Source organism: Pseudomonas sp. GW458-11-26-14-LB4, assembly GCF_059423925.1.
The window spans coordinates 447,433-503,409 of the sequence record NZ_JBWKYU010000002.1; the positions used below are offsets into that span (position 1 = coordinate 447,433).

At 59.9% G+C, this 55,977-nt stretch carries 52 protein-coding genes (2 of these 52 cut by a window edge); 22 read left to right on the forward strand and 30 right to left on the reverse strand.

Translation table 11 applies throughout. The features are described 5' to 3' along the window. Positions 1–565: the 5' portion of a DNA-binding protein gene (locus AC07XZ_RS04870; protein WP_102688033.1), read on the reverse strand. The gene continues 440 nt to the left of window position 1, outside the view; only the first 565 of its 1,005 coding nucleotides appear in the window; it begins with the start codon at positions 563–565; the stop codon falls past the left edge of the window. A gap of 178 nt (positions 566–743) precedes the next feature. Here AC07XZ_RS04870 and AC07XZ_RS04875 point away from each other — a divergent pair, with 178 nt between their 5' ends. From AC07XZ_RS04875 to ahpF, 3 genes are all read left to right on the forward strand, one after another. Further along, positions 744–1,682, forward strand: a complete 939-nt coding sequence (locus AC07XZ_RS04875) for a site-specific integrase (RefSeq protein WP_102688034.1) — start codon at positions 744–746, stop codon at positions 1,680–1,682. A 136-nt stretch (positions 1,683–1,818) separates the two neighbouring features. Continuing rightward, complete coding sequence (gene ahpC, locus AC07XZ_RS04880; RefSeq protein WP_007958941.1) at positions 1,819–2,382, forward strand: alkyl hydroperoxide reductase subunit C; 564 nt, start codon at positions 1,819–1,821, stop codon at positions 2,380–2,382. A 130-nt stretch (positions 2,383–2,512) separates the two neighbouring features. Then, positions 2,513–4,075: an alkyl hydroperoxide reductase subunit F gene (ahpF, locus tag AC07XZ_RS04885; RefSeq protein ID WP_102688035.1), complete on the forward strand. Its 1,563-nt coding sequence runs from the start codon at positions 2,513–2,515 to the stop codon at positions 4,073–4,075. An 82-nt stretch (positions 4,076–4,157) separates the two neighbouring features. Here ahpF and gloA read toward each other — a convergent pair whose 3' ends face one another. Continuing rightward, on the reverse strand, positions 4,158–4,679 hold the full coding sequence (gene gloA, locus AC07XZ_RS04890) for a lactoylglutathione lyase (protein ID WP_065260490.1): 522 nt from the start codon (positions 4,677–4,679) through the stop codon (positions 4,158–4,160). Positions 4,680–4,821: 142 nt separating this feature from the next. Here gloA and AC07XZ_RS04895 point away from each other — a divergent pair, with 142 nt between their 5' ends. After that, positions 4,822–5,340: a DUF4946 domain-containing protein gene (locus AC07XZ_RS04895; protein ID WP_102688036.1), complete on the forward strand. Its 519-nt coding sequence runs from the start codon at positions 4,822–4,824 to the stop codon at positions 5,338–5,340. A 206-nt stretch (positions 5,341–5,546) separates the two neighbouring features. Here the strand turns inward: AC07XZ_RS04895 and AC07XZ_RS04900 are convergent, their stop codons facing one another. The 3 genes from AC07XZ_RS04900 to AC07XZ_RS04910 form a co-directional block, all read right to left on the reverse strand. Beyond that, complete coding sequence (locus tag AC07XZ_RS04900) at positions 5,547–5,912, reverse strand: histone-like nucleoid-structuring protein, MvaT/MvaU family (RefSeq protein ID WP_011334329.1); 366 nt, start codon at positions 5,910–5,912, stop codon at positions 5,547–5,549. A gap of 234 nt (positions 5,913–6,146) precedes the next feature. Continuing rightward, positions 6,147–7,682, reverse strand: a complete 1,536-nt coding sequence (locus AC07XZ_RS04905) for an EAL domain-containing protein (protein WP_102688037.1) — start codon at positions 7,680–7,682, stop codon at positions 6,147–6,149. 106 nt (positions 7,683–7,788) lie between these two features. Next, complete coding sequence (locus AC07XZ_RS04910) at positions 7,789–8,661, reverse strand: LysR family transcriptional regulator (protein ID WP_102688038.1); 873 nt, start codon at positions 8,659–8,661, stop codon at positions 7,789–7,791. A 76-nt stretch (positions 8,662–8,737) separates the two neighbouring features. Between AC07XZ_RS04910 and AC07XZ_RS04915 the strand changes: the two genes are divergently transcribed. Then, a complete protein-coding gene (locus AC07XZ_RS04915; protein ID WP_102688039.1) occupies positions 8,738–9,685 on the forward strand; it encodes a DMT family transporter in 948 nt (315 codons plus the stop codon). Between the two features lie 246 nt (positions 9,686–9,931). Beyond that, the gene (gene hppD, locus AC07XZ_RS04920; protein ID WP_007958955.1) at positions 9,932–11,008 is read left to right on the forward strand and encodes a 4-hydroxyphenylpyruvate dioxygenase; all 1,077 of its coding nucleotides are present in this window, start codon (positions 9,932–9,934) and stop codon (positions 11,006–11,008) included. A gap of 63 nt (positions 11,009–11,071) precedes the next feature. Here hppD and rarD read toward each other — a convergent pair whose 3' ends face one another. The 3 genes from rarD to AC07XZ_RS04935 form a co-directional block, all read right to left on the reverse strand. After that, the gene (rarD, locus tag AC07XZ_RS04925; protein ID WP_085745546.1) at positions 11,072–11,953 is read right to left on the reverse strand and encodes an EamA family transporter RarD; all 882 of its coding nucleotides are present in this window, start codon (positions 11,951–11,953) and stop codon (positions 11,072–11,074) included. Positions 11,954–12,092: 139 nt separating this feature from the next. Next, complete coding sequence (locus tag AC07XZ_RS04930; RefSeq protein ID WP_102688040.1) at positions 12,093–13,106, reverse strand: aldo/keto reductase; 1,014 nt, start codon at positions 13,104–13,106, stop codon at positions 12,093–12,095. 69 nt (positions 13,107–13,175) lie between these two features. Continuing rightward, complete coding sequence (locus tag AC07XZ_RS04935) at positions 13,176–14,075, reverse strand: LysR family transcriptional regulator (RefSeq protein WP_102688041.1); 900 nt, start codon at positions 14,073–14,075, stop codon at positions 13,176–13,178. A gap of 97 nt (positions 14,076–14,172) precedes the next feature. On the opposite strand from AC07XZ_RS04935, the gene AC07XZ_RS04940 reads away from it, so the two are divergent. Beyond that, complete coding sequence (locus AC07XZ_RS04940) at positions 14,173–14,535, forward strand: VOC family protein (RefSeq protein WP_102688042.1); 363 nt, start codon at positions 14,173–14,175, stop codon at positions 14,533–14,535. 544 nt (positions 14,536–15,079) lie between these two features. After that, positions 15,080–15,451, forward strand: coding sequence for a DUF6124 family protein (locus AC07XZ_RS04945; protein WP_102688043.1), 372 nt, complete (start codon positions 15,080–15,082; stop codon positions 15,449–15,451). Positions 15,452–15,507: 56 nt separating this feature from the next. Here AC07XZ_RS04945 and AC07XZ_RS04950 read toward each other — a convergent pair whose 3' ends face one another. Continuing rightward, positions 15,508–16,818, reverse strand: coding sequence for an MFS transporter (locus AC07XZ_RS04950; RefSeq protein WP_102688044.1), 1,311 nt, complete (start codon positions 16,816–16,818; stop codon positions 15,508–15,510). 171 nt (positions 16,819–16,989) lie between these two features. On the opposite strand from AC07XZ_RS04950, the gene AC07XZ_RS04955 reads away from it, so the two are divergent. From AC07XZ_RS04955 to AC07XZ_RS04970, 4 genes are all read left to right on the forward strand, one after another. Then, a complete protein-coding gene (locus tag AC07XZ_RS04955; RefSeq protein WP_102688045.1) occupies positions 16,990–18,114 on the forward strand; it encodes a sugar diacid recognition domain-containing protein in 1,125 nt (374 codons plus the stop codon). 90 nt (positions 18,115–18,204) lie between these two features. Further along, the gene (locus tag AC07XZ_RS04960; protein ID WP_102688046.1) at positions 18,205–19,344 is read left to right on the forward strand and encodes a glycerate kinase; all 1,140 of its coding nucleotides are present in this window, start codon (positions 18,205–18,207) and stop codon (positions 19,342–19,344) included. 223 nt (positions 19,345–19,567) lie between these two features. Further along, positions 19,568–21,193: a methyl-accepting chemotaxis protein gene (locus tag AC07XZ_RS04965; protein ID WP_102688047.1), complete on the forward strand. Its 1,626-nt coding sequence runs from the start codon at positions 19,568–19,570 to the stop codon at positions 21,191–21,193. Positions 21,194–21,234: 41 nt separating this feature from the next. Next, a complete protein-coding gene (locus AC07XZ_RS04970) occupies positions 21,235–22,422 on the forward strand; it encodes a pyridoxal phosphate-dependent aminotransferase (RefSeq protein ID WP_102688048.1) in 1,188 nt (395 codons plus the stop codon). Between the two features lie 6 nt (positions 22,423–22,428). On the opposite strand, the gene AC07XZ_RS04975 is transcribed toward AC07XZ_RS04970, so the two are convergent. The 5 genes from AC07XZ_RS04975 to AC07XZ_RS04995 form a co-directional block, all read right to left on the reverse strand. Then, positions 22,429–23,397: a 2-hydroxyacid dehydrogenase gene (locus tag AC07XZ_RS04975; protein WP_102688076.1), complete on the reverse strand. Its 969-nt coding sequence runs from the start codon at positions 23,395–23,397 to the stop codon at positions 22,429–22,431. Between the two features lie 21 nt (positions 23,398–23,418). Continuing rightward, the gene (locus tag AC07XZ_RS04980; RefSeq protein WP_102688049.1) at positions 23,419–24,717 is read right to left on the reverse strand and encodes an MFS transporter; all 1,299 of its coding nucleotides are present in this window, start codon (positions 24,715–24,717) and stop codon (positions 23,419–23,421) included. A gap of 137 nt (positions 24,718–24,854) precedes the next feature. Next, a complete protein-coding gene (locus AC07XZ_RS04985) occupies positions 24,855–25,820 on the reverse strand; it encodes a sugar kinase (protein ID WP_102688050.1) in 966 nt (321 codons plus the stop codon). Further along, entirely contained in the window at positions 25,813–26,595 is a 783-nt protein-coding gene (locus AC07XZ_RS04990; RefSeq protein WP_102688051.1) for a sugar phosphate isomerase/epimerase family protein, read from the reverse strand. Before AC07XZ_RS04990 ends, AC07XZ_RS04985 begins: the two co-directional genes overlap by 8 nt. Before the next feature lie 64 nt (positions 26,596–26,659). Next, a complete protein-coding gene (locus AC07XZ_RS04995) occupies positions 26,660–27,685 on the reverse strand; it encodes a LacI family DNA-binding transcriptional regulator (RefSeq protein ID WP_102688052.1) in 1,026 nt (341 codons plus the stop codon). A 241-nt stretch (positions 27,686–27,926) separates the two neighbouring features. Here AC07XZ_RS04995 and AC07XZ_RS05000 point away from each other — a divergent pair, with 241 nt between their 5' ends. The 3 genes from AC07XZ_RS05000 (at position 27,927) to AC07XZ_RS05010 (ending at position 33,710) form a co-directional block, all read left to right on the forward strand. After that, complete coding sequence (locus AC07XZ_RS05000; protein ID WP_102688053.1) at positions 27,927–28,727, forward strand: hypothetical protein; 801 nt, start codon at positions 27,927–27,929, stop codon at positions 28,725–28,727. Between the two features lie 155 nt (positions 28,728–28,882). Next, entirely contained in the window at positions 28,883–31,009 is a 2,127-nt protein-coding gene (locus AC07XZ_RS05005) for a hypothetical protein (RefSeq protein ID WP_102688054.1), read from the forward strand. 373 nt (positions 31,010–31,382) lie between these two features. Next, positions 31,383–33,710, forward strand: coding sequence for an autotransporter family protein (locus tag AC07XZ_RS05010; RefSeq protein ID WP_256590581.1), 2,328 nt, complete (start codon positions 31,383–31,385; stop codon positions 33,708–33,710). Between the two features lie 57 nt (positions 33,711–33,767). Here the strand turns inward: AC07XZ_RS05010 and AC07XZ_RS05015 are convergent, their stop codons facing one another. The 6 genes from AC07XZ_RS05015 to AC07XZ_RS05040 all read right to left on the reverse strand — a co-directional run bounded on the left by AC07XZ_RS05015 (position 33,768) and on the right by AC07XZ_RS05040 (position 40,485). Further along, positions 33,768–34,217 carry a hypothetical protein gene (locus AC07XZ_RS05015; protein WP_102688056.1) on the reverse strand — a complete coding sequence of 150 codons (450 nt, stop codon included), beginning with the start codon at positions 34,215–34,217 and terminating at the stop codon, positions 33,768–33,770. A 158-nt stretch (positions 34,218–34,375) separates the two neighbouring features. After that, on the reverse strand, positions 34,376–35,017 hold the full coding sequence (locus tag AC07XZ_RS05020) for a DUF1345 domain-containing protein (protein WP_102688057.1): 642 nt from the start codon (positions 35,015–35,017) through the stop codon (positions 34,376–34,378). A gap of 153 nt (positions 35,018–35,170) precedes the next feature. Then, positions 35,171–35,644: a hypothetical protein gene (locus AC07XZ_RS05025; RefSeq protein ID WP_102688058.1), complete on the reverse strand. Its 474-nt coding sequence runs from the start codon at positions 35,642–35,644 to the stop codon at positions 35,171–35,173. Beyond that, positions 35,641–36,087 (reverse strand): hypothetical protein, encoded by a 447-nt coding sequence (locus AC07XZ_RS05030; RefSeq protein WP_102688059.1) that lies wholly within the window; start codon positions 36,085–36,087, stop codon positions 35,641–35,643. The genes AC07XZ_RS05025 and AC07XZ_RS05030 overlap by 4 nt, the downstream gene beginning before the upstream one ends. Before the next feature lie 126 nt (positions 36,088–36,213). Continuing rightward, positions 36,214–39,312: a multidrug efflux RND transporter permease subunit gene (locus AC07XZ_RS05035; protein ID WP_102688060.1), complete on the reverse strand. Its 3,099-nt coding sequence runs from the start codon at positions 39,310–39,312 to the stop codon at positions 36,214–36,216. Between the two features lie 15 nt (positions 39,313–39,327). Further along, positions 39,328–40,485, reverse strand: a complete 1,158-nt coding sequence (locus tag AC07XZ_RS05040) for an efflux RND transporter periplasmic adaptor subunit (RefSeq protein ID WP_102688061.1) — start codon at positions 40,483–40,485, stop codon at positions 39,328–39,330. A 263-nt stretch (positions 40,486–40,748) separates the two neighbouring features. Here AC07XZ_RS05040 and AC07XZ_RS05045 point away from each other — a divergent pair, with 263 nt between their 5' ends. Then, entirely contained in the window at positions 40,749–41,450 is a 702-nt protein-coding gene (locus AC07XZ_RS05045; protein WP_007960391.1) for a response regulator, read from the forward strand. Between the two features lie 4 nt (positions 41,451–41,454). Next, positions 41,455–42,756 carry an ATP-binding protein gene (locus tag AC07XZ_RS05050; protein ID WP_085745569.1) on the forward strand — a complete coding sequence of 434 codons (1,302 nt, stop codon included), beginning with the start codon at positions 41,455–41,457 and terminating at the stop codon, positions 42,754–42,756. Positions 42,757–42,898: 142 nt separating this feature from the next. Here the strand turns inward: AC07XZ_RS05050 and pncA are convergent, their stop codons facing one another. From pncA to AC07XZ_RS05070, 4 genes are all read right to left on the reverse strand, one after another. Beyond that, a complete protein-coding gene (gene pncA, locus AC07XZ_RS05055; protein ID WP_102688062.1) occupies positions 42,899–43,525 on the reverse strand; it encodes a bifunctional nicotinamidase/pyrazinamidase in 627 nt (208 codons plus the stop codon). A 50-nt stretch (positions 43,526–43,575) separates the two neighbouring features. Continuing rightward, on the reverse strand, positions 43,576–44,334 hold the full coding sequence (locus tag AC07XZ_RS05060; protein ID WP_102688063.1) for an anti-sigma factor family protein: 759 nt from the start codon (positions 44,332–44,334) through the stop codon (positions 43,576–43,578). Further along, entirely contained in the window at positions 44,331–44,816 is a 486-nt protein-coding gene (locus AC07XZ_RS05065) for an RNA polymerase sigma factor (protein WP_139832887.1), read from the reverse strand. The genes AC07XZ_RS05060 and AC07XZ_RS05065 overlap by 4 nt, the downstream gene beginning before the upstream one ends. A 62-nt stretch (positions 44,817–44,878) precedes the next feature. Further along, positions 44,879–45,412, reverse strand: a complete 534-nt coding sequence (locus tag AC07XZ_RS05070) for a tetratricopeptide repeat protein (protein WP_102688064.1) — start codon at positions 45,410–45,412, stop codon at positions 44,879–44,881. Positions 45,413–45,570: 158 nt separating this feature from the next. Between AC07XZ_RS05070 and AC07XZ_RS05075 the strand changes: the two genes are divergently transcribed. From AC07XZ_RS05075 to nudC, 3 genes are all read left to right on the forward strand, one after another. Next, positions 45,571–46,344 carry a class I SAM-dependent methyltransferase gene (locus AC07XZ_RS05075; RefSeq protein ID WP_102688065.1) on the forward strand — a complete coding sequence of 258 codons (774 nt, stop codon included), beginning with the start codon at positions 45,571–45,573 and terminating at the stop codon, positions 46,342–46,344. Between the two features lie 82 nt (positions 46,345–46,426). After that, the gene (locus tag AC07XZ_RS05080; protein ID WP_102688066.1) at positions 46,427–47,239 is read left to right on the forward strand and encodes a crotonase/enoyl-CoA hydratase family protein; all 813 of its coding nucleotides are present in this window, start codon (positions 46,427–46,429) and stop codon (positions 47,237–47,239) included. 6 nt (positions 47,240–47,245) lie between these two features. Next, positions 47,246–48,076: an NAD(+) diphosphatase gene (gene nudC / locus AC07XZ_RS05085; RefSeq protein WP_085745576.1), complete on the forward strand. Its 831-nt coding sequence runs from the start codon at positions 47,246–47,248 to the stop codon at positions 48,074–48,076. On the opposite strand, the gene AC07XZ_RS05090 is transcribed toward nudC, so the two are convergent. After that, entirely contained in the window at positions 48,044–48,823 is a 780-nt protein-coding gene (locus AC07XZ_RS05090; RefSeq protein WP_007951261.1) for a TSUP family transporter, read from the reverse strand. The two genes, nudC and AC07XZ_RS05090, sit on opposite strands and share 33 nt — an antisense overlap. 258 nt (positions 48,824–49,081) lie before the next feature. On the opposite strand from AC07XZ_RS05090, the gene sfnG reads away from it, so the two are divergent. Next, on the forward strand, positions 49,082–50,176 hold the full coding sequence (gene sfnG / locus AC07XZ_RS05095) for a dimethylsulfone monooxygenase SfnG (protein WP_102688067.1): 1,095 nt from the start codon (positions 49,082–49,084) through the stop codon (positions 50,174–50,176). Between the two features lie 42 nt (positions 50,177–50,218). On the opposite strand, the gene AC07XZ_RS05100 is transcribed toward sfnG, so the two are convergent. Next, positions 50,219–50,698, reverse strand: coding sequence for a nuclear transport factor 2 family protein (locus AC07XZ_RS05100; protein ID WP_085745578.1), 480 nt, complete (start codon positions 50,696–50,698; stop codon positions 50,219–50,221). Between the two features lie 53 nt (positions 50,699–50,751). Then, the gene (locus tag AC07XZ_RS05105; RefSeq protein ID WP_007951264.1) at positions 50,752–51,318 is read right to left on the reverse strand and encodes a TetR/AcrR family transcriptional regulator; all 567 of its coding nucleotides are present in this window, start codon (positions 51,316–51,318) and stop codon (positions 50,752–50,754) included. A 256-nt stretch (positions 51,319–51,574) separates the two neighbouring features. Here AC07XZ_RS05105 and pssA point away from each other — a divergent pair, with 256 nt between their 5' ends. Continuing rightward, positions 51,575–52,918: a CDP-diacylglycerol--serine O-phosphatidyltransferase gene (pssA, locus tag AC07XZ_RS05110; protein WP_085687126.1), complete on the forward strand. Its 1,344-nt coding sequence runs from the start codon at positions 51,575–51,577 to the stop codon at positions 52,916–52,918. Positions 52,919–52,980: 62 nt separating this feature from the next. On the opposite strand, the gene efeO (AC07XZ_RS05115) is transcribed toward pssA, so the two are convergent. The 3 genes in view from efeO (AC07XZ_RS05115) to efeO (AC07XZ_RS05125) are tightly spaced (at most 21 nt apart) and all read right to left on the reverse strand, a layout consistent with a single transcriptional unit that may run on beyond the window. Then, complete coding sequence (gene efeO, locus AC07XZ_RS05115) at positions 52,981–53,805, reverse strand: iron uptake system protein EfeO (protein WP_102688068.1); 825 nt, start codon at positions 53,803–53,805, stop codon at positions 52,981–52,983. A gap of 21 nt (positions 53,806–53,826) precedes the next feature. After that, on the reverse strand, positions 53,827–55,125 hold the full coding sequence (gene efeB, locus AC07XZ_RS05120; protein ID WP_102688069.1) for an iron uptake transporter deferrochelatase/peroxidase subunit: 1,299 nt from the start codon (positions 55,123–55,125) through the stop codon (positions 53,827–53,829). A gap of 16 nt (positions 55,126–55,141) precedes the next feature. Continuing rightward, positions 55,142–55,977: the 3' portion of an iron uptake system protein EfeO gene (gene efeO, locus AC07XZ_RS05125; protein WP_102688070.1), read on the reverse strand. The gene runs 364 nt beyond the window's last position; 836 of the gene's 1,200 nt are visible here — the last part of the coding sequence; its start codon lies off the right edge, out of view; it ends in the stop codon at positions 55,142–55,144.

Here is a 55,977-nt window from a genome sequence, read left to right on the forward strand (position 1 = left end):
TGGCGTTGCGGTAGTGTTCAAGCGCATCGCGGGCGTGCAGGTGTTTCTCTTCCAGCGAGCGGATCTGCTCATCCTTGTCCTGCAAGCGCAATTCAAAATCGGCCAGCGCCTGATTCAGTCCGGCATTGCGAGTCTGCTCGGTCTGCAGCATCGAGCGGGTATCGCTCAAGGCTTCGGATTCCTTGGCCAGCGCGGCGGCCTGAATGTCGTGCTTCTTCTCCAGTTGCGCGTGATCCTGACGAAGCTGATTCAGCTCGTCCTCCAGTGCCTGACGCTGTTGCTCGTACTGCTCGCGCGCCTGATCAATCGGCTCCTGCGCCTGTTCTTTCAGGCGTTGGGCAAGGCGCGTGACGAGTGCCAGCAGCTCGTCATCGATGGGTTCTGCTGAAGGATCGGCCGGTTCGCTGCCGTCATCCAGCTCCTTCAGGTAGCGATGAATCGTGGTTTTGGAACCCGTATTACCCAGCTCGATGCGTACTGCGTCGATGCTGGGGTGTTCGCCACGGGCGAGGATCGCTGTGCGCGCGATCTGAACTACTGCTTTGTTAACGCCGCCACGGGCCATATCTGCTCCTACCATTTCGTACTGTGGTACATGCCACCAAAGTACGCAGTTTACCATGTTGAAAATAAAGTGAAACAAGCGCCGATAAACAGGCGGGATATACTGGTATTACCCCATGTGAAACCCCTAAAATCGGTTTCCGCACAAAACCCTCAGTACGCCACGAGAAAATCAGCCCATGAGCGATATTGATCGCTATCTCCAAGCCGCCACCCGTGACAACACCCGCCGCAGCTATCGTTCGGCCGTCGAGCATTTCGAAACGGTATGGGGTGGGTTCCTGCCCGCGACAGCGGACAGCATCGCGCGGTATCTGGTGGCGCATGCGGGCGTGTTGTCGGTCAACACGCTGAAGTTGCGTCTGTCGGCGCTGGCGCAGTGGCACAACAGTCAGGGCTTCGCCGATCCCACCAAGTCGCCGGTGGTGCGCAAAGTGTTCAAGGGCATTCGCGCCCTGCATCCCGCCCAGGAGAAGCAGGCCGAGCCATTGCAACTGCGGGATCTTGAGCAGACCGTCGCCTGGCTTGAGCAGGAGATGAAAGACGCCCGGGAACAACAGGATCGACCGTTGCTGCTGCGAGCCTGCCGTGATCGAGCATTGATCCTGCTGGGCTTCTGGCGTGGCTTTCGCAGCGATGAATTGTGTCGTGTGCAGATCGAGCATGTGCAGGCGCACGCCGGCAGCGGCATCACCCTGTACCTGCCCCGCAGCAAGGGTGATCGGGAAAACCTCGGCCAGACCTATCAGGCTCCGGCGTTGCTCAAGCTATGTCCGGTGCAGGCCTATATCGAATGGATCACTGAAGCGGCGCTGGTACGGGGCCCGGTGTTCCGCGCCGTCGACCGCTGGGGCAATCTGAGCGAGGAGGGCTTGCACGCCAACAGCGTGATTCCGTTGCTGCGCCAGGCCCTGGAGCGCGCCGGGATCTCCGCCGAGCGCTACACCAGCCATTCCCTGCGACGCGGCTTCGCAACATGGGCCCACCAAAGCGGCTGGGATCTCAAATCGTTGATGAGTTACGTGGGCTGGAAGGATATGAAGTCCGCCATGCGCTATGTTGAAGCGAGCCCCTTTCACGGGATGGCCCGGATTACGGATAAGCCGCTGTCGCCGTAGATATCGTTTTCTTCTATTAATACAGTCCGCTAATAGCGAAAACAAATCAGCAGCATCAGGTTTGCCAATGAGCCATCCGTCGAGTGACTGGGTAGGATTCACCCATCGAATTCACAACCCTGACGGAGAGTCATCAATGCCTATCATCAACAGCCAAGTAAAACCGTTCAAAGCTACCGCGTTCAAAAACGGCGACTTCGTACAAGTCTCGGACGCTGACCTGAAAGGCAAATGGTCCGTAGTGTTCTTCTACCCGGCTGACTTCACCTTCGTTTGCCCGACCGAGCTCGAAGACCTGGCTGACAACTACGCTGCCTTCCAGAAACTGGGCGTAGAGATCTACAGCGTTTCGACCGACACCCACTTTGCCCACGCTGCCTGGCACAACACTTCGCCAGCCATCGGCAAAATCCAGTACACCATGATCGGCGACCCGACTCAGGTCATCTCCCGCAACTTCGACGTGCTGATCGAAGAAGCTGGTCTGGCTGATCGTGGCACCTTCGTGATCAACCCTGAAGGCCAGATCAAAATCGTTGAACTGAACGATGGCGGCGTTGGCCGTGACGCTTCCGAGCTGCTGCGCAAAATCAAGGCTGCTCAGTACGTCGCTGCTCACCCAGGCGAAGTTTGCCCGGCCAAGTGGAAAGAAGGCGAGGCCACTCTGGCTCCGTCCCTGGACCTGGTCGGCAAGATCTAAGTCTGTGACACACGCAATGCAGGGCGGGATTCCGCACCTACTTAAGTAAGCTGCACCGCCCAATAGAAAAGCCCGGGCGAGATTCGCTCGGGCTTTTTTTCGCCTCAAATAAAGTCAGGAGATCGCCCGTATGTTGGACGCCAATCTTAAAGCCCAGTTGAAATCGTACCTGGAACGGGTCACCCAGCCGATCGAGATCGTTGCTTCACTCGACGACGGTGCGAAATCCCGTGAAATGCTCGACCTGCTGAAAGACGTTGCCAGTCTTTCGCACCAAATTACCTTGATCGACAGCGGCGACGATGCACGCAAGCCGTCGTTCTCGATCAACCGCCCGGGTGCCGATATCAGCCTGCGTTTCGCCGGTATCCCGATGGGCCATGAATTCACTTCGTTGGTGCTGGCCCTGCTGCAAGTCGGCGGCCACCCTTCGAAGGCCAGTGTCGAAGTGATCGAACAGATCCGCTCGCTCAAGGGCGACTTCAACTTCGAGACTTACTTCTCGCTGTCCTGCCAGAACTGCCCGGACGTCGTTCAGGCGCTGAACCTGATGGCCGTGCTGAACCCGAACATCCGCCACGTCGCCATCGACGGCGCGCTGTTCCAGGACGAAGTCAATGATCGCAAGATCATGGCCGTGCCGAGCATCTACCTCAACGGCGAAAACTTCGGCCAGGGCCGCATGGGCCTGGAAGAAATCCTCGCCAAACTCGACACCGGCGCCATCGAGCGTCAGGCCGAGAAAATCAGCGCCAAAGAGTCTTTTGATGTGCTGGTAGTCGGCGGTGGCCCGGCGGGTGCTTCGGCGGCGATCTACGCCGCACGTAAAGGCATTCGCACCGGTGTTGCAGCCGAGCGCTTCGGCGGTCAGGTGCTGGACACCATGGCCATCGAGAACTTCATTTCCGTGCAGGAAACCGAAGGCCCGAAACTGGCGACCGCGCTGGAAGAACACGTCAAGCAGTACGACGTCGACATCATGAACCTGCAACGCGCCGACAAGCTGATCCCCGGCAAGAATGGCGAGCTGCATGAAGTCCGCTTTGCCAGCGGCGCGACCCTCAAGGCCAAGAGCGTGATTCTGGCGACCGGTGCACGGTGGCGTGAAATGAACGTGCCGGGCGAGCAGGAATACCGCAACAAAGGCGTGGCGTACTGCCCGCACTGTGACGGTCCGCTGTTCAAAGGCAAGCGTGTGGCGGTGATTGGCGGCGGTAACTCCGGCGTCGAAGCGGCCATCGACCTGGCGGGTATCGTCTCCCACGTGACCCTGCTGGAGTTCGACGTTCAGCTGCGCGCCGACGCCGTATTGCAACGCAAGCTGCACAGCCTGCCGAACGTCACCGTGATCACCAGTGCGTTGACCACTGAAGTCACCGGCGACGGCCAGAAGGTCAACGGCCTGCGCTACAAGGATCGCAATACTGACGAGCTGCGCACGGTCGAGTTGGAAGGGATCTTCGTGCAGATCGGTCTGCTGCCTAACACTGATTGGCTCAAAGGCACCATCGAGCTGTCGCCGCGCGGCGAGATCATCGTCGACAACCGCGGTGAAACCTCGATCCCCGGCATCTTCGCTGCCGGTGACGTGACCACCGTGCCGTACAAGCAGATCGTGATTGCAGTGGGCGAGGGCGCCAAGGCTTCTCTCAGCGCTTTCGATCACCTGATCCGCACTTCGGCTCCGGCGTAAATCCCGGGCCTGAAAAAGAAAACCCCCATCAGTGATGATGGGGGTTTTTCTTTGCGGGGGTGCTTTCTAGCCAGGTTCAGCTTTACAGCGGTGCCGGCTGGATGATCTCGACCCAGTAGCCATCCGGATCCTTGATGAACGCCAGACTCTTCATGCGGCCATCGGTCAGGCGCTTCTGGAAGTCGCAGCCCAGTTCTTCAAAGCGTGCGCAGGCAGCGACGATGTCCGGTACCGAGATGCAGATGTGGCCGAAGCCACGCGGGTCGGTGTTGCCGTTGTGGTAGGCAAAGTCCGCGTCGTTTTCGGTGCCGTGGTTGTGGGTCAGTTCCAGGATGCCGGGAATCGACTTCATCCACTCGGTGCGAGCAGCGGCGTCGGCCGGGATCTGCGATTTGTCGACCAAAGCGAGGAAGTACAGGCTGAATTCAGCTTCCGGAAAATCACGCTTCTCTACCAGCGAGAAACCCAATACACGGGTGTAGAAGTCCAGCGACTTGGTGATGTCTTTGACGCGCAGCATGGTGTGGTTGAACACGAAGTTGCGGGTTGCGCTGTCCGGGGTGGCGGTGACGCCAGGGAAGGTGTTCAGTTCTTGCAGGCTCATGGGCCCTCCGTAACAAATTGGGGCGAGTGAATGGGCGCAATGATACGCATGCCTGGCAGCATCGCCAAACCGAAAGCGCGGGCTTGCCCTGTGAGCGGGCGGGCCTCAGACTTTACGGCTCAATCTGCGAGTGCCTCTGGTAATGATCCGACCGTTCAAATCGCTGTTCGTTTTCCTGGGTTTTTCCCTGCTTGCTCTGCCGGCATTTGCCGAGGCGCCGAGCATCACCTGGCCGGCCGGCTGGGAAGTCGAGGCGCTGCCTGAAACCTCCCCGGAAGTCTCCCGTCAGCGGGCAGTGAAGACTGACGCCGATGGCAATCAGGTGATGGTGATGGAGTTGACGATGACCCACGTGGAAAGTGGTCATCAGGTCAACTTGCAGGGCGTGTTGCTGGAGATGCGCAAGTCGGTTCAGAAAGACTTTTTCCAGAGCGGTTATCAGAGTGTCTGCAACAAGGTTCACGCGAGTACGCTGGGCTCGCTGACCGCGCTTGAAACCACTTGTACGGTGACTGAAAACGGCCGCCACGTGTTGTCGCAAACATTGGTTGCAGCGGTCGAAGCGGATAAGGCTTACGTACTTTCGTATGCAGGGCAGGCAGAGGTTTATAAGGCGAGCGGCGACGACATAGTCGCTGCGCGAAACAGCTTGAAATTCTAGTCGTCTGTTCGTGGCCGGTCTGGTGTTAGATACCGGAACTGATTAAACATAAAGTTAACTCCGGCTAACGGGGCAACATTCGGAAGCATAGTTTCAGTGCGAGAGCGGTTTGAGACTCAACTTTCCCGCCAGAAAAATCGTTGTATTTGTTAAATATTGTCCAAAAAAAAGCCCTGCATATGCAGGGCTTTCATGTTTGCGAGGGATTAACCGCGCAACCAGGAATCAACGGTAGCTGCACCGTATTGTTCCTTCCAGGCCTTAAGGCCGCGATGGTTGCCACCCTTGGTCTCGATCAGCTCGCCGGTGTGCGGGTTCTGATAGACCTTGACCACACGAGCGCGGCGGGTTTTAGGTGCGGCGGTCGATTGCAGACCGGATTTCGCCGGGTTCGGATCGAGAATGGCGATGATGTCTTTCAGGCCTTTACCGTAGGTTTTCATCAGCCCCTGGAGCTTTTCTTCGAATTCGATTTCTTTCTTGAGCCCGGCATCGTTCTTCAGCGATTCCAGCTGCTTGAGCTGCTCCTGAAGGGCCTTTTCAGCTGCACGAAATTCAGCGAGTCTGGACAATATCTTTACTCCAATAGTGTGTTTGGCTGATACCAACCGCAAACAAAGCTATAAGCCAAGAGCCTTGAAGCGACTCGGTGATAATGGCTCACCTGCCCATCTTGCAACAGGTAAGAAAAATTGTAGTAGTTAATGCGACAAGAGTAAATCCTGACTTTTTCTTCATGTAACAATAACGCTGTTTTGTATCAATTTGGTGCGCGCTGTCGGCGAGTCTGGATTTATCCCGCCAAGTTAATGATGAGTTAATGCTTCGATGAAGTCTGCAGCCGGCATCGGTTTGCCGAAAAGGTAACCTTGCAGAAAGTTGACATGGTGAGCGGCCAGATAATCACACTGGGCTTGCGTCTCCACACCTTCGGCCACGATGCCCAGATCCAGTTTGGTAGAAAGCTCGATGATGGTGTCCAGAATGTGCCGCGACAGGGCATCTTTATCGATCATGGCCACGAATGTCTGATCGATCTTGAGGAAGTCGACATTGAAGGTCCTCAAATAGCCGAGGCTTGAATGACCGGTGCCAAAGTCGTCAATCGCGATCTTCACGCCCATTGCGCGCAGTTGCGCGAACAGTTGATGGGTGATGTCGGACGGCTCGATCAGCTCGCGTTCGGTCAGCTCCAGTACCAGGCTGATGCTGCCAGGCTGGAACGCTGACAAAAATTCACGGCAATCTTCAACCAGCTCCAGATCGTGGCAGTGGCTGGCGGTGATGTTGATGCCGATGTGGAAGGGCGCGGTAAAGGTCGATGACAGCGGCCCCAGCACAACAGCCGTTTGTTGCATCAAGGCGCGGGTCATCGGCACGATCAACCCGGAGTGTTCGGCAAAGCGAATGAACAGGTCCGGACGCACCAGCCCCTCCTTGGGATGTTTCCAGCGCATCAGCACTTCCGCGCCCGACCAGCGTTTGCTGTCGCCGTGCACCACCGGTTGAAAATAGGGAATGAATTCACCTGCTTCCAATGCCCGAAGCATTTCATGGCTGGGCGAGGTGGAGCGCTTCTGAACGATGTAGCCGATCGCTCCTGATACGGCGCCGAAGAACATCAGCAGACTGAACAGCGGCGGATACTCGTCTTTCATGTAGCGCCAGGTTTCGCCTTCCGGAAAAGCCGCTGTCACTGAGAATGCATAGTGTGATGAGTGCAAGGTACTTTGCGCCACGGGCAACGCGGGCAGGGCGCCCTGATGCACTTTGCCGTCGTCGGAGAGCCAGTTGTTGCCGACTTGCAGCAACAACAACGTGTGCCGGCCGATCAGGCGCAGGATGTTGCTCAGGTGATAGCCGTCCAGCGTGGTCAGTGCCCCACCGCGTCCCTCGCTCAGGCGATACACCAGCAGCGCGGTGTTTGGCGTCACCGGGTTGCCGTTCATGAGCCACAACTTGCCTTGGGCGTAGTCGCCGGGGTTCACGACTTCCTTGAAGTCGCCGAACAGCGAACTGCAATAGAGGTTGTCGTCCCACACCAGATTGGTCGAGCGCACAAACGGGCGGCGGGTGACTTGTTCGCGCAGGGCCAGTTTAACCGTCTCGCAGGTCTGGCCGGCCAGAGGCAACAGTTCGCGGGCGGCCTGGGCAGTGTTGTCGAGCATCAGTTCGAACTGCCGCAGGGCTTCATCGGCGGTGTGTTGCGAACTCTGCTGAAGGGCGCGTCCGGCCTGCATATAAAGAATCACGCTGCCGAGTACGATCGGCAGCAAGCCGCACAGCAATGTCACGATAATCCGTGTGCTGCGCTTGCGGCGGGGCCTGACGGTCAGTGGCATGGGCGCATCCTGTCGCGGTGGAGTGGGGCTCTTGATGGCAGGCGAAGCGTGCGCGCAAAGCCCGAGGTCTGAGCCCATGATAGATGGCCAATGACACCTGCGCCGCTCAACGATAATCCAGCCGGGTTGCCAGCTGAATGAATGCCAGCGTTGCAGGCGATGCCTGGCGCTGGTCCAGCACCGCCAGGCCGACCTGCCGGGTGACTACGGGGGACAGCGGTCGCTTGATGTATCGCGGTTCCGGATCGAAAGGCAACGAACCTTCGGCCACCACGGTCATCGCATCGCCCCGGCCCACGGTGTCGAGCGTGCTGAGCAGCTGCGAACAGCGATAGCGGATGTTGGGGCTCAACCGCGCGGCGTTGAACAGGCGCGAAACCAGTTCCGACGAACCCGCCTCGGTCAGCACAAACGGATCGTTGCACAGGTCTTTAAGACTCACTGAGTCGTGCGCCGCCAGCGGGTGACCGGGCGGAAGCAGGGCGACCATCTGATCTTCAATCAAGGTGAACGTGTCGAAGCGCTCCTCGGGCAGCACCACAAAACCGATATCGATCCGCCGCTCCTCCAGCCACTGAATGACCTGCCGATCCGGGCCTTCATCGATGTGCACTTCGATCCCCGGATGCGCCTCGCGATACTGCTGAAGAATCCGCGGCAACAATTTGATCGAAGACGTCGGCCCGAACGAGCCGATGCGCAGCGTGCCGCGTTTCATGCCGCGCGCATCCGCCGCCTCCTGACGCAAGGTGTTCGCCAGCCCAAGCATCGCCCGTGCCCGCAACAGCAGTTGTTCGCCGATGTCGCTCAGTTCCACTTGCGATTGATGCCGGCGCAGCAGCTCGACGCCCAGTTCCTGTTCCAGCGACTTCAATGCATGAGACACCGCTGACTGGGAAATTCCCAGACGATGGGCGGCGAGGGTGAAGCCGTGCAGTTCGGCCACCAGCGAGAAGATTTCGAGTTGGATCAGGGTCATGAGTAAAGACTCATTTTACGATGATGAGGAATCAATCGAATGATACGTCATCCGTCAGTCTCGTCGTTGGAGCGTTATGAGTTGTCATGAACCTGTTCGTCCGGTCGCCTCGGACATGCCCGTCTATTTGAACCTGGCCTTGGTCACCATGATCTGGGGCGGAACGTGGGTGGCCGGGCGTTTTTTGGCCGGCAGCCTGAGCCCGGTGTTTGCTGCCAGCCTGCGGTTTCTGCTGGCCAGCGTGGCGTTGCTCGTGTGTTTAAGGCTCGCTCGAATACGGTTGGCGCGGCCCACGTTCAGGCAATGGCTGCAACTGGCCCTGTTGGGGTTCTTCGGAATTTTCTTCTACAACCTGTGCTTCTTTTACGGGTTGCAATACATCAACGCTTCCCGGGCCTCGTTGATCGTGGCGCTGAACCCGGCAGTCATTGGTCTGGCGTCATGGCTGCTGTTCAAGGAGCGGCTGAACCGGCTCAAGGTTATGGGCATCGCAATCTGCATCGGCGGGGTGGGTGTGGTGATCGTCAGTCGCAACCCGCAGCTGTTGAGCGAAACGCCGGACGCGTGGATTGGCGATCTGCTGATCCTCGGCTGCGTTTTGAGCTGGGGCGTCTATTCGCTGTTCTCTCGCGGCCTGAACCAGAGCATCGGTCCGGTGCAGACCGTGACCTTTTCGATTCTGCTGGGCACCCTGATGTTGTGGGCGCTGGCCCTGAGCCGGGGCGAAGTGGACGTTGCAGCGCTGGCGGCACTTGGCACACGCCAATGGCTGAGCCTGGCTTATCTGGGCGTACTCGGTTCGGCGCTGGCCTACATCGGTTACTACGATGGCATCCGTAAAATCGGCGCCACACGCTCCGGCGTGTTCATTGCGCTCAACCCGCTGACCGCCGTGCTGGCCGGTGCAATCCTGCTGGGTGAACAGCTGACGCTGGCCATGTGCCTGGGCGGCGTGCTGATTCTGGCGGGCATCTGGCTGTGCAACAAACCCCTTGCACCGGCCGGAAAAAAGCGGATTTTATAGAGAGGGCAGACAACCCTATTTACGCTGTGTAGAATCGGGTTACGCATACAATAATAATCGTCTTCTGGCAGCAGAAGCCTCGCCCGCAAGAGCCTTGGGTCGACAATGAAGATATTCGGGTTTCAACTGATATACGGTGACTTCCTCGCCCGCAGTGTGCGTGGCATCTCCTGTGCGCCACCCACCGGTCTCAGCATTACTGACAAATAACTCTGGTTAATTGATAAGAATGATGAGGCGCCAACCATGGCAGATTTATACGAAAACCCAATGGGCCTGATGGGCTTCGAGTTCATCGAGTTCGCATCGCCGACACCTGGCACCCTGGAGCCGATCTTCGAGATCATGGGCTTCACCAAGGTCGCGACCCACCGTTCCAAGAACGTGCACCTGTATCGTCAGGGCGCGATCAACCTGATCCTCAACAACGAACCCCACAGCGTTGCTTCGTACTTCGCGGCCGAGCACGGCCCGTCCGTTTGCGGCATGGCGTTCCGGGTCAAGGATTCGCAGAAGGCCTACAACCGCGCACTGGAACTCGGCGCCCAGCCGATCCACATCGAAACCGGCCCGATGGAACTGAATCTGCCGGCGATCAAAGGCATTGGCGGTGCGCCACTGTACCTGATCGACCGTTTCGGCGAAGGCAGCTCGATCTATGACATCGACTTCGTGTTCCTCGAAGGCGTTGACCGCAACCCGGTCGGTGCCGGCCTGAAGATCATCGACCACCTGACCCACAACGTGTATCGCGGTCGCATGGCCTACTGGGCGAACTTCTACGAGAAGCTGTTCAACTTCCGCGAAATCCGCTACTTCGACATCAAGGGCGAATACACCGGCCTGACCTCGAAAGCGATGACAGCGCCGGACGGCATGATCCGCATCCCGCTCAATGAAGAATCGTCGAAGGGCGCCGGGCAGATCGAAGAGTTCCTGATGCAGTTCAACGGCGAAGGCATCCAGCACGTGGCGTTCCTCACCGATGACCTGGTCAAGACCTGGGATCAGTTGAAGAAGATCGGCATGCGTTTCATGACCGCGCCGCCGGACACCTACTACGAAATGCTCGAAGGCCGCCTGCCGAACCACGGCGAGCCGGTGGATCAACTGCAATCGCGCGGCATCCTGCTCGACGGTGCGTCGGATAAAGAAGACAAGCGTCTGCTGCTGCAGATCTTCTCGGAAACCCTGATGGGCCCGGTGTTCTTCGAATTCATCCAGCGCAAAGGCGACGATGGTTTCGGCGAAGGCAACTTCAAGGCTCTGTTCGAATCGATCGAGCGTGACCAGGTGCGTCGTGGCGTACTCGCTACCGAGTAATCCGCACCAGATGTAAAAAAGCCCGGCCTGCAGAAATGCAGGCCGGGCTTTTTATTGCGCGTCTTACGGGCGCCGTTGGCGCATCAGATGCTTGAAGCCTTCAAACACCAGCACCACCACGGCGAGCCAGATCGGGATGTAGGTCAGCCATTCTCCGGGCTTGATGCTCTCACCCAGCAGCAGCGCCACGCCGAGCAACAACACTGGCTCTACGTAACTCAACAAACCGAACAGACTGAACGGCAACAAACGGCTGGCGATGATGTACACCACCAGCGCCGATGCACTGATCAGACCGAGCAGCGGAATCAGCCATGTCAGCGCCGGGTACAGATCGAACACGCCGAAACCCTGTTCGCCGCCGCGCACAAACCAGTACGCCACCGGCAGCATCAAAGTCATATCGACCCACAAACCGCCGAGGTTGTCGGTCTTGAGGTATTTGCGCAGCACGAAATACAAAGGGTAACCGACGACCACCACCAGCGTCGCCCAGGAAAACCCGCCGACCTGATACAACTCGTTCAACACACCGAGGCTGGCAAAAAACACCGCGACTTTTTGCAGGTATGACAGGTTTTCGCCATAAGCGATGCGTCCGGTCAGGACCATGGACAACGGCAGCAGGAAGTAGCCCAGCGACACATCGAGGCTGTAGCCGTTGAGCGGCGCCCACATGAACAGCCACAACTGCACGCCCAGCAGCGCTGACGAAAGAATCAGGCCGCCGATCAACTTCGGCAGCGCAGGGATCCGGCGCAGCAGCTCCAGCACCCGCCGCCATTCGCCGGAAACCAGCATGAACACGGTCATGCAGGGCACGGTCAGCAACATCCGCCAACCGAAGATCTCCACGCCGCTCAACGGGGTGAGCAACGAGGTGTAGTAATACATGACGGCAAACAGCGTCGATGCTGTCACCGATAAAGCAATGCCTTTAGACAAACTGTCCTCGCGGGGGTGATGGTGAAACGGGGCGCGCAGGATACGTGGTTTTTGTGCTGAATATTGGCCGAGTGATCAATATTTCCAACATTCGACACAGGTCCCGTGAGAGCGGGAACCTGTGTCGAAGCATAGGTGCTTAAGCCTGATGCGATTTACGCCCCGACACAAAATGGCTCACATCATTAAACCCCGGCGTAGAAGCATGCCCCGGCGTCACCAGTGAGTCGATAAACGCTTCATCCTCAGCCGTAATCTTCACCGCCTGCGCCTTGGTGTACGCATCCCATTGTTCCTCGGTGCGCGGCCCGACAATCGCCGACGTCACCGCGCCGTTGTTCAGTACCCAGGCAATTGCGAATTCAACGATCCCGACCCCACGCTCCTGGGTGTATTGCTGAATCTGCTGGGCAATGCGCAACGACTCCACGCGCCATTCGGTTTCCAGAATCCGCTTGTCCTGGCGTCCGGCACGGCTGTTGGCGTCCGGGGTCACGTCCGGTGCGTACTTGCCGCTGAGCACGCCACGGGCCAGCGGGCTGTAAGGCACCACGCCAAGGCCGTAAGTCTGGGCGGCGGTGATCTGCTCGGTTTCGGCCTGACGGTTGACGATGTTGTACAGCGGCTGGCTGATCACCGGGCGATCGACGCCTAGTTTGTCCGCCACGCGAATCACCTCGGCAATCCGCCAGCCGCGATAATTCGACAGGCCCCAATAACGGATTTTGCCCTGGCGAATCAGATCGCCAATCGCCGAAATCGTCACTTCCAGCGGCGTGTTGTGGTCTTCGCGGTGCAGGTAATAGATGTCGAGATAATCGGTGCCGAGCCGGGTCAGGCTGGCTTCCAGACCATTGAAAATGTGCTTGCGGCTCAGGCCGCTGCGATTCGGCACGCCGTCCACCGGGCCGAAACCGACTTTGGTTGCAAGCACCCATTCATGCCGATGACGGGCGATGGCCTCGCCGACGATCTCTTCCGAGCGGCCGTTGGTGTAGACGTCCGCGGTGTCGATGAAGTTGATGCCCTGATCCCAGGCCTTGTCGATGATGCGCAGCGAGTCCTCTGCGCTGGTCTGTTCGCCGAACATCATCGTGCCGAGGGTGAGGGTGGACACCTGCAACCCCGAGTGACCCAGTGTGCGATAGCTCATGCCGAAATCCTTTTGTCGGTGGGAAAGCTTCCATCAAATACCAGAAGCGCCCAGCGCGGCAAAGTGAATTTATCGACGCAATGCCTCGCAACGTTCGCGCAAAAACGCCTGCAAGACTTTGACCCGTTCCGACACCTGCACCCGGTGCGGGCACAGCAGATTGAACGGCACGCTCTCGCCGTGCCAGTCATCGAACAGCGTCACCAGCCGCCCGGCGCGCACGTCTTCGGCCACATCGAGCCAGGCCTTGTAGGCGATGCCGTGCCCGGCGAGCGCCCAGCGGCGAGCGACTTCACCGTCGTCGCTGAGGTAGTCACCGCGTACTTCGACCTCGACGGTTTCGTCTTCGCGATGGAAGCGCCAGGTGTTATAGGGCCGGCCATTACGCAGATAGAGCAGGGCGCTGTGCTCGCTCAATTCGGCAGGGTTTTGCGGTGTGCCGTGGCGCTCCAGATACGCGGGGCTGGCGCAGACCACACGCCGATGCTCAGGCAGAATCGGCAACGCCACCAGCGTCGAATCACTCGGCACGCCGAAGCGCAGCGCCACGTCCACCGTTTCGCGAAACAGATCCGCATGCCGGTCATTGAGCAGCAATTGCAGTTGAATGTGCGGGTGCTCGCGCTTGAAATCGTCCAGCCAAGGCAGCAACACATTGCGCCCGAAGTCCGACGGCGCCGCCAGTTGCAGCACGCCGCTCAAGCCTTCGGTCTGCTGCTTCAGCGCCTGTTCGCCCTCGGCCAGGGTGGCCAGCGCCAGACGCACACTTTCCAGATAACGCCGGCCTTCTTCGGTCAGGCGCATGCTGCGGGTGGACCGGGCAAACAGGCGGATGCCGAGGCGGGTTTCCAGGCGTTTCAGCGCGATGCTGGCGGCGGCCGGCGTCAGCTCCAGCGCCCGGGCGGCGGCGGAGATGCTGCCGGAGTCGGCGGTGCGGACGAAGATTTCCAGATCGAGGATTGAGCTCATTAGTAAAAATCCGTTGAAGATCCTTGGCGTTTTGCGGGATTTTTCCGGGATTGGCAAGCGCAGATACTGAAATCCTGAATAACCGCAGGAGACAGACATGACGTGGACATTTGATCATCTTGCTTTCAACACCGCTGACGGTCAGGCGCTGCAGGACGCTTTTGGTGGGTTGTTGGGATTGACGCCGGGGCGCCGGCCGCCGTTTCCGTTTCCCGGGCGGTGGTTGTATCAGGATGAGGAGGCGTTGGTGCATGTGATTGAGCAGCCGGCGCTGGATGAGGCGGCGTTGAGTCATATTGCGTTTCGTACCGATGAAGACGCAGCCGCGGTTTTGAAGCGGGTGCAGGGCAGTGGGTTGCCGTATCAGGTGGCGCAGGTGCCGGAGGATGGGATCTGGCAGATTTTTGTGCAGATGCCGGGTGGGGTGGTTTTGGAGTTGGATGCGAAATCGGGGGCTTAGAATCAAGGGCTCCCTCACCCCAGCCCTCTCCCGGAGGGAGAGGGAGCCGACGGAGGTGTTCTCACAAGTTACGCCGACGTGAAATACCGAGTCGAACTCCGGTTTTGAAAAACATACACATCGGCTCCCTTTCCCCCTCGCCCCCTTGGGGGAGAGGGCTGGGGTGAGGGGGTAAATTCTCAAGTACACCGCAGTGTTTAAGCCATGCGTTTAAAGGACACGTCCAGACACGCACCCCAGGCTACACAACCTTGCGCCGTTGCCTACGACTAAGCCAGAATCCGCCGGCTTGTGCGCTCAAGGGCCGGGTTTTATCGTTGTCCCGTCGCTGAAAAGAACAGCGATCGGGTTTGGTAGCCCGGGTCTTTAAGTGCAGAGTGCTCCATTTTGTAGAGTCTTTTGTCTCTGTTTTATGGTGGTCATTCGCAGGGCACCTTCGGGTGCGCCGTTTCTCCTAAGGCCCGGTCTACCAACCTGCGTCTGGCCACCACCATCGTTTGGTAGCGAGTGTGGTGGCTCCAATAAGCGCCTTAGGAGTTTCACCATGATCAAACCAACACCCAACCCACCCGAAGCCGACACCACCTCGCCCTACGAATCCCTCGACTCCAAGACCTTCCACGAAGCCGCCGAACGCGCCCTCGACCACTACCTCAATCCGCTGCTCCCCAGAAAACCGCTGCTCAAACCCAACACCCGCTACCTCATCGCCCCCGGCATCGACAGTGAAGAACTGCTGGCCGACGCCTCTGAAACCCTGACCTGCGCCAAAACCATGGCCACCGATTTCGCCGGACTGGTGGACGGCTCGCAGCGGCACGTATTGCTGGGCATTGCCCAACTGATCATGCTGAGTGAACTGGCGGTGAACCGGGCGCTGGATAATCTGGAACTCAAGACTGAAGCACCGCTGTAGCTAGATCCAAAAGAAAAACGGCCCGAAAAGGGCCGTTTCTGTATTTCGACTAAGGCTTAAGCCCGCAACGTCCGCGTCATCCGCAACGCCAGCAGACTCCCGCCAACAATCACCCCCGCCAGCAGATACAACGCCGCATCCGTCGACCCGGTGCTGTCCTTCACCCAACCCACAAGGTAAGGGCTCAGGAACCCGGCCATCTGCCCCATCGAGTTGATCAACGCCAACCCACCCGCCGCAGCACCCGCGCTCAGCATGGCAGTCGGCACCGGCCAGAACATCGGCAGACCGGTCAGCGCGCCCATGGTCGCAATGGTCAGGCCGAGAATCGCAATTGCCGGATTCGCCGCGAAGTTCACCGCGATCAGCAGGCCGACAGCCCCCATCAACATCGGCACCACCAAGTGCCAGCGACGCTCTTTACGCAGGTCTGCCGAGCGACCTACTACCAGCATGAACACGGCGGCCAGCAGGTAAGGAATCGCACTCAACCAGCCAATCACCAGGTTGTCGCTGAAGCCGAGGTTCTTGATGATCGACGGCAGCCAGAAGTTGATCGCGTACACGCCGCTCTGGATGCAGAAATAGATCAGGCCGAATGCCCAGATCGCCGGGTTCTTGAACACGGCGATCAGCGAATCGGATGTGGTTTTCGGTTTGTTCGCCAGGTCTTCTGCCTGATCCGCTTCCAGCACCGAACGCTCATGTGCGGTCAGCCACTTGGCGTTGGCGAAGTTGTCGCTGAGCAGGAAGTAGGCGAGGGCGCCCAGGACCACGGTCGGAATGCCTTGCAGCAGGAACATCCACTGCCAGCCGGCGAGGCCACCTTGCCCTGCGGCGAAGTGATTGAGGATCCAGCCGGAAAACGGGCTGCCGAGCAAACCCGAAACAGGGATTGCCGACATGAACAGCGCCATGATCCGGCCACGGCGGAAAGTCGGGAACCACTGCGAGAGATACAGCACAACGCCCGGGAAGAACCCGGCTTCAGCCGCGCCGGTGAACAGGCGCAGGGTATAGAACCCGGTCGGTGTGGTGACGAACAGCAGGCAGGTCGACAGCGTGCCCCAGGTGATCATCATCAGCGCGATCCAGCGCCGTGGGCCGAATTTGGTCAGGGCCAGGTTGCTCGGTACGCCGCACAGCACGTAGCCGATGAAGAAGATACCGGCCCCGAGGCCGTACACGGTTTCGCTGAATTTCAGCGCGTCGAGCATCTGCAGTTTGGCGAATCCAACGTTGACCCGGTCGAGGTAGTTGAACAGGTAGCAGATGAAGATGAAGGGAATCAAACGCAGGGTGATGCGTTTGTAGACGGCGTTTTTATCGTCATCGATGGTCTGGGCGGCAGCGGCGCTCTGCGACATGGCGGCTCTCTCTTTATTATGATTTTTTGCGATGCAAAGGGTAACGTTGATCGCCCTGAGAGTCTCGGCCACCTTTGGCCGGATTGTCTTTGTGCCTGAGCACAGGGTTTGCTGCCAGACCCTGTGCGGGTGAACAACCGTCCGCGCCTGTTTTCAAGGATTCCAGCCCTTATGTTCGAACTCGATCACGACCTCGCCCAGGATATCGTCGACCGGGCCATGGCCATTTTGCCGTACAACGTCAACGTCATGGACAGCCAGGGGCTGATTCTCGGCAGCGGCGAGCCGGAGCGGATCAACACCCGCCACGAGGGCGCGCAACTGGTGCTGGCCAACGGGCGGGTGGTGGAGATTGACGCGCAGACGGCGGTGCATCTGAAAGGCGTGCAGCCGGGGATCAATCTGCCGCTGTTGCTCGATCAGCGTTTGATCGGCGTACTCGGCATCACCGGCGAGCCGGAGCAGCTGCGCACTTACGCCGAACTGGTGCGCATGACCGCTGAAATGCTGGTGGGCCAGCGCAACCAGCAATCCGAACAGCAATGGCGGCGGCAGCGTTGCGATGACTTGCTCGCGCTGCTGTTGAGTGAAGCGGGGGATTCGCCGCGTTTGGTGGATGAAGCCCAGCAACTCGGGCTCAAACCGCAACTGACGCGGGTGCCGTATCTGTTCGAGTTGGGCCTGGAACACGGGCCGGGGCAAACCGTCGAGGCGCTGAGTGCCTGGTTGTTGTCGCGCTACCCCGACAGTTGGTGCGTGAGTTCCGCCAAGTCGTCGCTGCTCTGGTGCCGGCCGGCCAGTCAGAACGTCGAGCATGATCGCCTGCTGGAAAAACTCGATGGTCTGGGCTGGAACATTCTGCGCATCGCAGTGGGCGGGCAGGCCGATGGGCTGGCCGGGTTGCGCCGTTGCTATCGAAGGGTGGGCGACTTGCTCGCCTATGGCCGCGAAGTGCTGCCGCGCTCACGCCTGCTGACCCTCAATCGCTATCGTTTGCCGGTCATGCTCTGGCGTCATCGCAACGATGATGCACTGGATGAACTGCTCAAACCGTTACGCAAGGTCATCGCCAAAGACAGCAACGGCCAGTTGCTCGCGACTTTGCGCAGCTGGTGCGATCACGACGGGCAGAGCCAGTCCTGCGCCGATGCCTTGGGCATTCACCGCAACAGCCTGCGTTACCGGATGGAGCGGATTGCCGAGTTGAGCGGGGTCGATCCGCTGAAACTCGATGGCATGCTGGCGTTGTATCTCGGGGTGCAATTGCTGCCGCAGACTGACGATTTGTCGAAATGAACAATAAACGCCAATCCAACTTGTGCAGCGGACAGGCGTCAACGCACAAGGCGACTGGCAGCATGAGGGCATTGGAACTGGAGAATTCGTATGAAAATCGTCATCGCCCCCGATTCGTTCAAGGACAGCCTGAGTGCCCAAGGCGTTGCAGAAGCCATCGCGCTGGGCCTGGCGCAGGTCTGGCCGCAGGCGACGCTGGTCAAATGCCCGATGGCCGACGGTGGCGAAGGGACGGTGGAGTCGATTCTCGCCGCGTGCGAAGGCGAACTGCGCCGCACCCGCGTGCGTGGCCCGTTGGGCGCAGCAGTTGAAGCTGCGTGGGGCTGGTTGCCGCATAACCACACCGCAATCATCGAAATGGCCGAGGCCAGCGGCTTGCAACTGGTGCCGCCGGGGCAGCGTGATGCGTGCATCAGCAGCACGTTCGGCACCGGTGAACTGATCCGCGCTGCGCTGGATGCCGGCGCACAACGCGTCATTCTGGCCATCGGCGGCAGCGCCACCAATGACGGCGGCGCCGGCGCGATGCAGGCGCTGGGCGTGAAACTGCTGAATGCTCAAGGGCAAGCTCTGGTGCCGGGCGGATTGGCGTTGGCGCAACTCGCACGTCTGGACCTGAGCGAACTCGACCCGCGTCTGGCTTACGTCCGTTTCGACATCGCCGCTGACGTCAACAATCCACTGTGCGGCCCCCACGGCGCTTCGGCGATTTTTGGCCCACAAAAGGGCGCATCACCGGCGCAAGTTCAACAACTGGATCAGGCCCTCGGCCACTTCGCCGGACTCTGCGCGCAGGCGTTGGGCAAGGACGTACGCGATGAACCGGGCAGTGGTGCCGCAGGTGGGTTGGGCTTTGCCGCCAAAGCGTTTCTCGGCGCACGCTTCCAGGCCGGTGTCGAAGTCGTCGCAGAACTGGTCGGACTGTCCGACGCAGTGAAGGGCGCAGATCTGGTGATTACCGGAGAAGGGCGCTTCGATGCCCAGACCCTGCGCGGCAAAACCCCGTTTGGCGTGGCGCGGATCGCCAAGCAACACGGCGTACCGGTAATCGTCATTGCCGGTACGTTGGGCGAGGGCTATCAAGCGCTCTACGATCACGGCATCGACGCTGCATTCGCGGTCACCAGCGGCCCGATGTCCCTGGAACAAGCCTGCGCCGAAGCCCCGCGCCTGTTGCGTGAACGTGCAACAGATATTGCTCGCGTATGGGGTATGGCAGCTCCAGCCTGACCTGTCAGTCATCATCTGAAGCGAAGGGTGTTTCACCGCTGAAACACCCGCAACACTTTGAAAAATATTTCATCTTTCCCCGCAATCTTCCTCAAGCCTGGCCGATACAGAAGTCAGGCGCACACAAGACTTCTTAAAACAGTGACGCCGGACTGAAGCCCGCCCCAAGGGCCAGTGATCACGGCATGGACGCTCGTAGTTTCATTCATCCGAGAGTCCTCCTATGTCCTTGCGTAATCTGAATATCGCGCCCCGTGCCTTCCTCGGTTTTGCCTTTATTGCCTTGCTGGTGATCGTGCTTGGCGTGTTCGCCGTCAACCGCATGTCGATCATCCGTCAGGCTTCCCTGGAGATGGACTCGACGCAGTTGCCAAGCGTCACCCAACTCGCCGTGGTCACGGAAAACGTCTTGCGTCTGCGCATTCTGTCGTTCCGCATTCTGGTCAACCGCGAACCGGCTGGTTTGCAGGAAGCCCAGACCCGCATCGGTGTGCTGGTGGACAAGGTGCGCGCTGCCCAGGCCAGTTACGCAGTCCTGCCGGCCGGCCCGGAGGAACGCGCGTTATATCAGGAGTTTTCGACGACTCTCGACAACTATGTGCTAGCGCAGAACCAGATGATGGAGCTGTCGCGCCAGGACAAGCTCGACGAGATGCGCGCCCTGATCAACACGAAGATCAAGGACGGCACCGACAAGATGGGCGAACAGCTCAACAAGCTGATTGCAATCAATGCCGCCGACGCGAAGACCGCTTCCACTCAGGCGGGTGAGTATTACAACAGTGCCATTACCGGCATCGTCGCCGTGGCCGTGATTGCCGCGTTGCTGACCGTGCTGTTGGCCTGGCTGTTGACCCGCAGCATCGTCACCCCGCTGAACCGCGCGGTCGCTGCCGCGCAAACCATCGCCGGCGGCAACCTGACCAAAGTCATCGAAATCGACGGCAAGGACGAACCGGCGCGCCTGCTTGAAGCGCTGGCCGCGATGCAGACCAACCTGCGCAAGACCATCGAACAGATCGCCGGCTCCGCTACGCAACTGGGCGCCGCCGCCGAAGAGCTCAGCGCCGTGACCGAAGAAGCGTCCCGTGGTCTGCAACAGCAGAACGACGAAATCGAACAGGCCGCCACCGCCGTCAACGAAATGAGCGCTGCGGTGGAAGAGGTCGCACGCAACGCGGTGTCGACTTCCGAAGCCTCGAACCAGTCGACCCACGCCGCCCGTGAAGGTCGCGACCAAGTGGTGAAAACCGTCGATGCGATCCAGACCATGACCCACGACGTCCAAAACACCGCGCAAATGATTGAAGGCCTGGCCGCTCAGGGCCGCGACATCGGCAAGGTGCTGGACGTGATCCGCGCCATCGCCGAACAGACCAACCTGCTGGCGCTCAACGCCGCCATTGAAGCCGCCCGTGCCGGTGAAGCCGGGCGTGGCTTCGCGGTGGTAGCGGATGAAGTTCGCGCCTTGGCCCATCGCACCGCGCAGTCGACCCAGGAAATCGAAAAAATGGTCGCCGGCATCCAGAACGGCACCGGCGAAGCGGTCGAGTCGATGCAACAGAGCAACCAGCGCACTCAGTCGACTCTGGAAATGGCCCGTGCCGCCGGCATCGCGCTGGAGCAGATCACCCAATCGATCCACCAGATCAACGAACGCAACCTGGTGATCGCCAGCGCTTCGGAAGAACAGGCGCAGGTGTCCCGCGAGGTCGATCGCAACCTGGTCAACATTCGCGACCTGGCCACCCAATCAGCTGCCGGCGCGAATCAAACCAGCGCCGCGACCCACGAACTGTCGCGTCTGGCGGTGGATTTGAATGCGATGGTGGCGCGCTTTGTGATTTGACCTAGGGTGAAGGCTGGAGACCGCGCAATCAGGAGACGTACATGCGCTATTCAGCCTTGACCCAACGAATCGCCGGGGAGGGAGCAGCAGCCTGGCGGATTCACGACCGAGCGCTGGAGCTGCGCGCCGAAGGGGTCGATGTGTTGCTGCTGTCGGTGGGTGATCCGGATTTCGATACGCCGCTGCCGATCATCCACGGCGCCATCGACAGCCTGTTGGCGGGCGATACCCATTATTCCGAAGTGCGCGGCCGGCTGGAGTTGCGCAGGCGCATCGCCGAGCACCATCGGCAACGCAGCGGCCAGGACGTCGATGCCGAGCATGTGATCGTGCTGCCCGGCGCGCAATGCGCGGTGTATTCGGTGGCGCAGTGTCTGCTCGATCCGGGCGATGAAGTGATCGTCGCCGAACCGATGTACGTGACTTATGAAGGTGTGTTCGGTGCCTGTGGCGCAACCGTGGTGCCGGTGCCGGTTCGCCCGGAAAACGGTTTCCGGGTCGATCCGGCGGATGTCGCGACGCGGATCACTCCGAAAACGCGAGCCATGTTGCTCAACAGTCCCAACAATCCCTCCGGTGCGAGTCTGTCGCTGCTGATCTGGCAAGAGCTGGCGGCGTTGTGCATCCGCCATGACCTGTGGCTGATCAGCGATGAGGTCTACAGCGAATTGTTATACGAAGGTGAGCACGTCAGCCCGGCGAGCCTGCCGGGCATGGCCGAGCGCACCGCGACCATCAACAGTCTGTCCAAATCCCATGCGATGACCGGGTGGCGGATCGGCTGGATGATCGGGCCGAAACCCTTGGCCGAGCATTTGGTAAATCTGTCGCTGAGCATGTTGTTCGGTCTGCCGGACTTTGTGCAGAAAGCGGCGCAGATCGCGCTGGAGAAAGATCTGCCGGAAGTGATGCAGATGCGCGAGGAATACCGGTTGCGTCGGGATCTGGTGTGCGAGCGGTTGCGTGGTTGTCCGGGGTTGTACCCGATCAAACCGGATGGCGGGATGTTCGTGATGGTCGACGTGCGCCAGACCGGGCTCGGCGCGCAGGATTTTGCCGAGCGATTGCTGGAGGGGTATGGGGTTTCGGTGCTGGCGGGTGAGGCGTTCGGGCCGAGTGCGGCGGGGCATATTCGCATCGGGCTGGTGGTGGATCGGGTGAAGCTGGCTGATGCGTGTTCAAGGATTGCCTTGTGCGCTGCGCAACTTTTGCAAGTGCGCAGCGCCTGACCTCGATCAGTGGAAGGGATTCACCAGGTTGGCGGGTCTTTCTCCCGCCAACCCCGCCAACAGATTCTCCACTGCACAACGCGCCATCGCTTCACGCGTTTCATGGGTCGCCGAACCCATATGCGGCGTCGCCACCACGTTGTTCAGCTGCAACAACGGCGAGTCATGATTCAGCGGCTCACGCTCGAACACATCCAGCCCCGCCGCGCGAATCCGGTTATGGCGCAAGGTGTCGATCAGCGCGGCCTCATCCACCACCTTGCCCCGGGAAATGTTGATGAAGATGCTGTCCGGCCGCATCAGCGCAAACTGTTCCGCGCCAATCAAACCTTCAGTCTGCGCCGTCAACGGCAAGGTCAGACAGATGAAATCCGCCTCCTGTAACAGATTTTCCAGGCTGCGGTACTTCGCATCAAAACGTTCTTCAACCGCCGGTTTGCGCGACTGGCTGTGATAGATCACCGGCATCCCGAACCCGAAATGCCCGCGCTGCGCCAACGCCTCGCCAATTCGCCCCATACCGATGATGCCCAGCGTCTTGCCATGCACATCGGTACCGAAATGCGCCGGGCCGATGCTGCGGTGCCAGTGACCGCCGCGCACCATGTTCGCCAGCTCCACCACCCGCCGGGCGGTGGCCAGGATCAACGCGAAACCGGTGTCGGCGGTGGTTTCGGTGAGCACGTCCGGGGTGTTGGTCAGCAGGATTTTGCGCCGGGTCAGGTAATCGATGTCGTAGTTGTCGACACCCACCGAGACGCTGGAAATCGCTTCAAGCTTCGGTGCCAGATCGAGCAGCGCCGCGTCCAGTTTCAGGCTGGCGCCGAGCAGGCCTTGGGCGGCGGGCAGGGCGTCGCGCAGCTTCATCAGACCGTCCGCGTCGAGGCTGTCGATCAGCGTCACGTCGACCTGTTCCTCAAGGCGCGCCATCAGCGCCGGCGACAGTTTCTTGTACAGCACAACCTGCTTTTTCATCGCAGTCATCTCTCTATCAATTCAGGAATGGGCCGGCAGCGGACGCGGTGCGACACGCTTGGCCGTCACCCGGTCGCTGGCGCCGGGCTTGAGAAAAATCGTCAGCACCACCGAGAGCATCAGCGCGCCGCTCATCAACAGATACGAAGCGCCGGGCGAACCGGTGGAGCTGTTCAGGTAACCGACCAGATACGAACCGCCGAAAGAACCGAGGGCGCCCATGCTGTTGATCAGCGCCATGGCGCCGCCGGCAACGTTGGCCGGCAGAATCTCCGGGACGATGGCGAAGAACGGCCCGTAAGGCGCGTACATGCAGGCGCCGGCAATCACCAGCAGCGTGTACGACCACCAGAAATGCTCCGCGCCCAGAGCGTAGGAGCCGTAGAACGCCACCGAAGCAATCAGCAGCGGCGGCCAGACGAAGCGTTTGCGCTTTTGCAGTTTGTCCGAGCCCCACGACACCAGCAGCATGCCGATCACTGCCGCCAGATACGGCAGCGCCGACAGCCAGCCGGCCTCGATCATGTCCATTTGCGCGCCGGCCTTGAGGATCGACGGCAGCCACAGCACGAAGCCGTAGACGCCGATGCTCCAGCAGAAAAATTGCAGCGCCAGAATGATCACCTTCGGCGAACGGAAGGCTTCAGCGTAGTTCTTCACCGCTTTGATGCCGACCTGTTCGGCAGCGAGCGCGCTTTCCAGATCGTGCTTTTCCTGCTCGCTGAGCCACTTGGCCTGGGCCGGACGATCATCGGCGAGCTTCCACCAGATGAATGCCCAGAGCACCGCCGGCAAGCCTTCGATGATGAACATCCAGCGCCAACTGAAATGCTGCACCAGATAGCCCGAAACCACCGACATCCACAGCATCGTTACCGGGTTGCCGAGGATCAGGAAGGTATTGGCCCGCGAACGTTCGGCGCGGGTAAACCAGTGGCACAGGTACACCAGCATCGCCGGCATCACCGCCGCTTCGACCACACCGAGCATGAAGCGGATGACGATCAGCCAATAGGCGTTGGAGACCACGCCGGTCAACGTGGCGAGCCCGCCCCAGAGGATCAGGCTGACGAAGATCAGCTTCTTGACGCTGTGCTTCTGCGCGTAGATCGCGCCGGGCACCTGGAAGAAAAAGTAGCCGAGGAAGAACAGCGCGCCGAGCAGCGAGGACAGGCCCGGGGTGATCATCAGGTCGGCGGCCATCCCGGACGCGGCAGCGAATCCGTAATTGGCGCGGTCGAGGTACGCCAGGCTGTAGGTGATGAACACGATCGGCATGATGTACCACCAGCGGCGGGTGGCGAGGGTTGCAGTTTTCATGGTCTTGCTCCTGAGCTTGTTGTTTTTGTCGCAGCAGGTTCAATGGTTTATTGCTTGATCGTTCCCACGTCGAGGCGTCGAACCGTCCGCGTGGGAATGCCTCCGGGGACGCTCGGCGTCCAATGTGACGCAGAGCGTCACGTGCTGCATTCCCACGCAGGAGCGTGGGAAAGATCAGCGGTGAGTTCGGATCGGGTCGGCAAACCCTCCATGTCGCCACGGCTCTGCACCGCACGACTGCCAATCCAGTTGGCGCGTCTGACGGCTTCGGGAAAGCTCTGATGCTCCAGCAGGGCACTGATCATCCCCACCGCAAATCCATCGCCGGCGCCGACCGTATCGACCACGGTTTCAACCGGCACCCCGGCGACAAACCCCTGATCCAGATGCGTGCGGTAATACGCACCCTGCGGCCCGAGCTTGATCGCCACCGCTTCGGCACCCTGATCGAGATAGAACGCGGCGATATCCGCCGGGTCTTCAAACCCGGTCAGCAGTCGCCCTTCGCTCAACCCCGGCAACACCCAGTGGGCGAGGGCGGCGAGGCGGTTGATCTCGCGGATCATCTCTCGCTCGCTGGCCCACAGGCTCGGACGCAGATTCGGGTCGAACGAGACGCTGCGCCCGGCGTTGCGCATGCGGGTCATCAGTTCACGGGACATTTCCCGCGCCGAAGCCGACAGCGCCGGCGGAATGCCGGTGGCGTGCAGGTGCCGGGCGCTTAACAACGTCGGGGTGATCGACTGCGGCGACAGATGACTGGCCGCCGAGCCGCGACGGAAGTATTCGACCGTCGGATCGCTGCCGTCATCGTTGCGCGATTTGAGCTGGAAACCGGTCGGGTGCGCGTTGTCGACTTCGACATGGCTGCAATCCAGGCCTTCGCGGGCCAGGGTTTCGACGACAAATCGTCCCAGCGAATCAGCACCGACCCGGCTCAGCCACGCCACCTTGAAGCCCAGTCGAGACAGTCCGATGGCCACGTTGCTGTCCGCCCCGGCAATCCGCTTGTGAAACTGCTCGACGGAGGCCAGATCGCCGCTCTGTTCAGCGACAAACATGGCCATGGTTTCGCCGAACGACAGAATATCGATCTCAGACATGAGCAGGCTCCAGGCGGGACTGGCCGAGGCGGGTGAGGGCGGCGACGTGTTCGGTGGTGAGTTGCACCAGGTCTTCGCCCTGCAACGGGTATTCGGCGGCGCGCATGACCCCTTGGGCCATGTGCCGCAGCAGTTGTTCCCACAGATGCAGGTCAGTGGCGGCGGGCGGCACGGCCACCAGTTTGCCGTCGGCACGGCGGGCCACGGCTTTGCAATGCACGTAACCGACGTGACGGCCCAGCAGGCGTGCGGCACTGGTGGCGGACTGGTCTTGCCACTGCCAGTTGCCGATGTCGAACGTCATCTTGATCGGCAGGTTGTGTTGCTCAACGGCGGCGAAGAAACGCTGGAACGGTTCGATGCGGCCGCCGTGCAAGGTCTGGTCGTTCTCCACCAGCAGTTGTACCGGGCTTTGCGCAAGGATTTGCGCCAGCGTCTGCAGATCGTTGTTGTCGGTGAAAAAACCAAGGGAGACCTTCAGCCACTTCGAGCCGAACGCTTCGGCGTTTTGCAGCGCGGTGATGAGTTCCGGATTGGGCCGCGACTGACCGGCGAGCCACAGTTCGGTCGGTGAGGAATAGATGCTTTGCAGGCCTTGGGCTTGCGTGGCGGTGGAGAGTTGTTCCGGGACTTCGTTGGTCAGCAACTCTTCGCGCCATTCGATGCGATGGGCGCCGGCAGCGGCCAGCACTTCGAGGAACGAAGCCTGACCACGACGGCGAACAAGGTCGGCGCCGTAGCTGGAAAGACTGATGGAAACGGCAGGTTTATTCATTGTTATCTACCTCTGAAACCGGTTTCATTTTTGTTCAAAAAAAATTTTGTGGCCCCGTAGGGCCTTATTCCGCCTTGCTGCGCGTCGAACCGCGCTCAATCAGCACCGGTGCAAAATCCAGCGTCCGCGCCGCTTCATCATCCCCACGCAACCGCTTGAGCAAGCACTCAAACGCCCGCGCACCAATCTCCTCCGTCGGCTGAGCGAGGGCAGTAATCCCGCTGCCCACCAACGGATACCAGTCCAGATCATCCAGCGCGATCAACCCGACATCCTCGAACAACCGGCAGCCAATCTCGCGCAAGGCCAGGGTGCAAGCCAACGCCGCCACGCCGTTGGCGCAGAACAGGGCTTTCGGGCCCGAATCAGGTGCGTTCAAAAAGGTTTGAAGATCGTTCGCAAGACTCGAACCGGTTTCCAGCACCGCGCCACGCATGTCTTTGCGCTGACCAATCTGCTGCTGAAAACTGCTGACCCGCTCGATCCGCGAACTGGTGCCGTCATAGGGTTCGGTCACCAGCAGCACATCGCGATAGCCACGCTGCTGAAGATGTTCGAGCGCCATCTCGATGGCCTGCGGGTTGTTCAATCCGACCATGTCACTGTCGAGCCCCTCGACCTTGCGATCCACCAGTACCAGCGGCATTTCCCGCTTCAGCCCATCCAGCTCATCCCGATGATGGCCCAGGGTGTTCACGATCAGCCCTTCGATGTTGTACGAGCGCAGCAGCGCCAGGTGCTGGCGTTCCTGCTCGTCATCGCGGTCGGTATTGCACACCACCAGGCTGTAACCGTGCCGGCGGCAGGCGGTTTCCACACCGTGCATCACGGCAATCGAATAAGGGTTGCGGATATCGGCCACCAGCATGCCGATCAGACGAGTGCGCCCGCGTTTCAGGCCTCGGGCCATCTGATTGGGGCGATAGCCCAGTTCGGCAATCGCCTGCTCGATGCGCCGGGCAATGGCATCGGAGAGCAGGGCGCGGTCATCGCCGATAAAGCGCGAGACGCTGGCCTTGGACACGCCAGCGTGTTCGGCGACATCGAGCATGGTCACGCGGCTGCGCTGGGCGGCGGAGAAATCGTTCACGGTTGAAAAAGCCTTTTTATTGGAATTGTTCGAGTCAGCACGGCAAGGCTGAAACCGGTTTCAGATAACCGCATTAACCATCGCTTCGTCAAGCCCGAGAGGATCTGAATCAGAAACAGCTGAAGGTCAATTCCGACCAGCGGTCATCAAACCTGTCAGATCTGACAGTAGGCGAAAGCGCGGTTACTGCGTTTAATTTCTTCCGAAGCAAAGTGTTTTTTACGCCTCTGGAGAACAGTGGATGAGCGCCAAAAAATCCATCGGGACATTCGCCTTGCCGTTGACCATCGACGGGGTCGGCGCCGACAAAGTGCTGCCCCTGGATGCGCATATCAACGGCGTCACACTGCAAATCCCGCCGTGGGTTGCACCTTCGATCATTCCGGGCAGAAGTGATTTGCTGGAGATCTGGGTACTTGAGCCCGGGGCAACATCCGAGACGCGTTTCTACAACAACCTGTTTCCGGTTCCGGTGGTCTTTCCGGGCACGATCCACCTGCCTGCGCAGTACTTGCAACAGACAGGCGACATCACGTTGAGGTACCGGGTGACCTCCGGCGACACCAGGAATGAAGATGACTCGCTACCGCAAGTGTTCACCCTCAAGCGCCCGGTGCCGGTCAAATTGAAAGAGGTGGTTTATCCCGACGCGAACCTTTGGGGCTGGCTCATGTGTTTAACATTCCCGGCGATCTGGGATGTGGTGGTCGTGCGGGTTCCGGCGCAACCGGGAACGTTTCTGGCGAATGATGAGTGCGTACTGAATTGGGAAGGCTGCACGAGCCTGAACGGTGTCAACCCAATTCCGGGCACGGCGCTACGAATTCGAAAAACGCTGTCGCAACAGGAAGCGACCTCTCCCCAAGGGTTCGATTTCAGACTCGACAGTAGCTACTACGTCCAATACATCAAACCGATCGAATTCGGATCTGCGATGTGCACCTACACCCACTACCGAAACGGTGTTGCGCTGGCCAGTTCATATCCGGAATTCGTGAAGATCGACAGGCGCCTTTCCGGGAAACCGCCTTGCGGTCCTTGAATCAAGCAGTCCAAAAAAGCAGTGAAAAGCGATAGATCCAACAAAACGTTGGCAGAACGTCAATCCCAGGAACACGCAGCCCGCAGTCGCGAAATTCTTCATTGGGAAACAACGTTGATGGTTCAACAACACACTCATCGATGGAGTTCACGAACATGAATATGCAGGCTAAAACGGGTGGTGGTGCTCTGGCGTTGCCGCCAACGATTGTGGATCAGTTGGCAGATGGTCGACTGACGTATCAACAACTGAAAGTTGATAAAAAAGTGACCTTTCAGTTGGCGGACGTTGATGACAAAACTCCGGATGGTGCGCACCAAATTCAACTGTATATCTTTCCGGAAGGGGCGCAGCTGATACCGGGAGATCCGACTTATTTAGTGGACACTAAGCTTAAAGCCAGCCAGCCAGGAGGTGACTGGACTTTTCCGGTCAGTTTTGACCGGACCGACACGCAGCTCAGTATCTTCGTCGACAAGTTCTCGGCTAGCGGGGATTACAACAAGTTTTTTGCAGCGTTCGTTATCATTGACGTATACGGGAACCTCGACAACTCTCAACCGCATCTCGAGATCCTCATCGACCTGACTGCACAATGGCAGCGCCAACCCGGCACTGGCAATGGCACCGGCAATCGGCCGCTGCAGATCAGCCTGACAGGTTTGCCAACCGTCATCGATGACGATTGGTTGAACAACCCTGCCAACGCTGGCGGCTTGAACATCACCATTCCAACGGGCTGGACAAAATTCGAACCAGGCCTTGATCTGGTCAACTTCTTCATCTCCCAACTCACGACATTCACCGGCATGCAAGGTGAGGGCGCTGTTGTTGCAGATTTCCCGGTGCCGTCTGACGGCGTTATCAATATTTCACTGGTCATTCTGCAAGCGTTGAAGGATGGCGCGTATTTTTCCTCCTACAACCTAAAGGATGCCGCGGGCAATATCAGCAACAACGCACCCATCACGCTGCTGTTCAATCGGGTCAGCGCACCGGCCCCGGTGCTGGGTATTCCAAGGATTCCGGCGACCGGTATCAACGGTCAGACGCCCATTACGCTCGCATCATTCAAATCTGATCCAGATGCAGTGGTAATGGAGATCGATTTCCCGACCAACTCGTTGCAAGATGACCGAATCCTGCCGCATATCATGGATTCGAAGGGTATTGTCCATGATCTTGCGGAACAGACAATCCCGGCGCCAGGCACTGCCGGGCCGCTGAAATTCGTGATTGATTACGCCTTTTGGGCGGTGGTCTTCGGCGACCCTAACCGGGACACCGAAGAGCAGGTCGAGTACTGGTACGAATTGATTCGCTCGACGATTACACCGAATCCGGTTTCCACGCCTCAGCAATTTGCTACTGTCGATTTTGCATACGCCGGGGATGAGCAGCCGAACCTTCCTGAACTGGAAAACCCCAATGCCATCCCGGTGATCGTTCAGGGTGGCGGCACGCCTGTGCCTGCACCCAACACGCTTGGCCCGGCTCAGGCCGGTCTTGATGCAACCATGATCTGGAACTTGTGGACAAATCCTCTGCGGCCGATTACCGGTCGAGAAATCGTCACGTTCTTCTATCAGGGCAAACAAGTGGGTCAGCCTGTGGGCGTGCAGGTTGGCGCGACGAGGGTCACCACGCGATTGCCTTGGGCCGAGATTCTGTTGGAAGGGAACGGCACCGGCGCTACCGCGCGCGAGGCCTACATTGTTGTCTCCTACCCCGGCAGTTCAAACGCGATGACGCAGACGCCTGTTACGCGTGTCAACGTGACAGCGATCGTGATCAATCTGCCGGCGCCGAAGATTGTCGTTTCGGCGTTCAGAACCCCCACCGGTGCGGTGGTTCCCGAGAGCTTCTTGATGTCCGTCAACTGCCCGTGTCTGGATCACCCGGCTGTCGCGAACGGACCGATGCCGCCGTATGAGGCTACACGCAGACTGCGGATCAGGGTCGAGCGGGATGCCAACATCCCGACAGGTGCAACGGTTGCGTTAAAATTTGAGGGGCGGACGACCAACGGAGTTGGCGGGACGGTGATACCCAACACGCCATTCACAGATTCCAAGCCCATGCCTGCAACGGGCCCTCTGGAATTTAACGTGCCATACACCAATGTCCGTCCGATCCAGCTGCCGAGCCCCGGTCCTGGCCAGCGTCCGGCGACTCAATATGCGTACATCGAGTATGGGGTCAACGGCATTACAGCGTCGGTCATCGTCCCTGTCGCGCTCTTGAACTCGAGCCTGGTGTATTGCGACCAGAACCGTCCTTGATCGTGCATCAACAGTACTTCGAGTGAAGTTTCCTGCGATGGAGACGGCAGTCAATACCGTCCCCATCGTGGGAATCGAAGTCAGATACGGGTGCTCTTACGGGACAAGGGGATAAGTCGTACGAAGATGGAGATTAGTCCTACATATCCCTCGGAAAGTTATCCGTAGTCTGGCGACCGCTTCAGTTCCGGCTCGCAACTCGTTTGAGTCGGACGCTCGTTCCTCACGGAATGTAATCGAGTAGGACTCAACCATGTCGCCCAAATTGAACACCCCGTTTCAGAAAACCTCGATCAGCTTGGGAATTTTGTCCCTGCTGCCCCTATTGATGAATTCGCCGCTCACCCAGGCGGGTACCGTTCCGGCGGGTACCATGCTTGCCATTGACGGCACGACGCCGGTGCAAATCTGGCAACTTCAAGACAACGCCATCCTGAATGCCACCAATGCCACGACACTGGAAATGAACAGCAATCCCGGTGGCCTGATCAATCTGACGGGCTCGAATGTCAACGCCGCAGCGGTCTCGGGGATTTCACTGGTCAACGCCAGCGCAACCCTGGACAACTCAACGGTTAACAATGCCACTGGCATCGGCATTTCGGCAGTACGCAATAACAACAGCGTAGGCGGTTCAAGCGTGACGCTGCGTAATGGCTCAGTTGTTCAGGGCTTGACGGGGGGCATTGCGGGCAACCGATTCAGCGTCATCAGTCTGCAAAACTCCACCGCCGAAGGCACTGGTGCGAACAGCTTCGGGATCAGGATGCTGGAAGGTTCACTGTCGGCCACCGGCAGTACGATTAGCGGCGGTCTTAATGGCGTGACGGTTGGCACTGACACTCAGGTGAACGCCGTTATCCCGACCAAAATAATTCTGGACGGCACTCGTGTCGAAGGCCAGACCGGCTCGGCACTGGTGGTCGGCATCAACGCGCCGAATTTCCCGACAGTGGCAGACATCGAAGTGCGTAACCGTTCGACGCTGGTGGCCGGCAACAACACGTTGCTTGAAGTCCGACAAGGTGCTTCGGCTGGATTCCTCGTCGAGAACAGTGACCTGACCGGTAACGTCACGGTGGTTTCGGGCAGTTCCGCGAATGTCACGTTGCAGAACAATGCGTCGCTGACCGGTGATCTGCAAAACGTCACGACCGCGGTGTTGAACAATCAGGCGCGCATGACCGGCAATGTGCTCGGTGCTTCGAGTGTGGCGCTCGACAACGGCTCGACCCTGACCGGCAATCTCGACAACGTCGCCACGGTGACGATCAACAATCAGAGCGTCATGAACGGTGACGTCAATGCTTCTGCCAATAGTGCTTCGAGTCTGACGCTGGACAATGCTGCCACGCTCACCGGCCAGGTGAACAATGTCGCCAATTTTGCGATCAACAATCAGGCGCTATGGCAGATGACCGGCAGTCAATCGGTGAACAATCTGTCGCTGGGCAATGGCGGCACGGTAGGTTTCGGCACTCCTCAGCAATACTTTCAATTGAACGTCGCCAACCTGTCGGGCAACGGCACGTTCCGGATGGGCACCGACTTCAATCAGGGTCTCAGCGACCTGCTGAATGTCACGCGCAGTGCTTCCGGCTACCATCAGTTGCTGGTCACCAGTTCCGGTCTTGATCCGGTCAATGACTCGTCCATCAAAGTGGTGCAGAGCGTGGCGTCAGGCGCGCAGTACGGCCTGGTGAACAACCGTGTCGACGTAGGCGCATTCACTTATCTTCTGGTGAAGAAGGGAGATGACTGGTTCCTGCAACCGGACAAGACTGTTGTCAGCACACCGACACGCGCCGCATTGGCCATTGCCGGTACAGCCCCGACAGTGACCTATGGCGAAACGGTTCTGCTGAACAACCGCATGGGTGATTTGCGGGTCAATGGCGGGCAAACGGGCGGATGGGTGCGCTCTTTCGGCAGCCAGTACAGCATCAGTAACAATGCTTACGGAAATGGTTACAAACAACGACAGTATGGTTTCTCGATGGGCGTCGATACGCCGGTGCAAATCGCCGGCGAGCGTGTACTGCTCGGTGTGTTTGCCGGTTACAGCAAATCCGATCTGGATTTGAGCCGAGGCAGCTCCGGGGAAATCGGCAGCACCTCACTCGGTCTCTACGGCACCTGGCTGGGCGCCCGCGGTTACTACCTGGACGCGGTGGGCAAGCTCAATCACTTTCGCAACAAGGCCGACGTGATGCTGAGTGACAACACCAAAACCAAAGGCAGTTACAACAGTCTGGGTGCAAGCGCGTCGGTGGAGTTCGGCAAGCATATTGAGTTCGCGGATGGCTATTACATCGAACCGTTCACCCAATGGCAGGCAGCCTCGGTGCAAGGCAAGGATTTTCGTCTGGACAATGGTCTGAGTGTCGACGCTGATACCACCCGTTCCATGCTGGGCAAGGCGGGCCTGAACTTAGGGCGAGGCATGAAACTGGCGGATGGCAGTGTCCTGCAACCCCACGTGCGGGTGGCTGCCGTACATGAGTTCGTCAAAACCAACGAAGTGCGGGTCAACGACAACAAGTTCAACAATGATCTTTCCGGCACGCGCTTCGAAGTGGCCGCCGGCGCATCCTGGACCCTGAATGACCGCTGGCAGCTGCACGCGGAGCTGGACACCAGCAAGGGCGACAACGTCACCAAAGACTTCGGTGTGAACATGGGGGCGCATTACAGGTTCTGAGGGAACGGAAACTAAAAAGGGAAGCGATGGCTTCCCTTTTTTGTGCCTGCGGCTGCATCACTTCAAGACTTGAAAACCTCCCTTCAACTGGAAGGTAGTACCATCGGCGTTCTCCAGCGTCACATTGAAATCGGCCGCGACATTCTTTTGATCGCTCGCAGGCTTGATCTCGATGTCACCTGAAATGCCTTCACTGATCGCAGTGCCGTCTTTATAGCTGACGGCTACGTCAGAGCGGCTGGTCAAGACATGTTTCCCGAACGGGAAACCATCGGGGACGATCAGGGTAAGTTCACGTGCCGGGTTTGTTTTGGCTTTCGTGCCCGAAGGTGGCCGATCAATGGCGGTTATCTCTACCGCGTCGATTTTGTCAGGGCCGACCTTTTTGGTTTCAATCAGTCGGGAAGAGGCAGTGAAGTTCGCGACAGGGGCTCCACCGTTGGCGAAAGCTTTTGCGGTCACAAAATTACCGGGGGCAAAACTGGTGCGTCTGATCACAGCGTTCATGAATTGGATCTCCGTTCACTTTGGGGAAGTATCCAAAGGCCATTGGGCCCTAACTCTGGATGCATCATAAAAGCGCGATTCAGGCGATCTGTACACTGTCAGACTTGACAGGTTACAGCCCTTGAAATCTGTGAGCGAATAGCCACTGACGCCAGCCCTCAGCCAAACAATCCGGCGGCGATGTTGATCGAGAAACCCAGAATCGCTGTGTTGAATACGAAACCGATCAGCGACTGCGCCAGCACGATCTTGCGGATCTCCCGCGTGGCCACGCCGACATCCGCCGTCTGCACCGCGACGCCGATGGTGAACGAGAAGTACAGAAAGTCCCAGTAATTGGGCGTCGTCAGGCCTTCGGCAAAGCGCAGCGCCGGCTCTTTGCCGTCCCAGGTGTAAAACAGCCGGGCGTAGTGGACGCAGAAAATCACCCCGATCAGCAGCCATGAGCCAATGACCGTCAGTGCGGTAAAACCGTAGTGCATCAATTTGTGGTGGGTATCCAGATCCTTGCTGCCGACAAGTTCCAGGGTGATGGCCGCCAGGCTGGCCAGCGCCGCAATACACACCACGAACAGCACCAGCCCGGCGTTTTCATCTTCGACGACGGCGATCTGCTTGACGTCCGGCGCCTTGGCCCTGGCGGTGAGCCAGAGCATCAGCGCCAGGTAGGTCCAGACCCCGGCATTCCAGCCGATGAGTATTTTACTGATGACGGAATCGGCGGGTACCAGAAGGCCGACGGCAAGGCCGACCAGAAACGCGACAGAGAGGCGAGGGTGGGTGCGGGCGAGGAAGCGCATGGGCGGCTCTTTGTTGACGGCGTCGAGCAAACCATAGCATGGGTGTGGGTTCTGGCTGGCGCGGAGGACTGCAAAAAGAAACCTTGTGACTCTGTCAGCATCGACAAGAAGCCCAAGGTTTTTATGTTTCAGAAGGATGGGCGGGAAGCTGGATCAGTTATGGATCTGAAGCTTGCCTTTGGAGACTGTCACGGTTTTTGGAACAGCGTCACCGTTCTGGCCGAGGAAGTCGAACTCGGCTTCAATTTGCCCCTTCTCCGAGCCGGCAACAGGGAAGCTGAGAAAGGTGACTGTCCCTTGAATCGCTTTGTAAAAAGGATTGATACCAACCGCGAGTCTTTCCACGAAAACCGCTCTGACCAGACTGACATCCGTATTCAAGTCGTAGGGGGTATTCAAACTGGCGGTTTGCACCACATTCAGAACAATGCTCAGACTCCGTTGAGGACGACTCGGGCCATCAATCCACCATTCTCCCCTGGCTGACCAGGCCTCTTGTTTGAAAAGTTGATCGTATTGAGCCGTGAGGAGAACCGTTTCTGCCGTGTAGCTATTCTTCACTGGCGGCTCCAGGCCATCGACGTCAGCGGTCAAGCTATCTTCGGACACTGGTTGAGCAGCACTCATGGTTTTGCGCTCCCTTGGTCGTTCGGCACCAGATGCAGTTTTCCCTTGACAGTCACTTTCTCTTTTCCATTCTGCGACACCGCAACGAAGTCGAACGTTGCCATGGCTTCATCTTTAGCGGCGTCCACGGTGACAGTGACTGTGCCGCTTTGCGCAAGGAAAGGCGCTTCGACAGAGCTTGATGTACTTTTCCACCAGCTGCCTGACGCTTGGCGATCAGGATCGGCGAAATCGAAGGTCTGGTTTTCCATATCGCCCTTGTTTATGAAATTCAGGGCAATGTTTCTGCGTTCATTCGGCCATTGCACCAACGAGGCCCACCCCTGAAGGGAGCGGCCGATACCCAATGAGTAGAACTTTTCTTCTGCGTTAAAATTCCGGAGTTCGGGATCGCTCGTGGTGGCTGTGAATTTGCCATCTGCATTGCCCTTTACATTCGTCATGAGAAGCTCCTGATTCAAGTCAAACCGCTAAGTCAAACGTGACAGGAGCTAGCCTAAGGTTTTGGAGCAATTGTCGAACCTGTCAACTTTGACAGGTGTAAAAACCGATCGACTTATAGCGAAACTTCATTTTTTGCCGGCCCATCGGGTTACGGCTTTCACCACCACCACAAAAAACACCGGCACAAAAATCACCGCCAACGTCGCGGTAATCATCCCGCCAATCACTCCGGTACCGATCGCCTGCTGGCTCGCCGAACTTGCGCCGGTAGCAATCGCCAGCGGCACCACGCCCAGAATGAACGCCAGCGAAGTCATGACAATCGGCCGCAACCGCAGGCGCGCTGCTTGCAGCGTGGCGTCAATCAGGTCGTGACCTTCGTCATAAAGACTCTTGGCAAACTCGATGATCAGGATCGCGTTCTTCGCCGACAGGCCGATGATGGTGATCAGGCCGACCTTGAAGAACACATCGTTGGGCATCCCGCGCAGCGTGACCGCCAGCACCGCGCCGAGCACACCGAGCGGAACCACCAGCAACACGGAAGTCGGAATCGACCAGCTCTCGTACAACGCCGCCAGGCACAGGAACACGATCAGCAGCGACAGCCCGAGCAGAATCGGCGCCTGACTGCCGGACAAACGTTCCTGCAACGACAGACCAGTCCATTCCTGACCCAGACCTTTCGGGCCCTGGGCCACCAGCCGTTCGATCTCCGCCATGGCTTCGCCAGTGCTGTGGCCGGGTTTCGGTTCGCCGGAAATCGAGATCGCCGGGTAGCCGTTGTAGCGGGTCAGCTGCGCCGGGCCCTGGGTCCATGTGGCTTTGACGAACGCCGACAGGGGCACCATTTTTCCGGCGTCGTTGCGCACATGCATTTTCAGCAGGTCATCGACCTGACTGCGACGGTCACCTTCAGCCTGCACGACAACGCGTTGCATCCGCCCCTGATTGGGGAAGTCGTTGACGTACGAAGAGCCAATGGCGGTGGACAGCACGTTGCCAACATCGGCGAACGAAACCCCCAGGGCGTTGGCCTGCTTGCGGTCCACTTCCAGTTGCACTTGCGGCGCTTCGGCCAGTGCGCTTTCACGCACGTTCATCAGGATCGGGCTTTTCTCGGCGGCTTCCAGCAACTGGGTGCGCGCCTCCATCAAGGTCGCATGGCCGAGGCCGCCGCGATCCTGCAAGCGGAACTCGAAACCGCTGGACGTACCGAGGCCGTCCACCGGCGGCGGCAGCACAGCGAAGGCCACGGCGTCCTTGATCTGGCTCAGGGCGATGTTGGCGCGGTCGGCAATCGAACTTGCGGAGTCGTCGCTGCCGCGATGTGACCAGTCCTTGAGCGTGGTGAACGCCAGCGCGGCGTTCTGCCCGCTGCCGGAGAAGCTGAAACCGAGAATCACCGTGCTGTCGCCAACACCCGGTTCGCCGGCGTTGTGCGCTTCGATCTGCTCGACGACCTGCACCGTACGGTTCTTGCTCGCGCCGGGTGGCAGTTGAATGTCGGTGATGGTGTAACCCTGATCCTCGACCGGCAGGAACGAGGAGGGCAGGCGCGCGAAGCACAGGCCCAGACCCACCAGCAGCACAACGTAAATCAGTAGATAGCGACCGGTGCGTTTCAGTGCGTAACCGACCCAGCCCTGATAACGATCCGTCAATTGTTCGAATCGGCGGTTGAACCAGCCGAAGAACCCGGTTTTCTCGTGATGTTCACCCTTGGCAATCGGCTTGAGCAAAGTGGCGCACAGTGCCGGGGTCAAGGTCAGGGCGAGGAATGCCGAAAACAGGATCGAAGTCGCCATCGACAACGAGAACTGGCGATAGATGACGCCCACCGAGCCCTGCATGAACGCCATCGGAATGAACACCGCCACCAGCACCAGGGTAATGCCGATGATCGCGCCGGTGATCTGGCTCATCGCCTTGCGCGTTGCCTCTTTCGGTGAAAGGCCTTCGGTGGCCATGATCCGTTCGACGTTCTCCACCACCACGATGGCGTCGTCCACCAGAATGCCGATGGCCAGCACCATGCCGAACATGGTCAGCACGTTGATCGAGAACCCCAGCGCAAGCATGGTCGCGAAGGTGCCCATCAGCGCCACCGGCACCACCAGCGTCGGGATCAGGGTGTAGCGGATGTTCTGCAGAAACAGGAACATCACCGCAAACACCAGCAACATGGCTTCGCCGAGGGTGTAGACCACTTTGGTGATCGAGACCTTCACGAATGGCGACGTGTCGTAGGGAATCTTGTATTCCACGCCCGCCGGGAAATAGCGCGACAGTTCATCCATCTTCGCCCGGATCAAAGTGGCGGTGCTGAGCGCGTTGGCGCCCGGCGCCAGTTGCACGCCGACGGCGGTGGACGGCTTGCCGTTCAGACGGGTGCCGAACTGGTATTCCTGGCTGCCGATCTCGACTCGCGCCACATCCTTGATGCGCACAGTGGAGCCGTCCGGGTTGGCCTTGAGCACGATGTCGGCGAACTCTTCCGGCGTCGAAAGCTGACCCTTGACCAGAATCGTCGCGGTGATTTCCTGAGTGCTCGGGTTCGGCAAATCGCCGATGCTACCCGCCGACACTTGGGCGTTCTGCGCGACGATGGCGGCGTTGACGTCGGCCGGCGTCAGGTTGAAACCGATCAGCTTCTGCGGGTCGACCCAGATCCGCATCGCCCGTTCGGCGCCATACAGCTGGGCCTTGCCGACGCCGTCGATGCGCTTGATCTCGTTCATCACGTTGCGCGCCAGGTAATCGCTGAGCGCCACGTCGTCGAGCTTGCCGTCGCTGGAGGTCAAAGTGATCAGCAGCAGGAAACCGGCGGAGACTTTTTCCACCTGCAAGCCTTGTTGATTGACCGCTTGCGGCAGGCGCGACTCGACCACTTTCAGACGGTTTTGCACATCGACCTGCGCCAGTTCCGGGTTGGTGCCCGGCTGGAAAGTGGCTTTGATCGTCGCGCTACCCAGGCTGCTCTGCGATTCGAAATACAGCAGGTGATCGGCGCCGTTGAGCTCTTCCTCGATCAGGCTGACCACGCTTTCGTCGACGGTCTGCGCCGAGGCGCCCGGGTACACGGCATAGATTTCGATCTGCGGCGGCGCGACGTCGGGGTACTGCGCCACCGGCAATTGCGGGATGGCCAGCGCACCGGCCAACAGGATGAACAACGCGACGACCCAGGCGAACACCGGGCGGTCGATAAAGAACTGCGGCATAGAAGAGCGTCCTGCTTACTGACCAGAGGTCTGGGCAAGTGGAAGAGGGGTGTCGTCGATCTGCACCACTTCGCCCGGACGGGCGTGTTGCAGGCCTTCGATGACAATGCGGTCGCCGGCCTTCAGGCCACCTGTGACGATCCAGCGGTCGTTCTGCACAGCGCCAAGCTGAACCGGCTGCTGGGCGACGCGCATCTGATCGTCGATGGTCAGCACTTGCGCCACACCGGCGCTGTCGCGCTGCACCGCGCGTTGCGGCACGGTAAGGCCGTGCTGGATCACGCCTTGTTCCAGACGCACGCGAACGTAGCTGCCGGGCAACAGATCGAGATCCGGGTTGGGGAACTCGCTGCGCAGGATGATCTGACCGGTGCCCGGATCGACGGTGATGTCGCTGAACAGCAGTTTGCCCGGCAACGGATAAAGGCTGCCGTCGTCCTGGATCAGCGTGGCCTTGACCTGATCCTGGCCGACCTGCTGCAACTGGCCGGACCGGAATGCCCGGCGCAGCTCATTGAGTTCGCGGGTCGACTGGGTGAGGTCGGCGTGGATCGGGTTCAGTTGCTGGATCAGCGCCATGGGCGTGGTTTCGTTCTGGCCCACCAGTGCGCCTTCGGTCACCAGCGCGCGACCAACGCGGCCGGAAATCGGCGCGGTGACGGTGGCGTAACCAAGGTTCAACTTCGCGCGCTCGACGGCAGCCTTGTTGGCGGCCACGTCGGCGGCAGTCTGCCGGGCATTGGCGCGGGCGTTGTCGTAATCCTGTGCGCTGATGGCCTTGTCGTCGATCAACTGGGCGTAGCGCTGTTCCTGCAGTTTTGCCTGGAACGCGTTGGCCTCGGCCTTGCGCAGGGCGGCTTCGGCGCTATCGAGGTCAGCCTTGAACGGTGCCGGATCGATGCGGAACAAAACATCGCCCTTTTTCACGTCGCTGCCTTCGCGGTAGGTGCGTTGCAGCACGACGCCGGCGACCCGGGCGCGGACTTCGGCAATGCGCGGCGCGGCAATCCGCCCGCTGAGTTCGCTGCTGATCGACAGGGGGCGCGCCTCAAGGGTTTCGATCCGCACGGTGGCCGGCGGCGCCTGTTCCTCGGCGTTCGAGGATTTATCACAGGCACTCAGCGTCAACGCCAATGCGATCAGGCCGAGCCCGGCCAGCAGATTCTTCGACATGTACAACCCCCAATATTGATCTGCGCATCCTACGGACAGTCGCCGAGGGTAGCGGTGAAGCTTTGTAGGCGCTGTGTGAAATTGTGTAAGGGTTTTGCTCAGGGACGAGTGAGGGCGTATATCCTTTACGCCTTGATATTTATTGCGACAGATAAAGCATCGCGAGCAGGCTCGCTCCCACAAGGGATTGCATTCCAAGTGTGAGAGCGAGCCTGCTCGCGATAGCGGACGATGGGTCGCCACTGTATTTCTGGATCACCTCAATGCCCAACATTCTTCTGGTCGAAGACGACACCGCCCTCGCCGAACTGATCTCCAGTTACCTCGAACGCAACGGTTACTCCGTCAGCGTGATCGGCCGCGGCGACCATGTGCGCGAGCGGGCGCGGCTCAATCCGCCGGATCTGGTGATTCTCGACCTGATGCTGCCGGGCCTGGATGGCTTGCAGGTTTGTCGCCTGTTACGCGCCGACTCTGCAACGCTGCCGATCCTGATGCTCACCGCCCGCGACGACAGCCACGATCAGGTGCTGGGCCTGGAAATGGGCGCCGACGATTACGTCACCAAGCCCTGTGAGCCGCGCGTCCTGCTGGCGCGAGTGCGCACTTTGCTGCGGCGCAGCAGCCTCGGCGAGCCGATGACCGCCAACGACCGGATCCTGATGGGCAATCTGTGCATCGATTTGTCGGAACGCACGGTGACCTGGCGCGAGCAACCGGTCGAGCTGTCCAGCGGCGAATACAACCTGCTGGTGGTGCTGGCCCGTCATGCCGGCGAAGTGCTGAGCCGCGACCAGATCCTGCAACGCCTGCGCGGCATCGAATTCAACGGCACCGACCGCTCGGTGGACGTGGCGATTTCCAAGCTGCGGCGCAAGTTCGACGACCACGCCGGCGAGGCGCGCAAGATCAAGACCGTGTGGGGCAAGGGTTATCTGTTCAGCCGTTCCGAGTGGGAATGCTGATTCGATGTTCAGAATCCTGTTTCGCCTCTATCTGGTGACGATCGTCTCCTACAGCGCGGCGATCTATCTGGTGCCGGATCTGGTGGTGATGGCGTTCAAGCAGCGATTCGTCACCTACAACCTCGACTATTCCCGAGGCCTGCAATCGCTGATCACCAAGCAGTTTCGCGCGGTGCCGCAGGATCAGTGGCCAGCGCTGGCAGCATCGATGGACAAGGATTTTCAACCGCTGCACATCGTGCTCGCCCGTATTGATGACCCTGGCTTCACCGCCATCGAGCAAGAGCGGCTGCGGCGTGGTGAGAACATGGTGCGGGTGGGCGACTGGGGCTGGCGCACGCTGGCGGTCACGCCGCTCAACGACGAAATGGCGGTGCAGATGGTGGTGCCGCCGGATCCGATGGACGTGAACCTGCTGTACTGGAGCATCAACGTGCTGATCGGCGCCAGTCTGCTGGCGTGCCTGTTGCTCTGGTTTCGCCCGCACTGGCGCGATCTGGAACGCCTCAAGGGCACGGCCGAACGTTTCGGCAAGGGCCATTTGAGCGAGCGCACGCAGATTGGCGCAAGCTCCAACATCGGCAGTCTGGCCAATGTGTTCGACACCATGGCCGGCGATATCGAAAACCTGCTCAACCAGCAGCGGGACCTGCTCAACGCCGTGTCCCACGAATTGCGCACGCCGCTGACCCGCCTGGACTTCGGCCTCGCGCTGGCGCTGTCCGATGACTTGCCGCAAGCCAGCCGCGAACGCCTGCAGGGGCTGGTCGCGCACATTCGCGAACTGGATGAATTGGTGCTGGAGTTGCTGTCCTACAGCCGCCTGCAGAATCCGGCGAAGTTGCCGGAGCAGGTCGAAGTGTCGCTGGACGAGTTCATCGACAGCATTCTGGGCAGCGTCGATGAAGAACTGGAATCCCCGGAAATCGTCATCGATGTGCTGCTGCACAATCAGCTGGAACGCTTCTCCCTCGACCCGCGCCTGACGGCCCGCGCGATTCAGAACCTGCTGCGCAACGCCATGCGCTACTGCGAGAAACGCATTCAGATTGGCGTGCAGGTCTGCCCGAAAGGCTGCGAGATCTGGGTCGATGATGACGGCATCGGCATTCCGGAAGACGAGCGGGAGCGGATTTTCGAGCCGTTCTATCGACTGGATCGCAGTCGCGATCGGGCGACCGGCGGGTTTGGCCTGGGGCTGGCGATCAGCCGGCGGGCGCTGGAAGCGCAGGGCGGGACGTTGACGGTGGAGGGTTCGCCATTGGGCGGGGCGCGTTTCAGGCTTTGGCTGCCAACCCCGACCTGATGATCGCTGAGGTCCCACCCAGAGCGCTGATCGTTCCCACGCTCTGCGTGGGAATGCCGCCCAGGACGCTCCGCGTCCTTTGTGACGCAGAGCGTCACCGTATGCATTCCCACGCGGAGCGTGGGAACGATCAGCAAGTCGGTCAAAGCAGTTCAGTGGACTGGATCAACCCAACCCCAGCTACCTGCATCCGCTCGATCGCCGACGCCAGCGAGCCGTTCAAATCAATCGCCCGGCAAGCATCCAGCACCACAAACGCATTGAACCCCGCCGCCCGTGCATCCAGCGCGGAGAACATCACGCAGAAATCCAGCGCCAGGCCAACCATGTACACCGTGTCGACCCCGCGTTCCTTCAGATAACCGGCCAGACCCGTGGTCGTGACGCGATCCGCTTCCAGAAACGCCGAATAGCTGTCGATGTCCGGGTTGCAGCCCTTGCGGATGACCAACTGCGCGTGGGGCAGATCGAGTCCCGAGTGAAACTCGGCACCGCGTGAACCCTGAATGCAATGATCCGGCCACAGCGTCTGCTCACCGTACGGCAGTTGAATCACGTCGTAAGGCTGGCGGCCTGGATGGCTGGAAGCAAACGAAGCATGCCCGGCCGGGTGCCAGTCCTGGGCAATGACCACTTGCTTGAACTGCCCGGCGAGCCGGTTGATCAGCGGAACGATAAGGTCACCTTCGGGCACGGCCAACTGGCCGCCGGGAATGAAGTCGTTCTGCACGTCGATGACCAGCAGGGCTGTGCGTGGAGAAATCGGCATAAATCCATCCTTCGTGGAAAATCACCCGAGCAGCATAGTGACAAAATTCTTTAAACGTTCAGCTGGGTCTTAAACATTTTCGCCATCTCCTCCAGCTCGTAAGCCGGGTGATGGCCGATCAGCATCCAGGCATGTTCGCGTTCGGTCCAGTACACCACGTTCATCCCGTGCCGGCGTTCATGGGCCAGCGGCTGGCTGCCGCTGTTGGTGCGCGTGACGCACAGCGCCAACGGGCCGTGGGTGGCGTCGAGCCAGGTCATCTGGGCGATGGGCACGCCGTCATACTCGAGCAATTGCGCGCGTTTGAACTGTGCGCCCGGCAGTTTCAGTTTCGCCGGCGACAGGCTCACGCCCAGCCGCGCATCGACGGTTCGCAGCTGCGCCAGTTGCGAGGCTTCGTCGGTGGGCAGATGTTCGAGGGTCTGCGGCACATACAGCGCCATGTAATCGCCCACCAGCTCGCGCCAGTTGTGCGATTGCTGCGTTTGCCAGGCCAGGAGCAAGCGGTCCGCCGCGACACCTGCGAGCGCCACGCCCGCTGCCGCCGCGCCGATGAACCAGCGCCGGCTGAAACCGGGCTTCTGCGGTGACGGCGCGGCATCGAGCCGGGCCTGCAAGCGATCAAGCGGTGCCTGTTGCGCCAGTTCGTCGTAGGCAGCCTTGAATGGCAGGTTGCTGCGACTCAGCCATTGCACCCGCAAACTCAGCAGCGGATCGTCGGCGATGAGGCTGTCGAGTTGGCTGCGCTGTTCGCGGTCAAGTTCATCGTCCAGATACGCCACCAGTTGCTCGTCGGAAGGCGCATTCATTGCCGGTCTCCTGCGGGGGTGTTCGGTACCGCTTGCAGCGGCGGGTATTCGGCCAGTTTCAGGCGCGCGGTGGCCAGCCGGCTCATGACCGTGCCGATCGGCACTTGCAGGATCTCGGCGATTTCGCGATAGGACAGGCCTTCGACGTAGGCCAGATAAACCGTTTCGCGCTGGGTTTCCGGCAACGCATCGACCCGGCGGATCACCTGCGCTGCCATCACATGAGTCTGCGCGGCGTATTCACCATCGAATGTCAGCTGGCTTTCGGCATCCGCCACACCCTGGCCCTGGCGCACCCGGCGGGCGCGCACTTCGTTGAGCCAGATCGAATGCAGAATGCTCAGCAGCCAGCGATCCATACGCGTGCCGGCCACGTACTGGCCCGAACGTTCGAGCGCCCGCACGCAGGTGGCTTGCACCAGATCCTCGGCCACGTGCCGATTGCGCGACAGCAGCAATCCGTAGCGCCACAGGCGCGCCAGGTGTTGCCCGAGTTCGGCCCTGAAGGCCTGATCGCTGAAAATGTTCGCCTCCGCGTGTCGTGTCAGGTTTTCGATGAATCGTTGATGGCTTCGGCCAGGTCCCGGTATTCCTCGCAGGTCGTGCCGCAGATCGTCTGGATGTGCTGCAACTGTTCCTGCGCAAAATCGACGCGGCCCTTGATCACATAGGCTTCGCCCAGGTATTCGCGGACTTGCGCGTACTGCGGATCAAGCTTGACCGATTGCAGGTAATATCCGATGCCTTCGTCAGTGCGCCCCAGTTTGCGCGTGGCGTAACCGCGATAGTTGAGGGCCTTGGCGGTGTTCGGTTGTTCCAGCGTGTCGAGCAGGGTCAGGGCTTCTTCATAACGGCCGGCCTTGGCCAGACGGTAGGCGTAATCGGTCCGGTCGGCGTCGGGCACCAGATGGCTGGTCTGCATCACACACTTCTGGGTCTTGGTGTCGAACACCTGGCCTTTGGGGCAGTTGGGCTTCTGTACCGGCGCCTCTTCATCGCCATTGGCGAAGGCGAGGGGGCTCGCGAAAACCGCGGCCACCAGCAACGGGGCGGCGAACATAACGGAACGGATAGTCATGGGCAAGGCTCCACAGGGGGTCATGTTTCACTTTGAACACCGCAGGGTGAAAATTTATTCATTGCTTTGTCAGGCTTTGTTAAAGGAAAGCCCTTTTTCCGGCGCTATGCTCGTCAGCACTCGTTGTCGATCTGCAGTTCTACCATGGGAGTTTGGCCATGAAAGATCAGGTTCACCACTCGGCCGCCAGCGGCTACAAAACCGCTGCCGACACCTACGTCAAAGGCCGGCCCGACTATCCGCCGGCCGTCAGTGAATGGCTGACGGGCACGCTGGGCCTTGATGGCCACAAGACCGTTATCGACCTCGGCGCCGGCACCGGCAAGTTCACCGGACGGCTGGTGGCGACCGGCGCCCAGGTGATCGCCGTGGAACCGGTGGCGCAGATGCTGGAAAAACTGTCGCTGGCCTGGCCGCAGGTGCTGGCCGTCAGCGGTACGGCGACGGATTTGCCGCTGCCCGACGCCTCGGTGGATGCCGTGGTCTGCGCCCAGGCCTTTCACTGGTTTGCCAGCACAGAAGCGCTGGATGAAATCGCCCGGGTCCTTAAACCGGGAGGCAAGCTGGGCCTGATCTGGAACCTGCGCGACACCCGGATCGACTGGGTGCCCAAGCTGGACGCCATCGTCAATGCGCTGGAAGGTGACACACCGCGCTTCTACACCGGCGAATGGCGCAAGGCCTTTCCCCATCCGGCGTTCGGGCCGTTGCAGGCGCAGCACTTTCAGCATGGCCATACCGGCTCGCCGGAGGATGTGATTTTCAACCGGGTGCGCTCCACCAGTTTCATTGCGGCGTTGAGTGACCAACAACGTGCGAAGATCGACGAGCAGATTGCTCAACTGATTGCCGGCGAGCCGCAGTTGCGGGGCAGGGAAGTGGTGACGGTGCCTTACGAGACCGCCGCCTTCGTCGCGGTGAAGAACGGCTAGAGTCCCGCATTTGGCCGAACCGCCCTGCTGATGCCTTGTTATAGTTCGGGCCTCATTTTCAGCCCGGTAAAGGACTTCTGCCATGACTCAATACACCGCCTTCAGCGTCGAACTGGCCGACAATATCGCCCATGTGCAGATCAATCGTCCGGAAAAGATCAACTCGATGAACGCCGCGTTCTGGAGTGAAATCGTCGAGGTGTTCCAGTGGATCGACGACACCGACGAAGTGCGGGTGGTGGTGCTCAGCGGCGCCGGCAAACACTTTTCCTCGGGCATCGACCTGATGATGCTGGCAGGTGTGGCCAATGAACTGGGCAAGGACGTCGGCCGCAATGCGCGCCTGCTGCACAAGAAGATCCTGACCCTGCAAGCATCCTTCAATGCGGTCGACAATTGCCGCAAACCGGTACTCGCGGCGATCCAGGGTTACTGCCTGGGCGGCGCCATCGACCTGATCGGAGCCTGCGACATGCGCTACGCCGCCGAAGACGCGCAATTCTCTATTAAAGAAATCGATATCGGCATGGCGGCTGATGTAGGCACTTTGCAACGGTTGCCACGGATCATCGGTGACGGCATGCTGCGTGAGCTGGCTTACACCGGTCGCACCTTTGGCGCCGAAGAAGCGCGCAGCATCGGTCTGGTCAATCGCGTCTACAGCGACAAGGACAGCCTTATCGAAGGCGTGATGGACATTGCCCGGGACATCGCCGGCAAGTCGCCGATCGCGGTCACCGGCACCAAGGAAATGATCAGCTACATGCGCGACCATCGCATCGACGACGGTCTCGAGTACGTTGCCACCTGGAACGCCGCCATGCTGCAATCCAACGATTTGCGCGTGGCCATGGCCGCCCATATGAGCAAACAGAAACCCGAATTTCTGGATTGAGAAACCATGACATCTCGCTGGACCACTGCAGTACTGGACACCGATCAACCCGGCGGCTGGGCCGTGGCGCGCAGCCCCGAGGGTTTCCTGTTCGATGACAACGGCGCGCTGTTCCCCCGAGAATGGCTCAAGCGCCAGGACTTGTCGATCCTTGCCGAGCACGGTATCGGTCATCTCGATGGCGAGCCGGTGTATCTGCTGGAACTGCGCAGCACCAGCGAGGTGCCGGGTTGCAGCTGGAAAGGCCTGCGGGCGTTCATGCTCGATGGCGATCACACGATCTACAAAGTGCTGGGTTATGCGGCGCAGATTGGTACTTGGGCGCGCGAACACCGTTTCTGCGGCAACTGCGGTCAGGCCATGACCCAGGTGCCGCGGGAGCGGGCGATGTATTGCCAGCCCTGCGATCTGCGCAGTTATCCGCGGATTTCGCCGAGCATGATCGTGCTGGTGACCCGTGGCGATGAAGTGCTGCTGGCGCGTTCACCGCGTTTCGTCACCGGGGTCTACAGCACGCTGGCCGGGTTTGCCGAACCGGGTGAGTCGGCCGAGGATTGCCTGATTCGCGAAGTGCGCGAGGAAGTGCAGATCGAGGTGAAGAACATCCAATACATGGGCAGCCAGTGCTGGCCGTTCCCGCATTCGATGATGCTCGGCTTCCATGCCGAATATGCCGGTGGCGAGATTGTCTGTCAGGAAGACGAGATCGAAGACGCCCAGTGGTTCAACGTGCACGATCTGCCGCCGTTGCCGGCGTCCAAATCGATTGCCCGTTATCTGATCGACGTCTACGTGGCGCGGCGCTTAGGCCACGCTGAACCAGTGCTGCCAGGCTAGACGCACGGTCAACCCCAGCACCACGGTGATGAACACCGGACGAATGAACTTGGCGCCGCCGCTGATCGCGGTGCGCGCCCCGAAGAATGCGCCGACCATCACCGACAGGCCCATGCTCAGGCCGATGATCCAGTCCACCTGCCCGGAAAACACGAACACCGACAGCGCCGCAATGTTGCTGACGAAGTTCATGCTGCGCGCCACGCCGCTGGCCTTGACCAGATCGATCGGGTACAGCAGCAGGCTGCTGACCGTCCAGAACGCGCCAGTGCCGGGGCCGGCTACGCCGTCGTAGAAACCGAGGCTGAAGCCCTGGGTCGATTGCCACTTCTTCTTGATCGGTGCGTCGCTGTCCAGCGGCGCTTTCGGCGTGCCGCCAAACAACAGGTACAGGCCACAGGCGAAGACGATCACCGGCAGCATCTTGTTCAGCCATTCGGCGGGCAGGTAATGGGCGACGACGGCGCCGGTCAGCGCACCGACCAGCGTGCCGACGATGGCGTGCATCCACTGCCGTGGGTGAAACAGCTTGCGTCGGTAGAAGGTGAAACTGGCGGTGGCCGAACCGAAGGTCGAACTCAGTTTATTAGTGCCCAGCACCAGGTGCGGCGGCAGGCCGGCGGTGAGCAACGCAGGCGTGGTCAACAGACCGCCACCGCCGGCGATGGCGTCGATGAATCCGGCAATGAAAGCGACAAGGGCCAGAACGGCCAGGGTGGTGAGGTCAACGCTGAGTTCGAAAGGCATGGAATCGGCTTATTTCGGCAGGGCGCAGAGCTGGGCTGCGGGGAGGGCAGTCATGTTACTCATTTCCGAATGTTGCGGCGACCCATAAGACTCGACCAGCGACGGCTCAACTGTTGCCCACCCAACACGCACCCAACAATTCACCCTCTCACCATGCATGCCGATTTCCGGAGAAACCAATAAAACCGGGTCTCCCGCCGCTGGCACGCTTGCTGCTCTGGCTTACTCACCTTCATCAACTGTCCCGAGGACACGCCAATGAGTCAGCAAGCCGTGAAATTTGCCTACTGGGTGCCGAACGTCAGCGGTGGCCTGGTGGTCAGCAAGATCGAGCAACGCACCGATTGGGGCATCGACTACAACCGCAAACTGGCGCAATTGGCCGAGGCGGCGGGTTTCGAATATGCCCTGACGCAAATCCGCTTCACCGCCGGTTACGGCGCCGAGTTTCAGCATGAATCGGTTGCCTTCAGCCACGCGCTGCTCGCGGCCACCAGCCAACTCAAAGTCATCGCCGCCATCTTGCCCGGCCCGTGGCAACCGGCGCTGGCGGCCAAACAATTGGCGACCATCGATCAACTCACCAACGGCCGGATTGCGGTGAACATCGTCAGCGGCTGGTTCAAGGGCGAATTCCAGGCGATTGGCGAGCATTGGCTGGAGCACGACGAGCGCTATCGTCGTTCTGAAGAGTTCATCCGTTCATTGCGAGGGATCTGGAGTCAGGACAACTTCACCTTCCGTGGCGATTTCTATCGCTTCGACAATTACAGCCTCAAACCGAAACCGCTGGGCCGCCCGGAAATCTTTCAGGGCGGCAGCTCCCGTGCCGCACGTGACATGGCGGCGCGGGTGTCGGATTGGTATTTCACTAACGGCAACAGCGTCGAGGGCATCAAGGCACAGGTCGACGACATTCGCGCCAAAGCGGTGGCAAACCATCATTCAGTAAAAATCGGGGTGAATGCTTTTGTGATCGCCCGAGATACCGAAGAAGAAGCCAAAGCGGTGCTGGCGCAGATCATCGATCAGGCTGACCCGGAAGCGGTGAATGCCTTCGGTGATGCGGCGAAACAGGCGGGCAGGGCGTCGCCGGAAGGTGAGGGCAACTGGGCCAAATCGACCTTTGAAGATCTGGTGCAGTACAACGACGGCTTCAAGACCAACCTGATCGGCACGCCGCAGCAGATTGCCGAGCGCATCGTCGCGTTGAAAGCGGTGGGGGTTGATCTGGTATTGGCGGGGTTCCTGCATTTTCAGGAAGAGGTGGAGTATTTCGGTCAGCGGGTGTTGCCGCTGGTGCGGGAACTTGAGGCTAAAGCGCAATCGGCCCGGACTGCCGAATTCGCCTGAAAATCCCTCCTGCACACTGTGCAGGAGGGATCGGCTACTTAATTACAGACCCAGCTCGGACAATCCCGGATGATCATCCGGGCGCCGGCCCAGCGGCCAGTGGAACTTGCGTTCGCTTTCCTTGATCGGCATGTCGTTGATGCAGGCGTAACGCTGGAACATCAGGCCGTTGTCGTCGAATTCCCAGTTCTCGTTGCCGTAGGAACGGAACCAGTTGCCCGAGTCGTCGTGCCACTCGTAGGCGTAGCGCACGGCGATGCGGGTGTCGGAGTAGGCCCAGAGTTCCTTGATCAGGCGGTAATCCAGTTCCTTGGCCCATTTGCGGGTCAGGAAAGCCTTGGCTTCTTCGCGGTTGTTGGCGAATTCGGCGCGGTTACGCCATTTGGTGTCCAGGGTGTAGGCCAGCGACACGCGCTCCGGGTCGCGGGAGTTCCAGCCATCCTCGGCCAGACGAACTTTTTCAATGGCCGATTCACGGTTGAACGGTGGCAATGGCGGACGAACTTCGGCTGCAGTAGACATGTTTGTCTCCCGATCTATTAACAGTTAAACAACTTGTCAGGCTTATTAAGGCGTTACAGGTCCAATAACTTTCGCGCCATGCATTGCGCATTATCGGCGGCACTGTGATCACCCATCACAAGCGCTACGGTAATGGCACCGTCAATCAGTATCAGCAGCTGTTTGGCCAACAGTTGCGGATCCTCGGCACCATGTTCGGTACACAGCTCGCACAGGTAGTCGAGCAGTTTCTGTTTGTGGTCTTTGGCGACCAGGCGAACCGGATCCTCGGGATCGCCGGTCTCACCGCTGGTGTTGATGAAGGCACAGCCCCGGAAACCTTCCGAGGCGAACCAGCCCTTGAGCACGGTAAACAGGTTGAGCAGCCGATCGGCCGGGGTTTCGGCCTGATCGACGGCGCTTCTGTACCAGTGCATCCAGCGCACGTCTCGTCGTTGCAGGGCGGCGACGGTCAGCTCCTCCTTGTTGGCGAAGTAGCGGTAGATACTCTTTCTGGAAACGCCGGCGGTTTTCACCAGAAGATCCATACCGGTGGCAGCGATGCCACTTTTGTAGATCAACTTTTCGGTGACATCCAGAATGATGTCTCGGGTCGTGTCGTTGCTGGTGATTTCGTTCATGTGGCGAACAGTAGAACGATCGTTCTCCTTGGTCAAGAAGTTATTTTATGATCGCTCTCGCGTTCTACTTGATCGTTCCCGCGCTCTGCGTGGGAATGCCTCAAGGGACGCTCTGCGTTCCAGCTCTGGAAGGGACGCGGAGCGTCCCGGGCTGCGTTACCACGCAGAGCGCGGGAACGATCAATCAGGCGGGAAGACCCGAAGGAGTTGATGGTGTAAGCTCTCGGTTCTTCGGATTCGACCCATTGCGAGCCCTATGCCGTTGCTTTTCAAACGCTCTCTGCTGCCCAAACTGCGCAGCTTTCCGCTGACCGCCGAGGCCGTGACGATCCTGCCCGGCGCCGCCGATTTCCGCCGTTGCCTGCTGGAGAAAATCGCCCAGGCGACCCAGCGCATCTACCTCGTCGCGCTTTATCTGCAAAACGATGAAGCCGGCCAGGAAATCCTCGATGCCTTGCACGCCGCCAAACTCAAGCGTCCCGAGCTTGAAATCGCGGTGGTCGTCGACTGGCTGCGGGCCCAGCGCGGCTTGATCGGTGCCGGCAAACAGCCGGGCAACTCGGCGTGGTATCAGGAAATGACCCGCACCCACCAGAGCGTGGTGCCGGTCTACGGCGTGCCGGTGCAGACCCGCGAGTTGTTCGGCGTGCTGCACCTCAAAGGCTTCGTGATCGACGATTGCGTGGTCTACAGCGGTGCCAGCCTGAACAACGTCTACCTGCACAAGTTCGACAAGTACCGTTTCGACCGTTATCACGTGCTGCAAAGCCGCGAACTGGCGGACTCGATGCACCATCTGGTCAAGCACGGCCTGATCGAATCGAAAGCGGTGCATCGCCTCGACCTGCCGAACCTGCCGACCACCCGCAGCCTGCGCAACGACATCGGCGATCTGCGCAGCCGCCTCAAATACGCGGCGTATGACACCAGTGCCGGCAGCACAGCGCATACCGGTCTGTCGGTCAGTCCGTTGCTCGGCGTGGGCAAGAACAACCCGCTGAACCGGGTGATTCTGGAGCTGATCGCCAGCGCCCAGAAGCAGCTGACCATCTGCACGCCGTACTTCAACCTGCCGCTCGGCGTGATCCGCGAGATCAACCGGGCGCTGGCCCGCGGCGTGAAGATCGACATCGTGGTCGGCGACAAGACCGCCAACGACTTCTACATCCCGCCGACCGAGCCGTTCAAGGTGATCGCCGCGCTGCCGTATCTCTACGAGATCAGCCTGCGCCGTTTCGCCAAGCGTCATCAGCGCAACATCGACAGCGGCCAGTTGAACCTGCATCTGTGGCGTGAAGGCGACAACAGCTATCACCTCAAAGGCATGTGGATCGACCAGCGCTATACGCTGCTGACCGGCAACAACCTCAATCCGCGGGCGTTCCGTCTCGATCTGGAAAACGCCTTGCTGATCGATGACCCGAAAGGCGAGTGGCTCGAGCCGCGCCGTGCGGAGCTGGAGAACATCTTCGTTCACACCACGCGAATCGCACGTTTCCAGGATCTGGAAGCTTTGCCGGATTACCCGGCGGGCGTGGCCAAGTTCCTCAAGCGCGTGAGCCGGGTGCGAGTCGAGCGGTTGCTCTATCGCATTCTCTAAAACCGGCCCACAAAAAATCCCCCGAACGCAGCAAGCGTCCGGGGGATTTTTTATGCGCGGACTCAGTTCAGCCCGAGTTTGCCACGCAATGTCGACAGGTCTTCCGCCAGGGTATTGACCGGGCCGACCAGCGCCTTGCGGTCGTTGTCCTTCACCTTGTCGTAAGTCTCGAAACCACCGTCCTTGGTCTTGTACTTCGCCAGGATCTTGTCCACGGTGGCGAAGTTCTTGTCGACTTTGGCGACGAAGGCCTTGTCCTGTTTCTCGATCTGCGGACGGAACAGGTCGACGATTTTCTTCGCGCCGTCGATGTTGCCCTGGAAGTCGTACAGGTCGGTGTGGCTGTAGCGGTCTTCTTCACCGGAGATCTTGGTTGCGGCGACTTCTTCGAGCAGCGCAGCGGCGCCGCCGACGACTTTTTCCGGCGGGAAGGTCAGGCCGGCGACGCGGGTCTGCAGGTCTTTCACGTCCTTGTTCAGGCCATCGGCCAGGGTGTCGAGATCCTTGGTACTTTTTTCCGAGAACAGCGAGTATTCGATGCGATGGAAGCCGGTGAAGTCTTCGGCTTTCACGCCTTGCTCGTGGTCATCGACGCGGGAGTCAATGGAGGCGTCGAGGTCACTGAACAGCTCGGCGATCGGCTCGATCGACTCGTAATAAACGCGGGTCGGCGCGTAGAGCTTCTGCGCGGTGGCCAGGTCGCCTTTTTTCACCGCGTCGGTGAACTGCTGGGTGTGGCTGGCCAGTTCATCCAGTTGTTCGGTGACGTAGATCTTGTAGTCCGACACCGGCCCCACCAGATCCAGAGGCGCGGTCGCGGCGAACGCCGACAGCGGGGTGTTGAGCAAACCTAGGGTGAGCAATAACGCAAGTGGCGTCTTTTTCATGGGGGCGGCTCCTGTTGAAAGCTATGCAGTTGTTTTTGGTTGAGTAGCGTTGAGCAGCGAGCGACCAATGAAATCCTTGTCGCCCGTGACACCCGGCAGGGTGAAGAAGTAACCGCCGCCGACCGGCTTGAGGTATTCCTCCAGCGGCTCGCCGTTGAGGCGGGTCTGCACGGTGATGAAGCCTTTTTCCAGGTCGGCCTGGTAGCAGATGAACAGCAGGCCCATGTCGAGCTGGCCATTCTTGTTCACGCCGTTGGAGTAGTTGAACGGACGGCGGAGGATCAGGTTGGCCTGGCTCGCGGCGGTGCGCGGGTTGGCCAGGCGGATATGCGCGTCGAGCTTGGTCAGCTTGCCTTCCGGATCCTTGCTGTAATCCGGGACTTCGGTTTCATGGCTGGCGCCCATCGGCGCGCCGGTGGTTTTGACCCGGCCGATGATGCTTTCCTGTTCCTGCAACGGCGTGCGGTCCCAGCGTTCGACGAAGTTGCGGATGATCCGCACCGCCTGATAACTGCCGTGGGCCGCCCAGGCCGGTTCGTCGCTGCCCGGTTGCACCCAGACGATGCGGTCCATGGCCTTGCCGTCGTTGGAATCCGGGTTGGCCGAACCGTCACGGAAACCCAGAAAGTTGCGCGCCGATTGCGCCGGCACACCGGGTTTGGCAGGGGCTTGCGGCGGCACGCTGCCTTCCTGTTTCCAGCGCACCAGCAGCAGGTCCGGCAGGTTTTTCACGATGTCGCGCAGGGCGTGGATGTTGGTGTCGGCGGTGTTGGAGCAGAACTGCAGGCTCAGGTCGCCGTGGCAGCAATCGGCTTCCAGCGCATCGTTAGGGAAACCGACCATGCGCACCAGACGCTTGGGTTTGGCGGACGCGAGGCCGAAGCGCTCGTCGAACAGCGATTCGCCCACCGACACGGTGATGGTCAGGTTGTCCGGTGTCACCACCGGGCCGAGGATGCCGGAGTCCGGCGGCGGCAGCTTCGGATCGATCTGCGCCACCGGGCCGCCCTTCATCAGAAATGAGATGCGCTCGTTGAGGGTGCGGAACAGACGCTCCAGGTCTTCACGGTCGCTGGCCAGCACATCGAACGACACCAGCATGCCGGCCGCCGGACGCGGGGTGACGATGCCGCTCTGGTGCACGCCGTGAAAGTCGTGGTGATCCTGGGTCTTGTCACTGCTCGGCGCTTCGGTGACTTGCGCAGGGGCGGCGGCCATCGCCGGGCAGCTCAACGCCGTGCCGGCCAGTGCGACGCCAGCGGCGCCCATGCCCATCAGTACTCGGCGACGTTGCAGGTTGAAGTGTTCGGAATCGTTCATCGGTATTCGTCTTCTGCTACAGGCCGGAGAGGCCGAGGGCGGGATCAATGGCGTCGAGGGCGTCGGCCAGGGCCTTGGCCTTGTCGGCGATCTGCTTGCGTTGTTCACCGTTGGCGGTGTCGTAACTGGCGTAGCCGTCCTTGACCTTGAAGCCGTTGAGCGTGGTATCGAAATCAGCCAGCGCGCCGTCGATTTTCGGCAGCAGGTCGGCGGCGGATTTGCTCAGCAGCGGGCGCAGCAGTTCGACGACTTTGTGCGCGGTCTCCTGATTGGCCGCGAAGCCGTTGAGATCGCTGTGGCTGTAGCGTTCCTCTTCGCCGCTGGCGGCGCGCACGTCGGCGAGGGTGTTGAGGTTGCGCACGACGATTTCCACCAGTTGCTCCGGCGGCAGCGACTGGGCCAGCAGCTGTTGTTTCAGCGTGGTGACGCTGTCGAGCAAGCCTTGGACAATCGGTCTCAGGCCGTCGAGTTTGCGTTGCTGGAACAGCGCGTATTCGAGACGGTGGAAACCGACGAAGGCCGGATCCTGCTCGCGTTTTTCGAAGTAATCGGCGCGGGCGTTGATGCTGTTGTCCAGCTCCGCCAGACGTTGTGCGGCGGGGGCCAGACGCTGATACGCGGCACGGGCCGGCAAATACAAAGCCTGGGCCTGGGCCAGATCGCCGCTGTCGATGGCTTGATTCAGCGCCGTCACGGCTTTGATCAGCGCGCTGCCCTGGCTGGCCAGATAGACGCGGAACTCCGACAGCGGCCCGACAAAGGCAACCATCGACGGCTTGGCCTTGGCGGCGGCATCCGAAGCGGCGGTCGGCGTCACGTGCAGCGTGCCGCGCGGGTTGCTCAGCAGGCCAC

Excerpts from the sequence above, each read along its gene's own strand:
- efeO (WP_102688068.1), bottom strand. The coding sequence starts at position 53,805 with ATGAAAAAGACGCCACTTGCGTTATTGCTCACCCTAGGTTTGCTCAAC.
- AC07XZ_RS04910 (WP_102688038.1), bottom strand. The coding sequence starts at position 8,661 with ATGACCCTGATCCAACTCGAAATCTTCTCGCTGGTGGCCGAACTGCAC.
- AC07XZ_RS04985 (WP_102688050.1), bottom strand. The coding sequence starts at position 25,820 with ATGTCTGAGATCGATATTCTGTCGTTCGGCGAAACCATGGCCATGTTT.
- AC07XZ_RS05080 (WP_102688066.1), top strand. The coding sequence starts at position 46,427 with ATGACTCAATACACCGCCTTCAGCGTCGAACTGGCCGACAATATCGCC.
- AC07XZ_RS05025 (WP_102688058.1), bottom strand. The coding sequence starts at position 35,644 with ATGAGTGCTGCTCAACCAGTGTCCGAAGATAGCTTGACCGCTGACGTC.
- AC07XZ_RS05070 (WP_102688064.1), bottom strand. The coding sequence starts at position 45,412 with ATGACTATCCGTTCCGTTATGTTCGCCGCCCCGTTGCTGGTGGCCGCG.
- efeB (WP_102688069.1), bottom strand. The coding sequence starts at position 55,125 with ATGAACGATTCCGAACACTTCAACCTGCAACGTCGCCGAGTACTGATG.
- AC07XZ_RS05050 (WP_085745569.1), top strand. The coding sequence starts at position 41,455 with ATGTTCAGAATCCTGTTTCGCCTCTATCTGGTGACGATCGTCTCCTAC.
- AC07XZ_RS05060 (WP_102688063.1), bottom strand. The coding sequence starts at position 44,334 with ATGAATGCGCCTTCCGACGAGCAACTGGTGGCGTATCTGGACGATGAA.
- AC07XZ_RS05035 (WP_102688060.1), bottom strand. The coding sequence starts at position 39,312 with ATGCCGCAGTTCTTTATCGACCGCCCGGTGTTCGCCTGGGTCGTCGCG.
- AC07XZ_RS04935 (WP_102688041.1), bottom strand. The coding sequence starts at position 14,075 with ATGAGCTCAATCCTCGATCTGGAAATCTTCGTCCGCACCGCCGACTCC.
- ahpF (WP_102688035.1), top strand. The coding sequence starts at position 2,513 with ATGTTGGACGCCAATCTTAAAGCCCAGTTGAAATCGTACCTGGAACGG.
- gloA (WP_065260490.1), bottom strand. The coding sequence starts at position 4,679 with ATGAGCCTGCAAGAACTGAACACCTTCCCTGGCGTCACCGCCACCCCG.
- AC07XZ_RS05000 (WP_102688053.1), top strand. The coding sequence starts at position 27,927 with ATGAGCGCCAAAAAATCCATCGGGACATTCGCCTTGCCGTTGACCATC.
- AC07XZ_RS05075 (WP_102688065.1), top strand. The coding sequence starts at position 45,571 with ATGAAAGATCAGGTTCACCACTCGGCCGCCAGCGGCTACAAAACCGCT.
- AC07XZ_RS04975 (WP_102688076.1), bottom strand. The coding sequence starts at position 23,397 with ATGAAAAAGCAGGTTGTGCTGTACAAGAAACTGTCGCCGGCGCTGATG.
- AC07XZ_RS04960 (WP_102688046.1), top strand. The coding sequence starts at position 18,205 with ATGAAAATCGTCATCGCCCCCGATTCGTTCAAGGACAGCCTGAGTGCC.
- AC07XZ_RS04955 (WP_102688045.1), top strand. The coding sequence starts at position 16,990 with ATGTTCGAACTCGATCACGACCTCGCCCAGGATATCGTCGACCGGGCC.
- AC07XZ_RS05015 (WP_102688056.1), bottom strand. The coding sequence starts at position 34,217 with ATGAACGCTGTGATCAGACGCACCAGTTTTGCCCCCGGTAATTTTGTG.
- AC07XZ_RS04905 (WP_102688037.1), bottom strand. The coding sequence starts at position 7,682 with ATGCCACTGACCGTCAGGCCCCGCCGCAAGCGCAGCACACGGATTATC.
- AC07XZ_RS05020 (WP_102688057.1), bottom strand. The coding sequence starts at position 35,017 with ATGCGCTTCCTCGCCCGCACCCACCCTCGCCTCTCTGTCGCGTTTCTG.
- AC07XZ_RS05010 (WP_256590581.1), top strand. The coding sequence starts at position 31,383 with ATGCTTGCCATTGACGGCACGACGCCGGTGCAAATCTGGCAACTTCAA.
- sfnG (WP_102688067.1), top strand. The coding sequence starts at position 49,082 with ATGAGTCAGCAAGCCGTGAAATTTGCCTACTGGGTGCCGAACGTCAGC.
- AC07XZ_RS04895 (WP_102688036.1), top strand. The coding sequence starts at position 4,822 with ATGATCCGACCGTTCAAATCGCTGTTCGTTTTCCTGGGTTTTTCCCTG.
- AC07XZ_RS04965 (WP_102688047.1), top strand. The coding sequence starts at position 19,568 with ATGTCCTTGCGTAATCTGAATATCGCGCCCCGTGCCTTCCTCGGTTTT.
- pncA (WP_102688062.1), bottom strand. The coding sequence starts at position 43,525 with ATGCCGATTTCTCCACGCACAGCCCTGCTGGTCATCGACGTGCAGAAC.
- AC07XZ_RS05090 (WP_007951261.1), bottom strand. The coding sequence starts at position 48,823 with ATGCCTTTCGAACTCAGCGTTGACCTCACCACCCTGGCCGTTCTGGCC.
- ahpC (WP_007958941.1), top strand. The coding sequence starts at position 1,819 with ATGCCTATCATCAACAGCCAAGTAAAACCGTTCAAAGCTACCGCGTTC.
- AC07XZ_RS04945 (WP_102688043.1), top strand. The coding sequence starts at position 15,080 with ATGATCAAACCAACACCCAACCCACCCGAAGCCGACACCACCTCGCCC.
- AC07XZ_RS05045 (WP_007960391.1), top strand. The coding sequence starts at position 40,749 with ATGCCCAACATTCTTCTGGTCGAAGACGACACCGCCCTCGCCGAACTG.
- AC07XZ_RS05040 (WP_102688061.1), bottom strand. The coding sequence starts at position 40,485 with ATGTCGAAGAATCTGCTGGCCGGGCTCGGCCTGATCGCATTGGCGTTG.
- AC07XZ_RS05100 (WP_085745578.1), bottom strand. The coding sequence starts at position 50,698 with ATGTCTACTGCAGCCGAAGTTCGTCCGCCATTGCCACCGTTCAACCGT.
- AC07XZ_RS04980 (WP_102688049.1), bottom strand. The coding sequence starts at position 24,717 with ATGAAAACTGCAACCCTCGCCACCCGCCGCTGGTGGTACATCATGCCG.
- pssA (WP_085687126.1), top strand. The coding sequence starts at position 51,575 with ATGCCGTTGCTTTTCAAACGCTCTCTGCTGCCCAAACTGCGCAGCTTT.
- AC07XZ_RS04930 (WP_102688040.1), bottom strand. The coding sequence starts at position 13,106 with ATGAGCTATCGCACACTGGGTCACTCGGGGTTGCAGGTGTCCACCCTC.
- AC07XZ_RS05105 (WP_007951264.1), bottom strand. The coding sequence starts at position 51,318 with ATGAACGAAATCACCAGCAACGACACGACCCGAGACATCATTCTGGAT.
- nudC (WP_085745576.1), top strand. The coding sequence starts at position 47,246 with ATGACATCTCGCTGGACCACTGCAGTACTGGACACCGATCAACCCGGC.
- AC07XZ_RS04915 (WP_102688039.1), top strand. The coding sequence starts at position 8,738 with ATGAGTTGTCATGAACCTGTTCGTCCGGTCGCCTCGGACATGCCCGTC.
- AC07XZ_RS04940 (WP_102688042.1), top strand. The coding sequence starts at position 14,173 with ATGACGTGGACATTTGATCATCTTGCTTTCAACACCGCTGACGGTCAG.
- hppD (WP_007958955.1), top strand. The coding sequence starts at position 9,932 with ATGGCAGATTTATACGAAAACCCAATGGGCCTGATGGGCTTCGAGTTC.
- AC07XZ_RS05030 (WP_102688059.1), bottom strand. The coding sequence starts at position 36,087 with ATGACGAATGTAAAGGGCAATGCAGATGGCAAATTCACAGCCACCACG.
- AC07XZ_RS05005 (WP_102688054.1), top strand. The coding sequence starts at position 28,883 with ATGAATATGCAGGCTAAAACGGGTGGTGGTGCTCTGGCGTTGCCGCCA.
- AC07XZ_RS04970 (WP_102688048.1), top strand. The coding sequence starts at position 21,235 with ATGCGCTATTCAGCCTTGACCCAACGAATCGCCGGGGAGGGAGCAGCA.
- AC07XZ_RS04950 (WP_102688044.1), bottom strand. The coding sequence starts at position 16,818 with ATGTCGCAGAGCGCCGCTGCCGCCCAGACCATCGATGACGATAAAAAC.
- AC07XZ_RS04990 (WP_102688051.1), bottom strand. The coding sequence starts at position 26,595 with ATGAATAAACCTGCCGTTTCCATCAGTCTTTCCAGCTACGGCGCCGAC.
- AC07XZ_RS04875 (WP_102688034.1), top strand. The coding sequence starts at position 744 with ATGAGCGATATTGATCGCTATCTCCAAGCCGCCACCCGTGACAACACC.